This window comes from Streptomyces sp. NPDC090106 (assembly GCF_044747265.1).
Lineage (GTDB): Bacteria > Actinomycetota > Actinomycetes > Streptomycetales > Streptomycetaceae > Streptomyces.
In genome coordinates this window covers 111,550-163,114 of sequence record NZ_JBIVDS010000005.1, presented here as the reverse complement: position 1 = coordinate 163,114, position 51,565 = coordinate 111,550, and the positions used below count along the sequence as shown (strand labels likewise).

Here is a 51,565-nt window from a genome sequence, read left to right as displayed (position 1 = left end):
GGCACAGGTACCGCCACCCCGGGCACCGAAGACCCCCACCCCCAAACCCGAACCCCCCACCAGACCCCCCCCCCACCCCCCCCCCACCCCCCCCCCCCCCCCCCCCCCCCCACCCCCCCCCCACCCCCCCCCCCCCCCCCCCCCCGGCGGGGGGGGCCCCCCCCCCCCCCGCTTCTCCGTTGCCCGCTTCTCCGTTGCCCGCTTCTCCGTTGCCCGCTTCTCCGTTGCCCGGTTCTCCGCCGTCCGGATCGCCCGGGTCAGTGGCTCCCGGTGTGCGCGGAGTGGTCGGTGCCTTCCTCGATGTCCCCGCCGAGGGTCTTCTGGAGGCTCGTCATCGTGGTGGTCTCGCCGACGGCCACCCATTTGCGGCCGACCAGGTAGTGACCGCCGTAGTCCTTGGCGCCGTTGATCCACTCGCGCTGTCCCCGGTCGGTGGCGAAGGTGGCGAGGATGAACTTGCCTCCGGGGGCGTCCTTGCAGGCGGCCTGCCGCAGTTCGTCGGCGTCGATCTGGATGTTCGGGGTGCACTTCACCTCGGCGGCCAGGTGCTCCAGGCTGCCGGTCGCCGTCTCGGGCACGGCGGCCTTCTCGGCGCCGTCACCGGAGCCGCAGCCCGCCAGCGCCAAGAGGGCGGCGGCGGCCGTCGCCGCGAGCATCGGTCGGGTCAACCTCATCTGTTCCTCCGGTCCCATCCCATCCGGCCGGCCTCGGCACGAGGCCCGTCCCCTTCCATACGGCCGCGCGGCGAGATGCGCTCAAGCCCCGCACAGACGTGCGAGAGTGGGCCGGTGAACGAAGACTGGGAACAGCGTGTCACGGCCGCCTGGGCCACGTTCGACGACTACGCGGAGGACGACGCGGCCGATTTCCGCGCCGTGATCGACGCACTCGTCGCCGAACTGCCGGACGGCAGCCCGCTCGGCCCCTTCGAGCAGGCGTGCGCCTGGGACTCGACGGGCCACTCCGACCGGGCGGTCCCGCTGTACCGGGAGGCGCTGGCGCGCGGGCTGAGCGGTTACAAGGGCCGCCGCGCCAGGATCCAGCTCTCCAGCTCGCTCAGGAACACCGGGCACCCCGAGGAGGGCGTCAAGCTGCTCACGCCCGAACTGGACGGCCCGTCGGACGAGTTGGACGACGCCGTACGGGCGACCCTCGCCCTGTGCCTGTCCGGCCTGGGCCGGGACCGGGAAGGGCTCTCGCTCGTCCTCGGCGCGCTGGCCCCTCATCTGCCGCGCTACCAGCGGTCGATGGCGAACTACGCGCGCGCCCTGGTGGAGCCGGACGACTGAGGGGTACGGCGGGCCGGTCACGGCACGCCGATCCCGGTGGGCGAGCACGGCGGGCCGGTCGAGGCGGGCCGTGCCGTCCGTTCACCCGCTTGGCGGTGACCAATCAACGATTCGCTCGTTCTGCTGAACGTGCAGTCACAGGATGTCGCCCCGCGCCCCACCCCCTCCTCCGGCAACGGCTCCGGCTCCGCCGGCGAACCGTTCGTCGACGTCGAACAGGCCGAGGCCGCGCTCGTCGAGCACTATCCACGGCTGGTCCGGCTGGCCTACCTGGTGCTGCCACCGGGCCTCGGCCGCAACCGGCGCGTCCTGACCGCGCACGCCCTCGCCCAGCGCGCCCTGCCCCGGGGCCGGGCCGCGACAGCGGTCATCCCGGCCCAGTCGGCCGGCCGTGACGGCGACCCGGGGTACGCCTTCGTCCGCCTCCAGGTGCTGCGTACGGCGCTGGAGGCGGGGCTGCCGCTGACCTTCCGGGCCCTGCCCCGGCGCTCCCAGCTCCCGGCGCTGCTCCCCCAGGTGTGGGGACTGCGGCTCTTCCCGCGCTCGGGCGGTGCCGACGAACTCGCCCTGGACCAGCGGCTGTCGGCCCTGTCGGGCGAAGGGCGCGCCGCGTACGTGCTGCGCGGCCTGGAGAAGCTGCCCGACGGCGATGTGCGCGAGGTGCTGGCCTCGGCGGGCGTCGAGGACGTGAGCGCGGCGCTCGATGAGGCGGACGGGGTCCCGGCCGACCGGTACGCCCTGCTGGACTCCGCCGAGTTCGACCCGTGCTCGCTCCAGGCCCGGCCGACGGATCTGATGCGGCGCAGGCAGCACATGAAGGCCGCGCTGGCCGCCGCCGCGGCCCTCGCCGTGTGCGGGGTGCTGCTGGCGCTGCCCGGCGACGGCTGGGGCCCCGACGGCGCCGCGGCGCCCGTGTACGCGCAGAACCCGGCCGCGCAGGCGGCGCTGGACCCGTCCCGGCTGACCCGGGTCCCGGCGACGGCCTGGCAGGCGGCGTCCCGCAACGACTTCTCGGTGTGGCCCGCGCGCGGCGAACTCACCGACGACAGCACGCTGCTGCGCCGGGCGCTCGCCGTGTGGGCCCGCCCCGGCGAGCAGGTGCGGGTCTCGGCGACCCCCGGCACCCCGTCCGGCGGCCCCTCCGGCCCGGCGCAGCTCCTGTACGCCGGGGTCGTCGACAACGCGCGCGTGGTGATCCTCTACGACGGTCTGCGCATCGCCCGTTACGCCGAGCCGAAGGACGGCACCGAGGGCGCGGCCCTGGACTTCGCCCGGGTCGACGGGGCGAGCGCGGCGGAGGCGAGCGCGGTCGTGCTGGGCCGGACCGACGGCAACGTCCGCTATCTGACCGCGCCCTGGGTCTCCGGGGCGGTCGAGCGGGACCTGCTCAAGCCGTCGTCCGGGGCGATGGCCCTGACCCTGACCGCCGGGGTGACCTCGCCGATGTCCGGGGCCGGGGCGCAGAGCGGCGGCTGCACGTCCTGGAACGTCCTGGAGGTGACCGGCCGGGACGGCACCGGGCTCCTGAGCGACCTCGGCGAGCTGGTCCCGGCGCGGCTCACCACCGGCCGCCCCGGCGCGGTCCACGACGTGTCCGGCGCCGGCTCGCTGCGCACGTGGGCGCCGTACGCCTGCTCGCTGGGCGCGATGCGGTCGGCGGGCGTGCGCACGGTGAACGCCTGGGCGTACGCCAGTCAGGCGCTGCCCGAGGCGAACGGCACCGCGCAGTGGATGTGCACCCGGGCCGAGACCTGGCGGGGCGGCGGCACCCGGGTCCTCGCCCAGTTCCGCACCCCGGGCGGGACGTACGGGGCGGTCGCGGCGAAGAGCGAGAACGGCCCGGCGTGCGGTCCGCGCGACCCGAACGTGCTGGCCGGTGTGCTGTGGAAGTCCGAGGCGGGCGCCTGGTACCTGCTCGCGGCGGGCGGCAAGGACACGGCGTCGATCGACGCGACGGGCGCCGTCAAGGGGTCCGCGCAGGGCAACCTGCTGGTCCTGAAGGCGAAGGAGGGCGCGCAGGCCGGGCTGAAGGGGACGCTGGAGAGCGGCCGGTCGATCGACGCCCTGCACTAGCGGTACCCTCTGCCGCGACTTTGCTGACATGTACGTCAACAAGTGCGCGCACGGGGCTTCCGCCCGGATCTACCCGTCAGTACATTGACGCCATGTCCAACAAGCAGGAACGGGTGCCCCTCAAGGCCCGCAAGGTGTCCTTCTCCTGGGACGACACCCCGCTGCACTGGGTGCCCGGCGATCCGTTCACCACCCACACCATCAACGTGCTGCATCTGCTGCTGCCCGCCGGTGAGCGCTGGTTCGTGCACGTCTACCGGCAGGTCCTGCCGTACATCAGGGACGACCGGCTGCGCGAGGACGTCATCGGGTTCATCGGCCAGGAGGCGATGCACTCCCAGGCCCACGACGAGGTCCTGCCCCACCTCAGGGAGCAGGGCCTCGACCCGACCCCGTACACCGCGCAGGTCGACTGGTTCTTCGAGAAGCTGCTCGGCGACCGGACCCTGCCGCCGGGCCGGGCCCGCACGTGGTGGCTGCTGGAGCGGGTGGCGCTCATCGCGGCGATCGAGCACTACACCGCCTTCCTCGGCAACTGGGTGCTGAACGCCGAGGAGTTGGACCGGCGCGGCGCCGACCCGACCATGCTGGACCTGCTGCGCTGGCACGGCGCCGAGGAGGTCGAGCACCGGTCGGTCGCCTTCGAGCTGTTCACGCATCTCGACGGCGGCTACGCGCGGCGCGTGCGGACCTGGGCGAGCGCCTTCGCGACGCTGGTGTTCCTGTGGCAGCGCGGGACACGGTTCTTCATGACGAACGACCCGACGGTCCTGGACGCGAAGCCGAGCGTCATGGACTTCTATGTGCGCGGCAAGCAGGGCGTACTGCCCTCGACGCCCGACATGCTGAGGTCCGTCCCCCGCTATCTGAGCCGGTCCTACCACCCCTCGCAGGAGGGCTCGACCCCGCAGGCCGTGGCGTATCTCGCCTCGTCCCCGGCGGCACTCGCCGCGCTCACCGCCGAGAAGGGGGCCGTGTGACGCCGCCGAAGCCGCTGACCGTCGCCGTCGTCGCCGGGGCCGCGCTGCTCGCCCGGCGCGCCCTGCGCCGCCGGGTGCGGGTGTCGCCGCTGTGGCCGTGGCCCGCGCTGGAGGAGCCCGTCTCGGGGCGTCCGCGCTCCAGGGCGCTGCGTCTGCGGGTCGCCGCGCGCGAGGAGGTCGCCGACGGCGTCGTACAACTGCGCCTGGAGGGGCGGGATCTGCCCGGCTGGGAGCCGGGGGCGCACATCGATCTGGTGCTGCCGTCGGGGCTGGTGCGGCAGTACTCGCTGTGCGGGGACCCGGCGGACACCTCCGCCTACACGGTCGCCACGCGGCTCGTCGAGGACGGGCGGGGCGGCTCGCGCGAGGTGCACGAGCGGGTCGCGGAGGGAACCGAGCTGGAGGTGCGGGGGCCGCGCAACCGGTTCCCGCTGGTGCAGGCGCCGTCGTACGCGTTCGTCGCGGGCGGGATCGGGATCACCCCGGTCCTGTCGATGGTGCGGGCCCTGCCGGAGGGCACCGACTGGCGGTTGCTGTACTGCGGACGCTCGCGCGCGTCGATGCCGTTCCTGGAGGAGGTCCAGGCGCTGGGCGGCGCGGTGACCGTCGTGGAGGGGGTGCCGGATCTCGGCGCGTGGGAGGTGCCGCAGGACGCCACGGTCTACTGCTGCGGCCCCGAAGGACTGACGGCGGCCGTCGAGGAGAGGTGGCCGCACGTCCATGTGGAGCGGTTCACCCCGCGTGCCGAGCGCGGGGGTTCGGCCTTCGAGGTCGAACTGCGGCGCAGCGGGAGGACGTTGACGGTGGCGGCGGACTCGACGGTGCTGGCGGCCGTGCGGGCGGAGCTGCCGAACACCCTCTACTCGTGCGAGCAGGGTTTCTGCGGGACCTGCCAACAGCGGGTGCTGGAGGGCGAGGTGGACCACCGTGACGAGCTGCTCACGGACGGCGAGCGCGCCGAGTCCATGCTGATCTGCGTCTCGCGCGCCCGAAGTGAGCGTCTTGTGCTGGACATGTGAACGCCGTTGCGCGGACCGGCCCGTTCCGGGCCGGATCCGATCGGTAAGGTGTTCGTATGACTACCGGGGTACGGCGAAGAATGGGAGTCGAGGAACGGCGCCAGCAGTTGATCGGCGTGGCCCTCGACCTGTTCAGCCAGCGCTCGCCCGACGACGTCTCCATCGACGAGATAGCGACCGCGGCGGGTATCTCGCGTCCCCTGGTCTACCACTACTTCCCCGGCAAACTCAGCCTGTACGAGGCCGCGTTGAAGCGGGCGGCGGACGATCTGGCCGCACGGTTCGTGGAACCCCACGAAGGCCCGCTGGGGACGCGGCTGCTGAAGGTGATGCGCCGGTTCTTCGACTTCGTGGACGACCACGGGCCGGGTTTCGCGGCCCTGATGCGGGGCGGTCCCGCGGTCGGTTCGTCGGCGACGAACGCGCTCATCGACTCGGTCCGGCAGGCCGCCTACGAACAGATCCTGTCGCATCTGGGCGTGACGCGTCCGCCCGCGCGGCTGGAACTGGTCGTCCGCTCCTGGATCTCGCTCGCCGAGTCGACGGCCCTGATCTGGCTGGACGGCCGGCGCATCCCGCGCGGCGAGCTGGAGATCCAGCTCGTGCACGACTTCGCGGCGCTCGCCGCGGTGAGCGCAGCCTTCGACGACGAGATGGGCGACCTGATGCGCGAGATGCTCCGCCACGAACCGACCGACGGCCCGTTCGCCGACCTCGCGGGCCGTCTGATCGCCCTCGCGTCCTAGGGGGTGTCCGGAGGTTCAGGCCCCGGCGGCCCTAGAGCACGGTCTTCGTGTACGACGCGTCCAGGTCGCGGACCTCGGCCGACAGGTGCAGGGTGAGGCCGTCCCGGGGGCCGACATGCTTGGCCAGGAGGGCCACGACGGCCTCGGTGAGACGGGCCTTGGTCTCGTCGGTGCGGCCGGCGAGCAGGGCGAGCGTGACGTGGACGATCGCGTGGCCCTCGCTCTCGTCGCCCACGGTCTCGTCCTCGCCGCGCAGGACACGCGTCTTGCACGCCTCGGGCTTGGCCGCGGCCACCTCGACGATCACCGGGTGCAGGGCGCGGGCGAACTCCTCCCAGTCGACGTCGTCGAGGTGGGCGGACCGTTCGACGGTGATGTTCGGCATGGGTGCTCCTGTTCCGGGGGCGGCGACGGGATCACCCTAACCGGCGCCGTCCGGGGCGCCTCGGGAGAGTCGGAGCGCGAGCATCGCGATGTCGTCCTCGCGGTCGTGGCCGAAGCGGCCCAGGAGGGTGTCGCAGAGGGCGTCGAGGCTGGCGGGGGCATCCGCGGGGGCATCGGCGGCGGCCGTACGGAGCTGCTCCAGGGAGACGGAGAGGTCGGTGCCGCGGGTCTCGATGAGTCCGTCGGTGACCATCAGCAGGCGGTCGCCCGGGGCGAGGCACAGCTCGGTGGGTTCGGTGCGGTCCAGGCCCAGACCGAGCAGGGGACCGCAGGCGTCGACGTATCCGGCGCCTCCCCCGGCCCGCACGAGCAGCGGTGGGAGGTGCCCGGCGTTGGCGACGCGGGTCCGGCCGCCGGAGGGGTCGACGAGCGCGAGGCAGACGGTGGCGGTGACGTCGGGGTGGTAGTGCTGGAGCATCCGGTCGAGCCGGGCGGCGAGGACGCCCGGGTCGCTGGTCTCCACGCAGTGGGCGCGCAGCGCGTGCCGTATCTCCACCATGACGGTCGCCGCCTCCAGGGAGTGGCCGACCACGTCCCCGACGGCGACGAGGATGCCCTCGCCGGTGCGTATCGCGGCGTAGAAGTCGCCGCCGATCTCGGCCTGCCGGGAGGCGGGCACGTACCGGACGACGAGGTCGACGCCCGGCAGGTCGGGCAGCCGGTGGGGCTGGGGCAGGAAGCTGTGCTGGAGGGTCAGCGCGATCTGCCGCTCGGCCTGGTACATGAGGAGCGGTTCGGCGGCCAGCGCGGTGGCCTCGGCGAGCCGGGCGAGGAGCCCGTCGTCGGCCGGGTCCCGGCGCCCCGCCGGGGTCGCCACGCACACCGGGGTGCGGCTCCGCGGGGCGACGGCGACGGCGAGCCGGGCGTGCTCCTCGACGCCGGGCCGGAAGTACCCGGCCGGCCAGAGCGGTGAGGGCACCACCAGGTTCCGCACGCCGCCGCGGCCCGCGCACAGCCGGGTGACGGTCCGGGCGACGGCGTCGTCCGCGCTCGCGTCCGGCGGGGCGAGGGCGGCGCGGTGGCGGGACAGGCCCCGGTGGGGTTCGTCCTCGGGCCCGAGGACGAAGACGGCGGCGGGCCCGCCGGTCAGCCCGGCCGCGCCCTCGGCCGCCGCCCGCGCCAACTCCCCCAGGCAGCGCGCCGCCTGGACCGTCACGACGGCCTCGGAGAGCCGGGTCAGCCGCCGCACCAGCGTCTCCGCGCCCGAGCGGCGCCGCCCGCCCCGGACGGCCGCGCCCACGACGGCCTGGATCTCCCACGGGTCGGCGGGCACGGTGAGATAGGCGTCCCCGCCCGCGTCCAGGCCCCGGCAGCGGTGGCGGGGGTCGGGTGCCGCAGCCGAGAAGTGCACGACCGGCACCGTGGACATGAGGGGCTGGGCCTTGACCCGGCGGCACAGCTCGAAGCCGTTCATGTCGGGCAGTCCGACGTCGACCAGCGCCGCGTCGGGCAGCCGCCCGGCGTGCAGCCGTACGTCGAGCTCGACGAGGGCCTCGTTCGCGGAGGCGACCGGCACCACGCGGTGCCCGGCCCGCCGCAGCACCGCGCCGAGCGCGTAGCGGTTCGCCGCCACGTCGTCGACGACCAGGACCGTGGTGTCCGCGCCGTCCTCGGTGCGGGATGTGTCCGTCTGTTCGCTGTAGCCGTCCATGTCCGACAGCCCCTTGGCGCACGAATGGGTGGGACGGCCCCGGGAGGCCGGGTCCGTCCCACCCAAACTAGCCCTGTGTCACGAGGTCCGGGTGAAGACCGCGACAGTGCGCCCCGGAACGGCGAACGTGCCCGATTCCCGTTCGTAGACGGCCGACTTGACGGTAGAGTCCGCCCCGCCCGCCTGCACCGGATGCAGTGCGTACGCCGTGCCGGCCAGCGAGCCGACGCGCTGCTCCTGCTGGTCAGGCGTCGCGTTGAACACGACCACGAGACCGCCGAGTTCCATGGTGATCACGCCGGGCGTCTCGTCCTTGCCCGACAGCGGGAAGGACAGCTCCGACTGCACCCGCGAGGCCGTGTCCAGCGAGAACACGCTCTCCGTGGTCCGGATGCGCAGCAGGTCCCGGTAGGCCGCCGAGGCGCCCTCGATCTGCGCGCAGCCCACGCTCACCGAACCCAGCAGGGGCTTGGCGTAGGGCCACTTGGACTCGTTGTCGGCGGCCGGCGGCAGCCCGCGGCCGAAGCCGTTGCCGTCCTGGCAGTTCCAGTGGATCGCGTTGAACCAGTCGCCGCTGTCGTAGGAGTTGCGGTCCAGGGACTTGGAGCGCAGCAGGTCGGTGCCCGCCTGGGAGAGGGCCGGGCCCTGCGAGAGGGCGGCCGTCGCCATGGCGAGGACCTGCATGCGGGCCCGGTCGGCGGCGCCGGTCGTGGCGGGCAGCTTGTACGTCAGCGCGTCGAACAGCGACTCGTTGTCGTGCGCGTCGACGTAGGCGAGGGCGTCGCCGGGGGCCTCGGCGTATCCCGCGGCGGACCCGTTGTAGTCGACCTCGGAGCCCTTGACGTCCTTTCCGCTGGTGTCGGTGAAGGAGTAGTCCTTCAGGTTGCCCGACAGGCCGACCTTGATCAGGTCCTGGTAGTGCAGCAGCCGCGCCTTCTGCTCGGCCTCGGTGCCGTTGCCCGTCGAGGAGTTGGGGTCGGTGTAGAGACCGGAGGCGAAGCCCTGGACGCCCGGGTCCTCGTCGAAGGGGCCGCCGCCGCGCACCGCGTCGCGGGCCCGGTCGGAGAAGGTCGCGACGCCCGTGCCCGCCATGTTCTTCTGGGTGGCCTGGACGAAGCGGGCGTCGTCGGCGACCTCGCCGAAGTTCCAGCCCTCGCCGTACAGGATGATCTTCTTGCCGTCGACGCCGTCCTTCGCGAGGGTCAGCGCGTCGAGGGCCTTGCGCACGGCGAGGATGTTGGCCTTGGGGTGGTGGCCCATGAGGTCGAAGCGGAAGCCGTCGACCTTGTACTCCTTGGCCCAGGTGACGATCGAGTCGACGACGAGCTTGCCCATCATCGCGTTCTCGGTCGCGGTGTTGGAGCAGCAGGTGCTGTTGGCGACGGAGCCGTCGGCCAGGAGCCGCTGGTAGTAGCCGGGCACGATCCGGTCCAGGACGCTGGTGTCCGCCTGGCCGCTCGCCGCCGTGTGGTTGTAGACGACGTCCATGACGACCCGCAGGCCGTCCTCGTTCAGCGACTTGACCATCCGGCGGAACTGGACCGTGCGGGCGGTGCCGTCGGGGTCGGTGGCGTACGAGCCCTCGGGGACCGTGTAGTGGTAGGGGTCGTAGCCCCAGTTGTAGGCGTCCTCGGCGGCCGTCCTCGCCACGCACTCCTGCTGCTTGTCGGAGTCGGCCGGGTAGGAGGCGAGGTCGCAGCCGGGCGTCGCCTGGTCGGACTTCTTCTCGGGGATGGTCGCGATGTCGAAGGCCGGCAGGAGGTGCACGTACGACGTGCCGGCGTCGGCGAGTTGCCTGAGGTGCTTGGAGCCGTCGCTGAGTTTGTCGGTGAAGGCGAGGTAGGTGCCGCGGTCGGCGGCCGGGACCGTGTCGTCGGCGACGGAGAAGTCCCGGACGTGCAGTTCCTGGATCTGCGCGTCCTTCAGCGCGACGGCCTTCGGCTTGGTGTAGGTCGTCCAGCCGTTCGGGGCCAGGGACTTGTCGGCCAGGTCGACGACGAGGCTGCGCTCGGAGTCGGTCGTCAGGGCGACCGAGTAGGGGTCGGTGACCTTGTTGGTGACGACCTTCTGGACGCTGGGCGCCCAGACCTTCACGACGTACCGGTACTCCTCGCCCTTCCAGGACCTGGGCCCGGTGACGGACCAGACGCCGGTGGCGGCGCGCTTCATCCTGACGGTGGAGCCGCCGAGTTCGAGCGACACGCTCTGCGCGGTGGGTGCCCACACGGAGAGCGTCGGACGGCCGTTCCTGTCGAACGTCGGGCCGAGGTCTGCGTCGGTGGCGCCCGCGTACACGTCGTCGAGGACGCCCGCGAGCTGGACGCCGGTCGCCGCGAGGACGGCGCCGTTCGCGGCCCGCTGGGAGGCGACGACCTGGCCGCGGAGCGCCTCGCGCACCCGGTCGCGGTCACGGGGGTCGACGGTCCAGGCGGTGTACTCCTTCAGGTGCGGGAACCTGGCCTTCTGGGCGTCGGTCAGGCTGGTCCTCGACAGACGCAGCCAGCGTTCGTCGTCGCTGGTGAGCGTGGCGTCCTGGACCGTGATGGAGCCGGTGCGGCTGGAGAGGAGCTGGGTGGAGGCGGCGGCGTCGGAGCCGTTCCAGGCGACCGTGTCCCGGTCGATCCAGACCGCCTTGGAGGTGGTCAGGTCGAGGGCGGCGGCGGACCCGGCGGACTGCGGGAGGAGGTACTTCTCCTGGCCGTTCAACAGCCACACCTCATGGCCGTTCGCCGTGAGGTCGAGCGACTGGTCGGTGGGCAGGTCCTTCTCGTCGCCGTGGTGGATGATGTAACTGAGGCTGCTCGCACCGTCGTTGAGCGGGACCTCGAAGACCGCGCCATAGGCGTCAGTCTTCACCGGCTTCAGGGGGCTGGACCAGTCGGTGGGGTTCGCGGCGCCGGTCCAGACGTGCAGTCCCCAGCCGTCGTAGTTCCCGTCGGCCCGGTGGTAGTGGAGGACAGCCTTGGCCGTGTCCTGCTCGGGGTACTCCGGCTTCTCGGTGAGCATGTCGGACTTGCCCTGCTCGACCCAGACCTCGCCCGTCCTGGTGACGTCGACGGTGCGGTCGGTGGAGACGTCCTTGTTGCCGTCCTTGTCGATGACGAGGAAGCCGACGCTGGAGGCACCGGGCTTCAGCTTGACGTAGGCGAAGGCTCCGTAGGCGTCCCGGCCGGTGAACGGGTGGCTGTCGGGCCAGTCGGTGGACTCGCCGTCGGCGATGTCGCCCCAGGCGTACAGGCCCCAGTCGTCGTAGTCGCCGTCGGGGCGCTGGTAGTGGACGATCGCGTAGTCGCGCGAGGAGGCCGTGGGGATCTCCTCGGCGGGCGGGGTGCCGGAGGTGGAGGCGGCGGTGGCACTGGACCTGCGGCCGGTCGAATCGATGACAACGACCTTGTAGCGCAGGGCCGTTCCGGCGGCCAGGTCCTCGTCGATCACCTGGGTGACCTTGTAGGGGGCGTGGTCGGCGGAGCCGAGCGTCTGCCACTTGCCGTTTCCGACCTGGGCGGCGAACACGACGCGGTTGAGTCCGCCGCCGTCGACGTCGGCTTCGATCTCGACCGTGCCGGTGGCTCCGGCGGCCGGGGCCTTGAGGGTGACCGTCGGGGCGGTGGCGGGCTTCGCGGCCTTGCCGGTGGCCTTGAGGACGACGGCGGAACCGGCGGGGACGGTGACGGTGAGCTTCTTGTCGGCGCCGGAGGTCCGGGAGGCGGAGCCGCCGTAGATGCCCTGGTACGTCATGTTCGCCGAACCGGCGGTGAACGTGGCCGACTTGGCAGTGTCCGCGTTGTTGAAGGCGACGACGTACTCCGTGCCGGTCTTCGCGTCGGTGCGGGAGAAGGCGTAGATCCCGGCGCCGTCGGCGGTGTACCGCTCGGTCTGGACGCCGTCGGCGAGGGCGGGGTGGGCGGCGCGGAGCTTGGAGAGGGCGCTGATCCGCCGGTAGAGCGGGGCGCTCGTGTCGTACGCGTCACTGGCGTGGGTGCGGTCGGTGCCGATCTCGTCGTCGTCGAGGTAGTCGGCGGTCTTCGACGCGAACATCGTCTGGCGGGCGTCCTTGTCGCCGCCCGCGCCGGTGAAGCCCTGCTCGTCGCCGTAGTAGACGACGGGGTTGCCGCGGCTGAGGAACATCACCTCGTTGGCGAACTCGTCCTTGGCGAGGAGTTCGGCGTCGGTGGCCTTCGGGTTGTCCTGGTTCAGGAAGTACCCGATGCGGCCCATGTCGTGGTTGCCGAGGAAGGTGACCTGCTCGTACGCGTTGGCCTTGTCGGTCGTGTACTTGTAGTCGTCGCCGAAGACGTTCGCGAGCTGCCGGGCGCTGCCGCCCTGGGAGACGTACTGCCGTGCCGCCTCCTGGAAGGGGAAGTCCAGCGTGGAGTCGAGGCGTCCCTGGGTGACGTACGGCGAGGTGATCGAGGTGTCGGCGGAGTAGACCTCGCCGAACATGAAGAAGTCGTCACGGCCGTGCCGGGCGGCGTAGGAGTCGAGGGCGGTGGCCCACTGGGTCCAGAACTCCATGTTGACGTGCTTCACGGTGTCGATGCGGAAGCCGTCGATGCCGAAGTCCCTGACCCACCGCTGGTAGATCTTCTCCATGCCGCTGACGACCTCGGGACGCTCGGTCCACAGGTCGTCGAGACCGGAGAAGTCGCCGTTGGTGGAGGACTCGCCGGCGAAGGTCGAGTCACCGCGGTTGTGGTACATCGTCGGGTCGTTGAGCCACGACGGGACCTTGGTGTCCTTCTTCGCGGCGGCGACGGTGGGCGTGCGTGCGAAGGAGCCGCTGTCGACCTCGGGGAAGTCCTCGGTGCCGTCCGCGTAGTCGGCGTCGTCGAAGGGCTCGCCGTCCTTCGTCAGATACGGGAAGGCGCCCTTGGAGAGGTAGTCGTAGGACTTCTCCTCGTAGTCGACGACGTCCGCGGTGTGGTTGGTGATGACGTCGAAGAAGACCTTCATGCCCTTGGCGTGCGCCTTGGAGATGAGGGTCTCCAGGTCCACGTTGGTGCCGAAGTGCGGGTCGACCTGGGTGAAGTCGGTGATCCAGTAACCGTGGTAGCCGGCCGAGGCGTTGCTCCCCGTCCCCTGGACGGGCTGGTTCTTGAAGATCGGCGCCATCCAGATGGCGGTGGTGCCGAGGCCCTTGATGTAGTCGAGCTTCTTCGTCAGGCCCTTGAGGTCGCCGCCCTGGTAGAACCCCTTGTCGGTGGGGTCGTATCCGGTGGCGAGGCGCGAACCGGTCAGACCGCCCTCGTCGTTGGAGGTGTCGCCGTTGGCGAACCGGTCCGGGAGCACGAAGTAGAACTGCTCCCGGGTGGAGTCGTGCCGGGCGGGCTCGGACGCGAGCTTCGCGTCCGAAGGGGGCGCGGGCGGGGTCTGGGCCCGCGCCGCGAGCGGCTGGACGAGCGCTGCGGCCAGGGCGGTCACGGTGACCGCCGCGACCCGTCCGGCATACGCGGTTCGGCGCCTGGACGGCACCGGCCATCTTGGTATCAAGACGTGGACTCCTTGCGATGTACGGCTCTGCGGGTCCGACCCCGCGCGACCGTATCGCCGCCGCAATGCTTACAGCAAGAGTCGTGAAAGTAACGGAAAAGACTTTCAGCTGTGCGGTGTTCGGGCGCGGCGCCCCGGAAACGCGTCGGCCCCTCGCGCACCGCAAGGCGCACGAGGGGCCGGCCGTCGGGACCGGGCGGGACGGCTCAGCAGCTCGTCTTGCCCGCGTAGACGGCGAGCGCGGTGTTGGCGCCCAGGGTGGCGGTGAGCTGACCGGAACTGTTGACCGTCACGGTGGTGTTGCTCTGCACGTCGCAGTACGTGCCGGCCGCGAGGCCCGTCTGGTAGGTGCGGGTCAGGCTGCCCGACTCGTGGTTGATGGCGACGTAGCCCTTGCTGCCGCGGCCGAAGGCGATGGCGTCGGCGCCGTTGTCCCACCAGTTGGTGAGCGACTCGCCGCGGGTCGCGTTGCGGAAGGCGACCATGCGCAGGATCTCCGGCCAGGCGTGCTGGCACTTCCAGCCGTCCTGCCAACATGCCGTGACGGAACCGCCGTTGGGCGGTCCGGCGTCCGTGTCGGACCACTCGTAGCCGGAGTTGATGTCCGGGGCGCCGTAGGGGTAGGCGAGCATGAAGACGTTGGCGAGGGTGTAGTTCGCGCCGTCCTTGTAGGTGAGGGTCGAACCGTTGCGCTCGGTGTCGTGATTGTCGACGAAGACGCCGGAGACGGAGCTGCTCATGTAGCCCCAGCCCTCGCCGTAGTTCTTCAGATAGGCGAGGTTCTCGTTGTTGAAGACCCGCTTGAGGTCGTAGGCGTAACGGAACTCCTGGACATCGCCGTTGCCCGTGTACTCGGTGGGCTGGACGGCCTCGCCGCTGCCGTAGATGACCTCCTGCTTCCAGTACACCGAGGTGCTGGAGAGGCGGGCCTTGATGTTGGCGAGGTCGGTGGCGGGGATGTGCTTGGCCGCGTCGATCCGGAAGCCGTCGACACCGTAGCCGAGCAGGGTGTTCATGTACCCGGCGATGGCGGAGCGGACGTACTCCTCACCGGTGTCCAGGTCGGCGAGGCCGACGAGTTCGCAGTTCTGGACGTTGGCGCGGTTGGTGTAGTCGCTGATGGTGGCGGTGCAGTCGTCGAAGTCGTACGACGAGTACAGGCCGGGGTAGGTGTACTTCGTGTACGAGGATCCGCCGGTGCCGGTGCCGCTGCCCGCGGACATGTGGTTGACGACGGTGTCGACGACGACCTTCACGCCCGCGTTGTGGCAGGTGGTCACCATGTTCTGGAAGGCGGTGGCGTCCCCGAGCCGGCCCGCGATCTTGTAGCTCACCGGCTGGTACGACGTCCACCACTGCGAGCCCTGGATGTGCTCGGCGGGCGGGGAGACCTGGACGTAGCCGTAACCGGCGGGGCCGAGGGTGTTGGTGCACTCCTTGGCGACCGAGGCGAAGTTCCACTCGAACAGGACGGCGGTGACGTCCTTGGTGCCGGGCGGGGAGGCGTACGCGGTACCGCTCGGCACGAGGACGGCGGCGGTCGCCGCGAGGGCGGCGGTGGCGGCGGTGGCGGACCATCTCGATATCACGTGGGGGCTCCTTGCGTGACGGCCAGGCGTCGTTGCCGGCGGCCGGCGCGAACGTACCGCTAACGCAAGCTTTACAGCAAGGGGCTTGAAACTCACAGCAAGAGTTTTCAACCGTCTCTTGACGTGGCCTTCTCAACTCCCCCACGCTCACCAGTTGTTGAAACCCGCTCACCCCCCGGAGCCACTCATGAAAAGACGCAGAGCCGCCAGTCTTCTCACGGCCGGTGCCCTGGCCCTGGCCGGTGCCGTCGCCCTGCCCGCGACCCCGGCCGCCGCCGACGCCACGACGTCCGGTGACGTCATCGCCAACCTCTGGGAGTACAACTGGAAGTCGGTGGCCTCCGAGTGCACCGACGTCCTCGGCCCCGCCGGGTACGGAGCCGTGTGGGTCGCCCCGCCCGCCGAGTCCCTCAAGCAGTCCAGCTACTACTGGTGGGACGTCTACCAGCCGTACTCCTACGACCTCAACGGCCGCTTCGGCACGGCGGCCCAGTTCGCCACGATGGTCGACACCTGTCATGACGCCGGTGTGAAGGTGTACACGGACGCGGTGATCAACCACACCGCCGCCCAGACCGGCACCGGCTACAACGGCACGACGATCACCAACAAGTACGACACCCCGGATTGGGACCCGGACGACTACCACACGTCGGCGGAGTGCAACGACTCCGACCTGATCATCGACGACTGGTCGAACCTCTCGGAGATCCAGAACTGCGAACTGCTGGGCCTGCCGGACCTGGAGACGGAGGACGACGACGTCCGCTCCGGCATCGCGGCCTTCCTCAACAAGCAGATCGCCCTCGGCGTCGACGGTTTCCGCATCGACGCCGCCAAGCACATCCCGGTCGCCGACCTCACCGCGATCTGGGCGAAGCTCAGCAGCACGACATCCGGCGCAAGCCCGTACATCTTCCAGGAGGTGTACCCGGGTTCGACGCCCGCCGCCTCCGACTACTACTCCACCGGTGACGTCCTCGACTTCACCTACGCGAGCAAGATGAAGTCGGCCTTCCAGGGCAACATCTCCGACCTGGAGTCCCTGTCGTCCTCCGGAGTGCTGACCCCCGCCAACTCGGTGTCCTTCGTGACCAACCACGACACCGAGCGCAACGGCCTGCACATGAGCTACAAGGACGGCGACACCTACAAGCTGGCGAACGTCTTCCAGCTCGCCTACAAGTGGTCCACGCCGACGGTCTACTCGGGCTTCGAGTGGTCCTCCTCCGACCAGGCCCCGCCCAACTCCGGCGGCTTCGTCACCGACACGAACTGCTCCAGCGGCTGGTACTGCCTCCAGCGCGACGTCGCCATCACCGGCATGGTGCAGTGGCACAACGCGGTGGGCTCCGCGGCGGTGTCCAACTGGTCGACCAAGTCCTCCTCCGTGATCGGCTTCGGCCGGGGCACGGGAGGCTACATCGCGCTCAACAACGGTTCCTCCGCGGCCACGTACACCTTCGCCACCGGCATGGCCGACGGCACGTACGCCAACGTCGTCGACAACGGCGCGACCTCGGTCACCGTGTCCGGCGGCAACGCGACCCTCACGGTCCCCGCCAAGAGCGCGATCGCGTTCTACGACGGCGAGTTCGTGCCCTGCACGACGTCCTGCGAGGAGGACGACGACGACCCCTCCTCGACCGTGACGGCCACCTTCAACGAGTACGCGGCGACGACCACCGGCCAGGACGTGTACGTGGTCGGCTCGATCGCGGCACTGGGCGCGTGGGACACCTCCAAGGCGGTGAAGCTCTCCTCGACGGGTTACCCGATCTGGTCCGGTGGGGTGAGCGTCCCGATCAACACGTCCTTCGAGTTCAAGTACATCAAGAAGGACAGCTCCGGGAACGTCACCTGGGAGTCCAACGCCAACCGCACCGCGGCGACGACCACCACGGCCCTCGCCGTCAACACCTCCTGGAACGTGGCCACGGCCGGCGCGACCGACGTCACCTTCAACGTCTCGGCCACCACCGACTGGGGCACCAACGTCTACGTCGTCGGCTCCGTCGCCTCCCTCGGCGCCTGGAACACCGCCGACGCGATCCCGCTGTCCTCCGCCTCCTACCCGACGTGGAGCAAGCTGGTGATCGTCCCCAAGAGCACGACGTTCACCTACAAGTACATCAAGAAGGACGCCTCAGGAAACGTCACCTGGGAGTCCGGCACCAACCGCTCGTACACGACCGGAAGTTCCTCGGCCTATACGGCGAGCGACACCTGGAAGTGACCGACTCCCGCCGGCGGCCGTCCCCTGGAGGTGACCGGAGCACCCGGCCCTGAACGGAACGCCGCCACCCACCCGGTGGCGGCGTTCCGGCCTGCCTCCGCCACCCCACCGCACCCCGGGCCCGCCGCCTGAGGACACACCGAGGGCCCGCCGCCTGGACAGGCAGCGGGCCCTCGCGGGTGGCGGGACCGTCAGGCCGTGGTCCACCAGGCCGTCGTGTCCGCCGGGATCCTGGCCTCGCCGTCCGTCTCGGCGACCTCGCCGCTCGCCAGGAGCAGGCGGCCGTGGGCCGGGGTCGTGACCGGCTCGGCGGTGGTGTTGGCGACGCAGACGAACTCGCCGCGCCGGAAGGCCAGGACGCCCTCGGGGGCCTTGAGCCACTCCACCGAGTCGCCCGCGCCGAGGTCGGGTTCGGCGCGGCGCACGGCGAGGGCCGAGCGGTACAGCTCCAGCGTCGAACCGGCGACGCCCGTCTGGGCCTCCACGCTCAGCTCGGCCCACTCCGCGGGCTGCGGAAGCCAGCTGCCGCCCTCGCCGAAGCCGTAGGAGGAGCCCTCCCGGGTCCACGGGATCGGCACGCGGCAGCCGTCACGGAAGCCGTCCTGGCCGGCGCCGCGGAAGTAGGCCGGGTCCTGGCGGACCTCGTCGGGCAGGTCGACGACGTCCGGGAGGCCCAGTTCCTCGCCCTGGTAGACGTAGGCCGAGCCCGGCAGCGCCAGCATGAGCAGCGTCGCCGCGCGCGCCCGCCGCAGGCCCGTCTCGCGGTCGCCCGCCGAGCGGATCTGGGTGCCGAGGCCCGCCGGGTTGGCGAAGCGCGTGGCGTGCCGGGTCACGTCGTGGTTGGACAGGACCCAGGTGGCGGGGGCGCCCACGGGACGCATCGCCTCCAGGGTCAGGTCGACCACCTTGCGCAGTTCCTCCGCGTCCCAGTGGGTGCCCAGGTACTGGAAGTTGAAGGCCTGGTGGAGCTCGTCGGGGCGGACGTAGTTGGCCGTGCGCTCGACGGTGGGCGTCCACGCCTCGGCGACGAAGATGCGCTCACCGGCGTACTCGTCGAGGATCAGCCGCCACTGGCGGTAGATGTCGTGGACGCCGTCCTGGTCGAAGAACGGCATGACATCGTTGCCCAGCAGCTTCAGCTGGTCGCCGTCGCCGATGTCCGGCAGGCCGGGCGCCTTCACCATGCCGTGGGCGACGTCGATGCGGAAACCGTCGACGCCCATGTCCAGCCAGAAGCGCAGGATCGAACGGAACTCGTCGCCGACGGCCGGGTGTTCCCAGTTGAAGTCGGGCTGCTCGGGGGCGAACAGGTGGAGGTACCAGTCGCCGTCCTCGACCCGGGTCCAGGCGGGGCCGCCGAAGATGGACTCCCAGTTGTTCGGGGGCAGTTCGCCGTTCTCGCCCTTGCCGGGGCGGAAGTGGTAGCGGTCGCGCAGCGGCGAGCCGGGGCCCTCGCGCAGCGCGCGCTTGAACCACTCGTGCTGGTCGGAGGAGTGGTTGGGGACCAGGTCGACGATGATCCTGAGCGCCAGTTCACGGGCGTCCCGGATCAGCGCGTCCGCGTCGAGGAGGTTGCCGAACATGGGGTCCACGGCACGGTAGTCGGCGACGTCGTAGCCCGCGTCGGCCTGCGGGGAGGCGTAGAACGGGCTGAGCCACACGGCGTCCACACCGAGGTCGCGCAGGTACGGCAGTCGGGTGCGGACGCCCTCCAGGTCGCCCATGCCGTCGCCGTTGCTGTCGGCGAAGCTGCGCGGATAGACCTGGTAGATCACCGCGTCGCGCCACCAGTCGCCGCGCGGGGCGGTGGCGAGGGCGGAGGTCGGGGCCGGATCTGCGGCGGAGTGCTGCTGGCTCATGGCGTCCTTGAGGCGTAACGGAGTCATCGATGGGGGTTCGGTGATGCGTCGGCGAGGCGGTCGCGGTGACAGCGGGGTCGGATGGGCACCGCGACCGCCCCGGGCATGGGGGGCGGCGGGCGTCAGCCCTTCGTGCCGCCCGCGGTGAGGCCGGTGACCAGGTTCTTCTGCACGAGGTAGAAGAACGCGGACACGGGTATCGCGATCAGCACCGCGGCGGCGGTCATCAGGTTCCGCTGCGCGTCGTGCTCACTGATGAAGCTCTGCAGACCCACCGCGAGGGTGTACTTCTGGTCGTCGAGCATGAACGTCGTGGCGAAGGCGACCTCACCGAACGCGGTGATGAAGTTGTAGAACGCGGCGACCGCGAGCCCCGGCTTGGCCAGGGGCAGGATCAGCCGGAAGAAGGTCCCGAAGGGGCTCAGTCCGTCGACGCGTCCGGCCTCGTCGATCTCGAAGGGGATCGTGTCGAAATAGCCCTTGAGCAGCCACGCGCTGTAGGGGACGGCGGTGGCGCAGTAGACGAGGACGAGTCCGAAGTAGCTGTCGATGAGCTGGAGTTCGGAGAGCAGCTGGTACATCGGGACGATCAGGACGGCGATCGGGAACATCTGGGTGACCAGCAGCACCCACATGAGCTTCTTGTAGCCGGGGAACCGCATGCGCGAGACCGCGTACCCGGTGGTGGCCGCGGCGAGGACGCCGATGAACGTCGTCCCGAGGGAGACGATCAGCGAGCTCTTCAGCCAGTCGAAGAAGCTGGTGTGCTGGAGGACGAAGGAGTAGTTGTCCAGCGTCATCTTGGACCAGATGCCGCCCGGGTGGAGGTAGTCGTCCTTGTCCGGGCCGAGGGACAGGTACACCAGCCAGCCGATCGGGAACAGCGCGATCAGGCTCGCGAGGATCAGCAGCCCGTGCGAGGTGAGCGAGGCGAGCAGGCCGCGCCGCCCGCGCGCCGTGCGCGGTCCCGGGCCGGCGGGCGGCGGGGCGCCGGTCATGTCGGCGGAGTTCTCAACAGTGGTGGTACTCATGGGAGCTCCTGCCTCAGATCGCGAGCTGCTGCTCGTTGCGGTTCAGCCAGCGGCGGTAGAAGGAGGTGAAGACGATCAGGATGGCCAGCAGCAGGATGCCGTAGGCGGCCGACTGGGCGAAGTCACGCGGTTGCTGTCCGAAGCCGAGGAAGTAGGCCCAGGTGACGAGGATCTGCGCGTCGGGGGCGGTGTTGCCGAACAGCAGGAAGATGATGGCGAACTGGTTGAACGTCCAGATGACACCCAGCAGGACGACGGTGGAGCTGACCGAGCGCAGTCCCGGCAGGGTGACGTGGCGGAACCGCTGCCAGGCGTTGGCGCCGTCCATCTCGGCGGCCTCGTACAGCGTGCCGTCGATGGACTGGAGTCCGCCGAGGAGCGAGACCATCATGAACGGCACACCGCACCAGGTGTTGACCATGATCGCGGCGAACCGCTGCCAGAAGGTGTCCTCCAGCCACAGCGGTGTCGGCAGGTGCAGCGCGTCCAGGCCCATGTTGATGACGCCGCCGTCGGCGAGCATGAACCGCCAGCCGAAGACGGTCACGAAGGTGGGCACCGCCCAGGGCAGGACGAGGATCAGCCGGTAGAGGGTACGGCCGCGCAGCTTCTGGTTGAGGAGCAGCGCGAGGCCGAGCCCGATGCTGTAGTGCAGGGCCACACAGGCGGCCGTCCAGAAGACCGTCCAGATGAAGTGCGACCAGAAGCGGTCGTAGGCGAGGTCGCCCCACAGGATGTCGGCGTAGTTGTCCAGGCCGATGAACTTGTAGGTGGCGTCGATGTGGTTGACGCCGATCGTGCGGGCCGAGTTGAGGCTGTTGGCGTCCGTGAGCGTCAGGTACAGGCCGTACACCAGCGGGTACAGCACGAGAACGCCGAGGACGATCACCACGGGGGCGATCATGGCGTACGCGTACCAGTACTTCTGCCAACTGTGCTTCAGGCGCTCGCCACGGCCGGGGCGTGGCCCGCGGACGTCGCGGCGCTTGCCGGTCGCGCGATCGATGGCGACTGTCATGGTTCGACACCTTCTGGATGGTCAAGGGGTGTACGGCGGCTCGGGGCGGCCCACGGCCGAGGGCCGCCGGACCCCTCCCCATGATGGGGAGATCCGGCGGCCGTTCGGGGCTTACTTGCTGAAGTCCGGCACCAGCTTGGCGATGGCGGCCTCGGCGTTGCTCAGACCCTTGTCCAGGGACTCCTTGCCGCCGGCGATCTTCGGCAGCTCGGTGTCGAGCGGACCCCACAGCGAGCTGTACTCGGGCAGGGCCGGGCGGGGCTGGGCGGCGGAGAGGACCGTGCCGTAGCCGGCGATGCCCGGGTCGGCCTTGACCGCGTCGGTGTAGGCGTCCTCACGGGTGGGCAGCGTGGAGTTCTTCAGGGCGATCGTCGACTGGGACTTCGCGGAGGTCATGAAGTTGACGAACTTCAGGGCCGCCTTCTGGTGCGCGGAGTCGGAGCCGGCGTAGACGGACAGGTTGTGGCCGCCGGTCGGGGCGCCCGCCTTGCCGGAGGAGCCGGCCGGGACGGTGGCGATGCCGAGGTTGGCCTTGTCCTTGAAGGCGCTGCCCTTGTAGAAGTTGGTGATCTCCCACGGGCCCTGGATGATCGCGGCGACCTTGCCGTTGACGAACGCGTCCTGGATGTGGGCGTAGGCGTCGGCGGTGGTGTCGGCCTTGTGCAGGCCCTTGCCGTCGAAGAGGCCGAGCCAGGTGCCGTACGCCTTCTTCGCGGCGTCCGAGTTCACCGTGATCTTCTTGGCGTCGGCGTCGACGGTGTCGGTGCCCTCGCCGTAGAGGAAGGACTGGGCGTAGTAGGCCTGGGTGGAGCCCCAGTAGCCGTCGACGCCGGTCTTCGCCTTGATGGTGGCGGCGGCGGTCTTCAGCTCGTCCCAGGTGGTGGGGGCGGCGACGCCGGCCTTCTCGAAGAGGTCCTTGTTGTAGACCAGGGCGAGCGTGTCCGTGACGAGCGGGACGCCGTAGGTCTTGCCCTCGTACTGGGCCTGGGTGATCAGGTTGGACTGGAACTTGTCCTTGTCCGCGAGGGCCTCGGTGCCGTCGAGGGGCAGGAAGTAGCTCTTCTTGGCGAAGGCGGGGGTCCAGCCCACCTCGGAGCGCAGCACGTCCGGGGCGCCGGAGGAGCCGGCGGCGGTGTCGAACTTGTTCTGCGCCTGGTCGAACTGGACGTTGACGTACTTGACCTTGACGTCCTTGTTGGCGGCCTCGAACTCCTTGATCAGGGCCTTGTACGTCGGCGCCTCATTGGTGGCGTTGGAGGTGTCCCACCAGGTGATGGTCACCGGACCGCTCGAGTCGCTGCTGCTGTCGTCCCCGCCGCAGGCCGTCGCGGTGAGCGCGAGGGACGCCACCAGCGCGGTGGCCGCTATGCCACGCCGCATGAGTTCTCCTTGAGGTGAAAGCCCGTGTGGTGCGAGGGGCGGTCCCGTCCGCTTGCCTCGCGTGGTGCAGGTGACGGCCCCGTCTGCCGTTCCTGCGTCGTGCCGACTGCGCCGTTGCGGCGGCCGGGCGACGTGAACGTAACAGCGATGTAAGCGTTGCGAAAGGTCTTGCAGCAAAAAAGTGCAAGACGTCTCGGAAGTTATCCGGGCGTGACCTCCCGGCTACCGGCGTGAGACGCTTGTTTCCAGGGGTGGAGCGGCACGGAGCGCTCTGTGCAAGACTCTGCAAGCTCTTGCCATCACATTCACGAGGGAGCGCGATGAGCCAGCAATCCGGACCGGGACGGTCAACAGGTCGCCCACGGCGTCCGATTGGTGTGCAAGGCGAGGGTCGACCGGTACAGTCCAATCCCGTGACCACACGGCTTGCCGACATCGCTGCTCAGGCGGGGGTCAGTGAAGCGACCGTCAGCCGCGTCCTCAACGGGAAGCCGGGCGTCGCCGCCACCACCCGCCAGTCCGTCCTGGCCGCGCTCGACGTGCTCGGCTACGAGCGTCCGGTGCGGCTGAGGCAACGCAGCGAGGGCCTGGTGGGCCTCATCACGCCGGAGCTGGAGAACCCGATATTCCCGGCGCTCGCCCAGGTCATCGGGCAGGCGCTGACGCGGCAGGGCTACACACCGGTGCTCGCGACGCAGACCCCGGGCGGTTCCACCGAGGACGAGCTGACGGAGATGCTCGTCGACCGGGGCGTGGCGGGCATCATCTTCGTCTCCGGGCTGCACGCGGACACCTCCGCCGACATGCAGCGCTACGAGCAGTTGCGCGGCCAGGGCGTGCCGTTCGTGCTCGTGGACGGTTTCTCGCCGAAGGTGCAGGCGCCGTTCATCTCCCCCGACGACCGCGCGGCGATGACGCTGGCGGTCACGCACCTCATCTCCCTCGGCCACACGCGGATCGGTCTCGCGCTCGGCCCCAAGCGGTTCGTGCCGGTGCAGCGGAAGATCGAGGGCTTCGTCCGGGCCATGCAGGACCAGTTGGGCCTGTCCCCCGAGACGATCGAGTCCGAGCTGGTCCAGCACTCCCTGTACACGCTGGAGGGCGGGCAGGCGGCGGCGACCGCGCTGATCTCCCGGGACTGCACGGCGGTGGTGTGCGCGAGCGACATGATGGCGCTCGGCGCGATACGGGCGGCCCGACAGCAGGGGCTCGAAGTCCCGCACGACGTCTCGGTGGTGGGCTTCGACGACTCCCCGCTGATCGCGTTCACCGACCCGCCGCTGACGACGATCCGCAAGCCGGTGCCGGCGATGGGCCAGGCCGCGGTGCGGACCCTGCTGGAGGAGATCGGCGGGACGCCCGCGCCGCACAGCGAGTTCGTGTTCATGCCGGAACTGGTGGTGCGCGGATCGACGGCTTCGGCGCCCGTGGCGGCCCGTACGGGGCGCGCTCGTCCCTGAGGCGGAGGAGCACGGGGTTCCGGGGCATGCGCGGGGAGGAGCCGGGGCGGTCGTCCGGGCGTAGGACGTGCGGCCAGGACCCACCCGGGGGATGATCTGGGGGCAAGGCCTTTTCTGGCAGACTCTCTGTCCATGGGTGAGACGACCGTGACGGCTCTGGAAGGCCGCGAGGAGGCACTTCCTCACCCCGTCACCGGCACCACGACGGGCGGAGGCCTCCTGCGCCGCCTGCGCACCCCGCGCCGCCCCCGGCTCTGGTTCGAGATCCTGCTGATCGCGGTGAGTTACTGGACGTACTCACTGATCCGCAACGCGGTCCCGGAGCAGAAGGCGGAGGCGCTGCGCAACGCCGACTGGATCTGGCGGGTCGAGCACGACCTGGGGATCGCGGTCGAGCAGTCGGTCAACCATGCCGTGAACTCGGTGGGTTGGCTGATCGTGGGGATGAACTACTACTACGCCACCCTGCACTTCGTGGTGACGCTCGGTGTCCTGGTGTGGCTGTTCCGCAGTCATCCGGGCCGGTACGCGGCGACCCGCACGGTGCTGTTCGCGACGACCGGTGTGGCCCTGGTCGGTTACTACCTGTTCCCGCTGGCCCCGCCCCGGCTGATGAACGGCACCGGGTTCATCGACACGGTCGTCGTGCACCGCACCTGGGGCTCGATGGCCTCCGGCGACCTCAAGCACATGTCGAACCAGTACGCCGCGATGCCGTCCATGCACATCGGCTGGTCGGTGTGGAGCGGCCTGACGATCTTCGCTCTGGCCTCGGTGCCCTGGGTGCGCGTGCTCGGGCTGCTGTATCCGACGGCCACGCTCGTCGTGATCGTCGCGACCGCCAACCACTTCTGGCTCGACGCGGTCGGCGGGCTGCTCTGCCTGGCCTTCGGCTTCACGGTCGCCCGTCTCTGGTACGGCGCTCTCCCGTACCGCCTGTCCCGCCTGGTCACCCCTCCGGATCCCCGGCCGCTGCCCGCAGCGCCTCGATGAACGCGTCCAGCGCCGGCTGGGGCGGGGCCGTCTCGCGGACCGCCGCGTAGAGGGAGCGCACCGGCTGCGGGGCGCGCAGCTCGCGGACCGCCACGCCCGGCCGGGTACCGTGGGCGAGGCCGAGGCGGGGGATCAGCGTCACGCCGAGCCCGGCGGCGACGAAGCCCTGGGCGGTGACGTAGTCCTCGCTCTCGACGGCGAAGCGGGGCCGGAACCCGGCGCTCTCGCAGGCGGCGAGCTGGGCGTCCAGGCAGGGACCGGGCCACTCGCTGCCGACCCAGGGTTCACCGGCGAGGTCGGCCAGACGCAGCGGGCCGGGGGCGGCCAGCGGGTGGCCCTCGGGGAGCACGGCCAGGTACGGGTCGTCCAGGAGGTGCAGCAGCCGGACCCCGGGGGCCGTGCGCGGGCCGACGACCAGGGCCAGGTCCGCCCGGCCCTCGCGGACGTCGGGCAGCGGGTCCTCGGGGTCGACGAGCTTCAGGTCGATCCGCACACCGGGGTGTCCGGCGCGCAGCCGGGCGACCGCCGGGGCGACCAGACAGGCTCCGGCGGTGGCGAAGTAGCGCACGGCCAGCCGGCCGGTGCGGCCCGCGAGGAGGTCGGCGAGGGCCGTCTCCGCTTCGGCGACCTGACGGCCGATGGTGTCCGCGTACCCGGTCAGCAGGAGCCCGGCCGCCGTGGGACGCACCCCGCGGCCGGCCCGCTCCAGCAGCTCGGTCCGCGCCTCCTTCTCCAGCGCGGCGATCTGCTGGCTGACGGCGGACGGCGTGTAGCCGAGCAGCGCCGCCGCCCCCGTGACCGAGCCGCTGGTGACCACGGCCCGCAGCACCTGCATCCGACGCACATCAAGCATGTAGTCAAGCTTAACAACGCATCCAGAACTCTTCACTTGTCCTCATGTGTCCGCTCCGGGACCGTGGAGGCATGTCTCCCGCCTCCACGCTCCGCATGGCCGCCCTCGCCCTCCTGTGGGGCTCCGGTTTCCTCTGGATCAAGCTGGCTCTCGACCACGGCCTGAGCCCCGCCCAGATCACGATCGCGCGCTGCGCGCTCGGTGCCGCCACACTGCTGGTCCTGGCCTTCGCGGCGGGCCAGCGGCTGCCGCGCGGGCGGACCCTGTGGGGGCGTCTGGTGGTGGCGGCTCTGTTCTGCAACGCGATCCCGTTCGCCCTGTTCGCGATCGGCGAGCAGAGCGTCGACTCCGGTGTCGCGGGCGTCCTGAACGCCACCACGCCCCTGTGGTCGCTGCTGATCGGCGTGCTGCTCGGCAGCGACCGCGGTCCCGGCCCGGTGCGTCTGACGGGCCTGCTGCTCGGCTTCGCCGGCACGGTGCTGATCTTCGCGCCCTGGCAGCGGGGCGGACTGCCCGGCTGGAGCGCCCTCGCGCTCCTGGCCGCCGCGGCGAGTTACGCCGTCGCGTTCGCGTACATGGAGCGCAGGCTCACGGACCGGCGGGCGCCGCTCGCCATGTCGGCCGCCCAGCTGCTGACGGCGACCGGCTGGACGACGCTGTCCCTGCCGGTCGCGGGCCCGGTCGACGCCGATGTCACCGCGCTCCTCGCGGTCGCGGCCCTGGGCGTGCTGGGCACGGGCGTCACCTTCCACCTCAACTACCGGCTGATCGCCGACGAGGGCGCGACGACCGCGGCCACGGCCGGCTATCTGCTGCCGGTGGTGTCGGTGGCGCTGGGCGCGCTGCTGCTGGGCGAACACGTCGGCGTGCGGGTGGTGGCCGGCATGGCGGTCGTGCTGACGGGCGTGGCGATGACCCGCCTCCGGCCGGCCGCAGGCCCCGCGGGGGTTCCGGAGGAAGCCGGGGCCCGCGCCGCCGGGGCTCCTGGGAGGGCCTGCACCCCCTGAGCGCCGCCGGCTTTCGGGCCTACGCCCCGTAGAACAGGGTCTCCACCACGCCCCGCGCCCTGCGCCCGGTGCGCCGGTAGGCGTCGAGCATGTCGCCCGCGTGACCGGGCCCGTATCCCAAGTACCGTCCCACGGCGGCCAGTTCACGTGCCTCGGTGGGGAAGGTGTCCCCGGCCCGGCCGCGGACGAGCATCACGGCGTTGCGGACGCGGGTGGCGAGGAGCCAGGCCTCGTCGAGTATGGCGGCGTCCTCGGCGCCGATGAGTCCGGCGGCGCAGGCGGCGGCGAGGGCCTCACGGGTCCGGGTGGTGCGCAGACCGGGTTCGGCCCAGCCGTGCTGCAACTGGAGGAGCTGCACGGTCCATTCGACGTCGGAGAGTCCGCCGGGCCCCAGCTTGGTGTGCAGCTTGGGGTCGGCGCCGCGCGGCATCCGCTCGGACTCCATCCGGGCCTTCAGCCGCCGGATCTCCCGTACGGCGTCCTCGCCGAGCCCCTCCGCCGGGTAGCGCAGCGGGTCGATCAGCTCGATGAAACGGCGGCCGAGGTCCTCGTCGCCGGCGACGACCTCGGCGCGCAGCAGCGCCTGCGACTCCCAGACCAGCGACCAGCGGCGGTAGTAGGCCTCGTAGGAGTTCAACGTCCGTACGAGCGGGCCGGACTTGCCCTCGGGGCGCAGGTCGGCGTCGATGAGGAGCGGCGGATCGGCGCTCGGGATCTGGAGCAGGCGGCGCATCTCGGCGACGACCTTGTTGGCGGCCTCGGCGGCGGACTGCTCCGGCACACCGGCGCGCGGTTCGTGCACGAACAGGACGTCGGCGTCGGAGCCGTAGCCCAGTTCGTGGCCGCCGAAGCGGCCCATGCCGATGACGGTGAACCGGGTGGGCAGGGTGTCGCCCCAGGTGTCCCGGACGACCGCGCGCAGGGTTCCGGCGAGGGTCGCGGCGTTGAGGTCGGAGACGGCGCCGCCGACCCGCTCCACCAGGGCGCCCTGGTCGGCCTCGGCGGGCTGGGTCTCGGTGCCGTAGGAACCGATGATGTCCGCGGCGGCGGTGCGGAACAGCTCACGGCGGCGCACCCCGCGGGCGGCGGTGACGGCCTGTTCGGCGCCGTCGGCGCGGCTGACCGCGGCGATGGTCTCCTGCTCCAGGGCGGCCCGGCCGCGGGGTTCCAGGCCCCGGTCGTCGCCGAGCAGCGCGACGGCCTCGGGGGCGCGCATCAGCAGGTCGGGGGCGAGGCGTCCGGCGGACAGCACCCGGGCGAGGTTCTCGGCGGCGGCGCCCTCGTCGCGCAACAGCCGCAGATACCAGGGGGTCTTGCCCAACGCGTCGCTCACCTTGCGGAAGTTGAGCAGTCCGGCGTCCGGGTCGGCGGAGTCGGCGAACCAGCCCAGCAGCACGGGAAGGAGGGTGCGCTGGATCGCGGCCTTGCGGCTGACGCCCGAGGCGAGCGCCTCCAGGTGGCGCAGGGCGGCGGCCGGATCGGCGTACCCGAGCGCGACGAGCCGCTCCCGGGCCGCCCCCGCGCTCAACCGGGCCTCGCCGGGCGCGAGTTGGGCGACGGCGTCGAGCAGCGGCCGGTAGAACAGCTTCTCGTGCAGCCGTCGTACGACACCGGCGTGCCGCTTCCACTCGCGCTGGAGGTCGACGACCGGGTCCGCCCTGAGGCCCAGCGACCGTCCGATCCGGCGCAGATCGGCGTCGTCCTCGGGGACGAGGTGGGTGCGGCGCAGCCGGAACAGCTGGATGCGGTGTTCCATGGAGCGCAGGAAGCGGTAGGCCTCGTCGAGCTGGGAGGCGTCGGCGCGGCCGACGTACCCGCCCGCGGCGAGGGCCTGGAGGGCGTCGAGGGTGGTGCCGCTGCGCAGCGAGGCGTCGTGCTTGCCGTGCACCAACTGGAGGAGCTGGACGGCGAACTCGACGTCCCGCAGGCCGCCGGGGCCCAGCTTGAGCTGGCGGTCGACCTCGGCGACGGGGATGTTCTCGATGACCCTGCGCCGCATCTTCTGCACGTCGGCGACGAAGTTCTCCCGCTCGGCGGCCTTCCACACGAGGGGTTCGAGGGCGGTGACGTACTCCTCCCCCAGGTCGAGGTCCCCGGCGACGGGGCGGGCCTTGAGGAGGGCCTGGAACTCCCAGGTCTTGGCCCACCGCTGGTAGTAGGCGAGATGGGAGGAGAGGGTCCGCACGAGCGGGCCGTTCCTGCCCTCGGGGCGGAGGTTGGCGTCGACGGGCCAGATGGAGCCCTCGACGGTCGTCTCGGAGCAGATCCGCATCATGTGCGAGGCGAGCGCCGTCGCGGCGCGCAGCGCCTTCTGCTCGTCGGCCCCGTCGGCGGCCTCCCCGACGAAGATGACGTCGACGTCGGAGACGTAGTTCAGCTCGTGGCCGCCGCACTTGCCCATCGCGATGACCGCGAGCCGGCACGCGGCCGCGTCCGCGGGGGCGGCGGCCCGGGCGAGCGCGAGGGCCGCGCGCAGGGTGGCGGTGGCGAGGTCGGCGAGTTCCGCGGCGGTCTCGGCGAGGTCGGTCGTGCCGCACACGTCCCGCGCGGCGATCGACAGCAGGCACCGCCGGTAGGCGACGCGCAGCGCGACCGGGTCGGCGGCCTCGGCGAGCCCGCGCTCGAACTCCTCCACGCCGGGGTGCAGGTCCCGGGGCTCGTACATGGCGAGTGCCTGCCAGTCGCGCGGGTGGCGGGCCAGGTGCTCGGCGAGCGCGGTGGAGGCGCCGAGCACCCCGAGCAGCCGGTCGCGCAGCGGCTTGGCCGCTATGACCGTGTCGAGGAGTTCCCGGTCGGGCTGGGCCTCCAGGAGGTGGACGAGTCCGTCCAGGGCGAGGTCGGGGTCGGCGGTGGCCCCGAGGGCCTCCAGGAGCACCGGGTCGTCGCGGACGGCGCTCAGCTCCGGGCTCTCCAGCAGCCGCTCGGCCGCCGAGGGGTCGGTGAACCCGTGCCGCAGCAGCCGCGAGAAGGTACTGCTCCTGCGCCCCGGCGCCGTCATCCTCGGCCCTCCCGTCCGATCAAGGTCGTACGGCCACGAGCCTAACCGCAGACGCCGCGGTCGGCGCCGGGGCGCGGGCCCGGTTTCGGCGGGGCGTTTCTCGCTCTCTCGGTGGCGCCGGGCACGGTTTTCGGCTTCGGTGAGGGGGGAGCCGTCCGGCCGTACGCGGGGGCGGCCCCGAGCGCCGACGTACCGACATGCCGACGTAGACAAGGGAGTCACGCCATGGACATGAGCCTCGAAGTGGTCCTGCTGCCGGTGACGGACGTGGACCGTGCCAAGGCCTTCTACGAGGACAAGGTCGGCTTCCACGTCGATCTCGACGGGGAGGTGATGGAGGGCGTCCGGATCTGTCAGCTCACCCCGCCCGGCTCCGGCTGTTCCATCGCCCTGGTCGACGGCCTCCAGATCCCCACCGGCGCCCCGCAGCCCGGCACCTACCACGGCCTCCAGCTGTGCGTCACCGACGCCAAGGCGGCCTACGAGGAGCTGACCGCCCGCGGCCTGGACGTGAGCGAGCCGGTCCGGTTCGCCCCGCAGGACGGCGCCACGTTCATGTACTTCAAGGACCCCGACGGCAACGGCTGGGCCATCCAGGAGTACAAGCGCCGCGAAACAGAACCCCTCCACCAGGTCCTGGCCCAGCAGGCGGGGCAGTGACGGCCTCCGGCTGAGGCTCGGGGAAGGGGAAGGGGGCCGGGCGGATCACCGCCCGGCCCCCTTCCCCGTCACGTCACGTCACGTCACGTCACGTCACGTCACGTCACGTCACCGTCGTGTCATCGGCCCCGTCGTGGTCCCGTCCCGTCACTGCTCATCGATTCGCTGCTCGTCGAACCGGGCCAGATCCCGGAGCCAGGCTGCCGCCGAGCTGTCCGACGGGGCCCGCCAGTCGCCGCGCGGGGAGAGGGAGCCGCCCGCGGAGACCTTCGGGCCGTTGGGCATGGCGGAGCGCTTGAACTGGGCGAAGCCGAAGAAGCGGCGGCAGAAGACCTCCAGCCAGCGGCGGATCTCCGGGAGATCGTAGGCGCCGCGCTTGGCCTCGGGGAAGCCGGGGGGCCAGGCGCCGGCCTCCTGGTCGTGCCAGGCGTGCCAGGCCAGGAAGGCGATCTTCGAGGGGCGGAAGCCGTGGCGCAGGACGTGGAAGAGCGTGAAGTCGTGCAGGGCGTAGGGGCCGATCTTCGACTCCGTCGACTGCATCTCCTCGCCGGGGACCAGCTCCGGGCTGATCTCCGTGTCGAGGATCGCGGCCAGCGTCTTGCCGGTGTCGTCGCCGAACTGGCCGCTGCTGATGACCCAGCGGATGAGGTGCTGGATCAGCGTCTTGGGGACGCCGCCGTTGACGTTGTAGTGGCTCATCTGGTCGCCGACGCCGTACGTGGACCAGCCGAGCGCCAGCTCGGAGAGGTCGCCGGTGCCGAGGACGATGCCGCCGCGCTGGTTGGCGAGCCGGAACAGGTAGTCCGTGCGCAGACCCGCCTGGACGTTCTCGAAGGTGACGTCGTACTGCGGCTCGCCGGCCGCGAAGGGGTGGTCCATCTCCTGGAGCATCAGCCGTGCCGTGGGCGTGATGTCCAGCTCGGCGGCGGTCACGCCGAGGGAGTTCATCAGCTTGTGGGCGTTGTCCTTGGTGTGGTCGCTGGTGGCGAAGCCGGGCAGCGTCCAGGCGAGGATGTCGCTGCGCGGGCGCCCGGCCCGGTCCATCGCGCGGGCGGCGACGATCAGCGCGTGCGTGGAGTCCAGGCCGCCGGAGACCCCGATGACGACCTTGGGCCCGCCGATCGCGGCGAGCCGCTGCTGGAGGCCCTCGACCTGGATGTTGTACGCCTCGTAGCAGTCCTGGGCGAGCCGTTCGGCGTCGGCCGGCACGAACGGGAAGCGTTCCAGGCGGCGGCGCAGGCCCAGGTCGGTCGTCGGCGGGGCAAGTTCGAAGCCGACCGTGCGGAAGTCACCGGTGCGGGTGCCGTGGGTGCGGCGGTTGTCGTCGAAGGTGCCCATCCGCTGCCGTTCCTGGCGCAGCAGGTCGAGGTCGACGTCGGCGACGGCGTACTCGTCGCCGAGCGGGAAGCGCTCGGTCTCGGCGAGCAGGGCGCCGTTCTCGTAGATCATCGTCTGTCCGTCCCAGGACAGGTCGGTCGTCGACTCCCCCAGCCCGGCCGCCGCGTAGACGTACGCGGCCAGGCAGCGCGCGGACGCCGACCGGCACAGCAGCTTGCGGTCCTCGGCACGGCCGACCGTGATGGGGCTGCCGGAGAGGTTGAGCAGGACCGTCGCGCCCGCGAGGGCCGCCTCCGCGCTCGGCGGCACCGGCACCCACATGTCCTCGCAGATCTCCGCGTACAGGACGAGCCCGGGGACGTCGTCGGCCGCGAACAGGAGGTCCACGCCGAAGGGGACGTCCGCGCCGCCGACGCGGATGGTGCCGCCGCGCTCGTCGGCGCCGTCGGCGATCTGCCGGCGTTCGTAGAACTCGCGGTAGTTCGGCGGGTACGACTTGGGCACCACGCCGAGGATCCGGCCGCGGTGGACGATCACCGCGCAGTTGTAGATCCGGTTGCGGTGCCGCAGCGGGGCGCCGACGACCAGCACCGGCAGCAGGTCGGCCGACCCGGCGACGACGTCCGCGAGGGCCGTCTCGACCTCGTCGAGGAGGACGTCCTGGAGCAGCAGGTCCTCGATCGAGTAGCCGCACAGGACCATCTCGGGGAAGACCGCGACCGCGACGCCGTCCTCGGCGCACCGCCGCGCGTGCCGCAGCACCGCCCCGGCGTTGGCGGGCGGGTCCGCGATGACGGTGTGGCCGGTGCACGCGGCGACGCGCGCGAAGCCGTGCTGGTAGAGCGACCGGAAGTTCAACGGAGTCGGAGGCACGGGATCAGTCTAATCACAGTAATCGTCAGAGCGACGCGATGGGGCGCGGAGCGATCACGCCCCGCGCCCCGTACGACAGCGGCACGTCCCCGCTGACGCCGCCGCCGGTCTACTTGCGGCGGTACGACTCCACGTAGCCGTTCGCGGGGGTGCCCACGCCGGTCACGTCGTCGTAGCCCTTCACGGCGGACAGGGAGCTGTCCTTGCCGAGCGAGCGCACGGACGTGGTGAGACCGTCCGTGGCGTCGTAGCCGTTGACGAAGTCGACGCGTGCCACGGCCAGGCCCTTGCCGGTCGGGGTGTCCGTCACGTCGTGGTACGCCTTCGACCCGTACTTGGCGTAGATCGCCGGGTTGGCGAAGCCGATCGCCTTGCCGCCGCGCGCCTCCTGGGCGAGGGCCTGGACGGCGGCGATGACCGGCGCGGCGAGCGAGGTGCCGCCGATGCGGTACTCGCTGTACTGCTCGGTGCCGTCCGGGAAGGTCTGCGTCTGGCCGACCTTGAAGCCGGTGTTGGGGTCGGCGATCGCGGAGATGTCCGGGACGACACGGTTGCCGGCGGCATTGTTCGCCTTGGCGAGCGCGTCGGGGACGACACCCCTCTGGTAGGAGGGCTCGGCGACGGTGGCGCTGGTGCCGCCGCCCGCGCCGGAGGTGAACGCGCCGGGGAAGTTCGTCCAGGACGTGCCGTCGGCGGACAGGGTCGCCTTCTCGGTGCCCCAGCCGGTCTCCCACAGGTACGTGTCGCCCTTGCCGACGGCGAGCGAGGTGCCGCCGACCGCCGTCACCCAGGCCGAGTTGGCCGGGGTGTCGACCTGCTTGGTACCGGTGTTGGCGACCTCGTCGCCGTTGTCGCCGGAGGAGAAGTAGAAGCCGATGCCCTCGACGGCGCCGAACTGGAACACCTGGTCGTAGGCGGCGGCGAGGTCGGGCGTCTGGTTGGCCTCGATGTCGCCCCAGGAGTTGGAGACGATGTCGGCGAGGTGCTTGTCGACGATCTTGCTGAGCGAGTCGAGCAGGTCGTCGTCGTAGCAGGACGCGGCGCCCACGTAGGTGACGTTCGCGGCGGGCGCGACGGCGTGCACGGCCTCGACGTCGAGGGTCTCCTCGCCGTACCAGCCGGAGGCGTCGCACTCCTCGGTCCTCGTGTACTTCTTCGGCAGGACCTGGCTCAACTGGCCGGTCTTCCAGGCGGCGTCGCCGTGCTTCTTCGCGTAGGTCTGCGCGTCGTAGGCGATCGTCGGCGAGGCGTACGCGTCGGTGATGGCGACGCGCACCCCCTTGCCGGTGCGCGTGCCCGCGCCGTACGCGGCCCGCAGCTGCTTGCCGGTGTACCCCTCGACGGCGTACGGGATCTTGCCGCCGTAGGCGTCGGGCAGGGTGCTCGCCGTCTTGGAGCCGTAGTACGACGAGAACGGCCCGGAGTTCTTGAACAGCCCGGTGGGGCCGGGCAGTTGGTCGTCGTGGCTCGCCTTGTGCGGGGCGTTGTCCAGGCCGGTGACGGTCAGCACGGCACCGTCGAGCCCGGCGGGCGCGGAGGCCGTCCTCGCGGGGGCGCGGTAGGTCTTGGCGCCCTTCGCGTAGTTGTGCAGGGACGTGCCGAACGCCTTCTCGGCGGCGGCCACTTCACCGGTGACCGAGACGTAGTGCGCGGTGACGCCGGTGACGGTCAGACCCGCCGAGCGCAGCCAGGACTTCACGGCGGAAACCTGCGCGGCGGTGGCGCCGTAGCGCTTCTGGGCCTGCGCGGCGGTGAGGTACTTGCCGTACGACGGCGAGGCCGGGTCGGACACGGCCTTGGCGTACGCGGCGAGACCGGAGGCGTCCCGGCCGGCGAGGTAGACCCGGGCGGAGACCTGCGAACTGTCCGCGGTGGCACCCTTGTCGGCCTTGGCCGTGGCCCAGGCGGGCCGGGTCCCGGCCAGCGTGTCCCGGGCCGGGGAGTCCGCGGCGTGGGCCGCGGGTATACCGAGCACCAGCGCGCCGGCGAGCATGGGCAGTGTCGCTGCCAGGCTCGTGGCGGCGCGCGTTCTGGCGCGGTTCGTGCTCATGGAACCCCCTGTTTTGCGGTTCGTGGTGAGTGGATCACTCGGGGCCACTCTTTCGGCGAACCGTTCATGCAAGGGGAATGCGCATGCCAAGAGGGGGCCAATTAACCTAATGGCGAGGCCATTTCGGTGTGGCCGGATCATGAACGCGGTGTCGCGCCCCGCTCCTTCAGCATGTCCGCCATCAGGTCGATCTCGGACTCCTGCGCGTCGACCATGCCCTGCGCGATCCGCTTCTCCACGGTGACCGTGCACCGGGACACACAGCCCTCGGCCATGTGGACCCCGCCCTTGTGATGGTCGGTCATCAACTGGAGATAGAAGATCTCGGCCTGCTTGCCGCTCAGCGACTCCAGCTTCCTCAGCTCGGTGTTGGTGGCCATGCCCGGCATGAGGGCGCCGTCTTTCCCGTCGGCCATTCCGGCCATGCCCATCCAGGTCATCGGCTCGTCGGAGGACACCTTCGGCAGCCCCCACAGATCGAGCCAGCCGAGCAGCATGCCGCGCTGGTTGGCCTGTGTCTGCGCGATGTCGTAGGCGAGCCGGCGGACGTCCTCGTCCGTCGTCCGGTCGCGGACGATGAACGACATCTCCACGGCCTGCTGGTGATGCACCGCCATGTCCCGCGCGAAGCCGGCGTCGGCGGAGTCGGCGGCCGGGGTGCCGGCCGCCGGGCCGTCCCCGTCGGCGACGGCGTAGGTGACCGCGCCGGCCGCGACGAGCACGGCCGCCGCGGCCCCGGCGATCCATCCGGTCCTCTGGTTCACTGTGCCGTCCCGCTCACTGTGCCGTCCCGGTCACTGCATCTTCCCGCCGGTGCAGGAGGCGCCCGGTTCGGGGGTCTGCTCGCCCTGGACGTACGTCTCGAAGAACGTGGCCACGTCCGGGTCGTCCGCGCCGGTCACCGTCCGCTGGTGGCCCCAGGCCGACAGCACGATCGGGGCGTCCTGGTCCTCGTAGGGACTCATCAGCGTGTACGGCGTCTTCTTGACCTTCGCGGCGAGCGCGTCGACGTCCGCCTTCTTCGCCTTGCTGGTGTACGTCACCCAGACCGCGCCGTGCTCCAGCGAGTGCACGGCGTTCTCGTTCGCCACCTCGTCGGTGTACACGTTGCCGTTGCAGTTGAGCCAGACCGCGTTGTGGTCACCGCCGACCGGGGGCGACATCGGGTACGACACGGACTTGGTGACATGGGTCTGGGTGAGCTTCGCCGACCAGGTCTTCACCCCGTCCGAGCCCGTCTTCCAGTGCCCGGCGCCCTTGGAGTCGGAGGCGCTGGTGCTGTCGTCACCCTGGTTCTGGACGACCACGACGGCGCCGACCGCGAGAGCGGCCACCACGACCACGCTCGCCGCGATCGTCAGGATCCGGTTGCGGCGCTCGCGGGCCTGTTCGGCACGCCGCATCTCCGCTATGCGCGCCTTGCGCTCTGCGGAGTCCTTGTTCTTGGCGGAGCCCATGTGTGTCCTTCTGGGGAAAGGGGGGCGGTCGGGACGTCGTGCGGGTCCGCTGATCGTAGTGGGAGCGGGCCACGGGCGGGGCGAGGGGGCGTGCGCAGGGGCCGGGGGGAAACGATTTTTTGAACCGTGGATGCGCATTATCTACGCTTCGTGTCATGCGGCTTCTGCGCTCCACCGACCTGGCATTGCGGATCCTCATGCGCCTGGCCGTCGAGTCCGGGGCGACCCCGGCCACCCGTCAGGTCGCCGCCGACATGGACGTGCCGTACACGCACGCGGCGAAGGTCGTCGCCGAGCTCCAGCACCTCGGCCTGGTCGACGCCCGGCGCGGCCGGGGCGGCGGCCTCTCCCTCAGCGCGCAGGGGCGCACGGCGTCCGTCGGGGCGGTCGTGCGCGCCTTCGAGGGCGACGGCGAGGTCGTCGAGTGCGAGGGCGACACCCCGTGCCCCCTGCACACCGGCTGCCGGCTGCGCGGCGCCCTGCGCCGGGCCCAGGAGGCGTTCTACGCCTCGCTGGACCCCCTGACGATCGCCGACGTGACGAGCAGCCCGACGGGCCCGCTCCTCCTGGAGATCGGCAGGCACCGCCCCTAGGGCGAGAGCGCCCTAGGACGGGTGCGCCCCAGGTCGGGTCCGCTCAGCTCTCCCGCGCCAGCCAGAGGTCCGGGCCGAACACCTCGTAGTGGATGGCGGACGGGGCCACTCCCCGGGCGATCAGCGCCGTGCGGACCGAGCGCATGAAGGGCAGCGGGCCGCACAGGTACGCGCGCGTGCCGGGTGCGAGGGGGACGCCTTCGAGGTCGACGAGGCCGGCGCGGGTCCCCTGGGGCGCCTCGCGCTCGTACCAGAGGTGCAGCTCCGCGTCCGCGAGTTTGCGGACATAGGTCTCCTGGTCGGCGCGCAGGGCGTGGTCGGCCGGGGAGCGGTCGCCGTGGACGACGGTGACCGGGGCACGGTGGCCGCGTCCGGCGAGGTCGGCCAGCATCGCGACCATCGGGGTGACACCGATGCCGGCGGAGGCGAGGAGGAGCGGGGCGGAGCCGTCCGCGCCGTCCAGGACGAGATCGCCGTACGGCTCGGAGAGTTCGAGGACGTCGCCCTCGCGCACGCGCGCGTGAAGGTGTGCGGAGACCTCGCCCTGCGGGCCGGGGCCCCCGTCGACCCGCTTGACGCTGATCTGGCGCACCGTGGAGCCGGGGGCGCCGCTGAGGCTGTACTGCCGGATCTGCCGGGCGCCGTCGGGGAGCCGCACGCCGACGGAGACGTACTGTCCGGCGCGGAAGTCGCGCACCGGGCCCCGGTCGGCGGGGCGGAGCCTGAGGGTGACGACGTCGGCGGTCTCGGGGACGCGTTCGACGACCTCCCAGTCGCGCCAGGCGTGGCCGCCGCTCTCGTCGTACAGCCGCTTCTCCAGGGCGATCAGGGCGTTCGCCATCAGCCAGTAGACCTCGTCCCAGGCCGCGGCGACCTCCGGGGTGACCGCCTCGCCGAGGACGTCCGCGATCGCCGCGAAGAGGTGCTCGTGGACGACGTCGTACTGCGCGGCGGTGACACCGAGGGAGGCGTGCTTGTGGGCGATGCGGGCGAGCATCGCGTCGGGGCGGTCGTCCGGGCGGTCCACCAGGTGGGTCGCGAAGGCGGCGATCGAGCCCGCGAGGGCCTGGCGCTGGGTGCCGGCGGCCTGGTTGCCGCGGTTGAACAGATCGCGCAGCAGTTCGGGGTGGGCGGCGAACAGGCCGGTGTAGAAGCGTTCGGTGATCTCGCCTATCGCCGCGCCGACGACGGGCAGCGTGGCGCGGACGGTGGCGGCGGACTGCTCGGACAGCATGCGGGCTCCTCGGGGAACGGTGGCGTGTCTGCCTCCATTAAAACTTGCATCCGAGATACCAATTAAGCCGGGGGCAGGTTAGCCGCGTCACACACGGCCCGATCGCGTCCGGCCGGATCACATACGACCGGCGCACGGTCCGGGCGTTACGGATGCCGGTGCGAACAGGCAAGATGGGCGACACAGCGGTACACCTGCCGTACGTGAGGCGTTCAGCCAGGGGTCGGCCCGTCGATCATGGTGCGCAACACGCATGAAATGGTGTTGTGGTGGGATGCTCAGGTGCCCGACCGTCTCTCACGGGACCGGAGGCAGGCGGCCTGACCAGCAAGGATGGGGAAGCGGAAGATGGACAAGCAGCAGGAGTTCGTGCTCCGGACGTTGGAGGAGCGCGACATCCGGTTCGTACGCCTGTGGTTCACGGACGTGCTGGGCTTCCTCAAGTCCGTCGCCGTGGCCCCGGCCGAACTGGAGCAGGCCTTCGACGAGGGCATCGGCTTCGACGGCTCGGCGATCGAGGGCTTCGCCCGGGTCTACGAGTCGGACATGATCGCCAAGCCCGACCCGTCGACGTTCCAGATCCTCCCGTGGCGCGCCGAGGCCCCCGGTACGGCCCGGATGTTCTGCGACATCCTGATGCCGGACGGCTCGCCGTCCTTCGCGGACCCGCGCTACGTCCTCAAGCGCGCGCTGGCCCGCACCTCCGACCTGGGCTTCACCTTCTACACCCACCCGGAGATCGAGTTCTTCCTCCTGAAGGACAAGCCGCTGGACGGCTCGCGCCCGACCCCGGCCGACAACTCCGGCTACTTCGACCACACCCCGCAGAACATCGGCATGGACTTCCGCCGCCAGGCGATCACCATGCTGGAGTCGATGGGCATCTCGGTCGAGTTCTCGCACCACGAGGGCGCCCCCGGCCAGCAGGAGATCGACCTGCGCTACGCCGACGCCCTGTCCACGGCGGACAACATCATGACGTTCCGCCTGGTCATGAAGCAGGTGGCGCTGGAGCAGGGCGTGCAGGCGACGTTCATGCCGAAGCCGTTCTCGGAGTACCCGGGCTCGGGCATGCACACGCACCTCTCCCTCTTCGAGGGCGACCGCAACGCGTTCTACGAGTCCGGCGCCGAGTTCCAGCTCTCCAAGGTGGGCCGCTCCTTCATCGCCGGTCTGCTGAAGCACTCGGCGGAGATCTCCGCGATCACCAACCAGTGGGTGAACTCCTACAAGCGCATCTGGGGCGGCTCCGAGCGCACGGCGGGTGCCGGCGGCGAGGCCCCGTCCTACATCTGCTGGGGCCACAACAACCGCTCCGCGCTGGTCCGCGTCCCGATGTACAAGCCCGGCAAGACCGGCTCGGCCCGTATCGAGGTGCGGTCCATCGACTCCGGCGCCAACCCGTACCTGGCGTACGCGGTGCTGCTGGCGGCCGGCCTCAAGGGCATCGAGGAGGGCTACGAGCTCCCGCCGGGCGCCGAGGACGACGTCTGGGCCCTGTCCGACGCCGAGCGCCGCGCGATGGGCATCGAGCCCCTCCCCCAGAACCTAGGCGAGGCGCTCACCCTCATGGAGCGCAGCGACCTCGTGGCGGAGACGCTGGGCGAGCACGTCTTCGACTTCTTCCTGCGCAACAAGCGCCAGGAGTGGGAGGAGTACCGCTCCGAGGTGACGGCCTTCGAGCTGCGGAAGAACCTGCCGGTGCTGTAGGGGCGGGTCGGGGCGGGTTTCCCGCGGACGAGACAGGTGGGGCCGGCGGTCGTGACCGCCGGCCCCTCGTCGTGCCGGTCCCCGTGGGCCCCGCCTGGGCCGTCCCGCGCTACCTGGTCGAGTGCACCCGCGTGAAGGACATCCAGTCGTGCAGGGTGCGGTGGGTCGGCAGGAGCACGAGGAACAGGCCGCCGAACACCACCCATTGGGCCACGTCGACAGCCACGGGGTAGTCGCTGCGGCCCGCGAGCGCGTACGTCCAGGCGACCACGAGGACCGCCATCGGGACCCCTATGATCACGCCCGACCTGATCAGCGCGCACACGATCCCGGGCCGGGCGCCGTCGAAGCGCTCGACGCGCAGTCCGAGGGCCGCCTTGCCGAGGGTGCGGCCGAACAGGGCGTGCGCGAACCAGTCGTAGAAGAGCCAGAGCGCGAGGGCGAACACCATCAGGCCGACGGCGATGGTGCCGATCGTCTCGCCGATCGCCGTCGCCGAGTCCGCCAGGCTCTCCTTGACCACCTTGCCGTCCAGGCCGGACGAGACGATCTCCACGCCCTCGCGCCGGGCCAGCGTGCGGACCCGGTTGCCGAGCGCCACCTCCATGAGCGGCAGCGCCGCCCATCCCAGCATCACCGTCGGCAGCGCGACGACGAACCCGTCCACCGTCCGCGCCCCGAACCGTCTCACCATGTACCCCGCCATACCGTCCCCCTCCAGGTCAACCGGGGAGACATGATGACCGGCCGGACGGGCGGCGGCACGACATGAGCGGAATGAATCATGCCGTCTGTGGACGTCGTGTGGACGAAACGCGTAGACGGTGATCAGCCCGTCCGCACGACGCCGGGCGTGCGGCCCGCTCCGCTCAGCGGCCCACGCCCTGCGGGACCTGCGGCATGCCGCCCGCGACCACCCGCTCGTGACCGGCGGCAGGGACGGCCCGGCGGCGTCGGTCCACGGTGTACGCCGCCCCGGCGACGCCCAGGCCCAGCACCGCCAGCGCCGCTCCCGCGAGCGCCGGGGACGTCGTACCGAGGCCCGCCGCGAGGGCGAGGCCGCCGATCCAGGCGCCGCCCGCGTTGGCGAGGTTGAAGGCGGCCTGGTTGGCGGAGGAGGCCAGCGAGGGGGCCGAGGAGGCCTTCTCCATGACCATGAGCTGGAGCGGGGAGCCCGTGACGAACGCCGCCGTGCCCAGCAGGACGACCGCCGCCGCCGCGCTCCACTGGGCGCTCATGAGCAGCGGGAAGGCGCCGAGGACCACGACGAGGGACGCCAGGCCGCCGAAGAGCGTGCCGCGCAGGGAGTGGTCGGCGAGCCGCCCGCCCAGCAGGTTGCCCACCGTCGCCCCGACCCCGAAGAGCGCGAGCAGCACGGTCACGGTCCCGGCGCCGTACCCGGCGGCGTCCGTGAGCATCGGCGTGATGTAGCTGTACGCGGAGAACAGCGCGCCGAAGCCCGCGACGGTCGTGCCGAGGGCCAGCCAGACCGGCAGGGACCGCAGGGCGGCCAGTTCGCCGCGCAGCCCGCCGCCCGTCGGCGCCACTGCCCTGTCGTGCGGGATCAGCAGCGCCAGCGTCGCGATCGCCGCGAGGCCGATCGCGCTGACACCGAGGAAGGCGGCCCGCCAGCCCAGGTGCTGGCCCACGAGCGTGGCGGCCGGCACCCCGGCGACGTTCGCGACGGTGAGGCCGAGGAACATCAGCGACACCGACCGGGCCCTGCGCTCCGGCGCGGCCAGCTGCGTGGCGACGACCGCGCCGACCCCGAAGAAGGCACCGTGCGGGAGGCCGCTGACGAAACGGGCGGCGAGGAGCCACCCGTGGCCGGGCGCGAACGCGGAGGCCGCGTTGCCCGCGATGAACAGCGCCATCAGCCCGATCAGGACCGTGCGGCGGGACATCCGTGCGGTGAGCGCCGCGAGCAGCGGCGCGCCGATGACCACGCCGAGCGCGTACGCCGAGACGAGATGGCCGGCGGTGGGGACGGAGATGCCGAGGTCGTCCGCGACGTCGGGCAGCAGGCCCATCATCACGAACTCGGTGGTGCCTATTCCGAAAGCGCCGACGGCCAGGGCGAGCAGGGCCAGGGGCATGGAGGTGCCAGTGCCTTTCGAGGAGGAGGGAGGATCGGATCCGCAGCGAAGAGCCGGCCGGGGGCCACGCTCTAAGTTCAGCTACGGAACAAATCCTCTCACGCCCCGCATTCCCCTAGGTCAGGACAACCTGTCGAACGAGCGTGAGTCCCGCCTCACTCCGAGGTCCCGGAGAGCTTCACCCGGGCCGCCACCGGCAGGTGGTCGCTCCCCGTCTGCGGCAGGGTCCACGACGTCACCGGCTCGGCGCCCCTGACCAGGATCTGGTCGATGCGCGCCAGCGGGAACGAGGCCGGCCAGCTGAACCCGAAGCCGCTGCCCGCCGCCCCCTGCGTGGAGCGCATCTGCGCGGTGACGGCGTTGAGCGCGCGGTCGTTCATCGTGCCGTTCAGGTCGCCGAGCAGGACGACGTCGGCGAGCGGCTCGTCCGCGATGGCCTCGCCGAGCGCGTCGGCGCTCTTGTCGCGCTGCCGGGCCGTGAACCCGGCCTCCATCTTGACCCGCACCGACGGCAGGTGGGCGACGTAGACGGCGACCTTCCCGGCGGGCGCGGTCACCGTGGCCCGCATGGCGCGGGTCCAGCCCAGCTTGATGCCGACGGGCTTCACCCCGCTCAGCGGGTACTTGCTCCACAGCCCGACCGTGCCCTGCACCGAGTGGTACGCGTACGTGGCCGCGAGCGCCTTCTCGTACGTCGGCACGGCCGTCGCCGTCAGTTCCTCCAGGGCCACCACGTCCGCGCCGGAGGCGGCCACGTCACGGGCGGTGCCGGAGGGGTCGGGGTTGTCGGCGTTGACGTTGTGCGTGGCGACGGTCAGGTCGCCGCCGGAGCCGGTCTTGTCGGTGAGCAGACCGCCGAACAGGTTCAGCCAGACGACCGCCGGGAGGACGACCGCGATCAGGGCCGTCGCGGACCGCCGTACGAGCCCCAGGACCAGCAGCACCGGCACGAACAGGCCCAGCCACGGCAGGAAGGTCTCCGTGAGGCTGCCGAGGTTGCCGATCGCGTTCGGGATGCGCGAGTGCAGCAGCATGATCAGGGCGAGGACCACCGCGACGGCGGCGAGGATCAGCCCCCGGCGCCAGATGCGCGGGTCCCCGCGCCATCCCCCGGTCAGTCTGTCCAGCAGGCGTCGGACCCGGGAGTCCCGGCGCTCGGGTCCCGAGCCACCGTTGTCCGTCTCCTCCAGGTACGCCTGCTGCGCCATACGCCGTCGCCTCACTGCCTGCCGTGCATCCGTCCGTCCCCTGCTGCCACAACGACCCTAGGGGATGATCCGGTCCGTTCACGCCGTCCCATGACGGCCGTACCCGGACGAGGACGAACAACTGGGCGTCCGGAGTTCCGAACACGCGCGGCGAAAGCGCCCTCTGTGACGAAACGCGCACACAAGGGCTACCCGGATGTCGAACTGACGGTCGGTGAGGACACTCCCGGCCGTGGCGCCAGCCCCTCCAGCAGCGTGTCGACGATCTGTTCGGCGAGGCCGTCCGGGAGTTCGGCCTCCGGGCGCATCACGGAGCGCAGCAGCATGGGACCCACGACGATGTCGTTGAGGAGTTCGACGTCGAGGTCCGCGCGCACCTCGCCGGTGAGCTGGCCCCGGCGCAGCACCTCCAGGCCGAGTTGCCGGCGCGGGGCGACCACCAGCGCGTCGTAGGCCGCCCAGATCTTCGGGCTGGACTTCATCTGCGCGTGGACGTTGTGCAGGATCGCCGAGGAGCGGTTGGCGAGGCCGCGCTGACGCAGCGTCTCCAGCAGGACGACGAGGTCGTCGCGCAGGGAGGTGCCGGGCAGTTCCTCGGGGTCGGGGGGTTCGGCGGCGCGCACGACGTCGACGAACAGCTCCTCCTTGTCGCTCCAGCGGCGGTAGATGGCGGCCTTGCCGACACCGGCCGTGCGGGCGATGCGTTCGATGGAGAGCTCCGCGAGCGGGACGCCGTCCTCCAGCAGCTTCATCACGCCCTCGACGATGGCGCGTTCCACGGCCTCGCTGCGTGGACGGCCCCTTCTGGGGCCCGCGTGCGGTGCGCCGGCACCGGCGCCCCCTTCGGCGAGGCCCGTGTGCGGGGGACGGCCTTCGGCGAGGCTGCTGCTCACGTCTTCGGATCCCTTCTGTGTCCTTCGACGATTGTCCCCCGCGCCACTCGACCCTCCCCCGCGCCGCCCGGCCCCGGCCGGCGGGCTCACTCGGTCGTGACCAGCTCCCGGCCCTGTGCGTCCTTCTGCTCGGCGGGCTGACGGCCCGGCAGGAACAGGGCGACGACGACCGCGCCGACCAGCGCGATGCCCGCCCCGCACAGCGCGGTGACGTGCATGGCGTGCAGGAAGGCGTCGTGCGCGGGGACGACGAGTTCCTTCACGCCGAGCTTCTCGGCGACGCCGAGCGTGGCCTCGATGGACTCGCCCGCGGTGTGCCGCGCGCCGGCCGGGAGCATCCCCAGCTCGTCCTCGATCCGGCCCCGGTAGGCCGTGGAGAGCACGGAGCCGAGGACGGCGATGCCGAGCGCGCCGCCGACCTGGCGGAAGGTGTTGCTGAGCGCGGACGCCGAGCCGGCCTTCTCCCGGGGCAGGGCCTGCATGATGACGACGCTGACCGGCGTCATGATGTGCGCCATGCCGACGCCCATGAGGAAGAAGACGACCTCCAGGATCCAGATCGGGGTGTCCGCCTCGAACCCGGCGAAGGCGGCGAGGGTCGCGGCGATGATGAGCATGCCGCCGGTGGTCGTCGCCTTGTTGCCGAAGCGGTCGACGAGCAGCCGGGCGCGCGGCGCGAAGATGAGCTGGGCGACGGCCAGCGGCAGCATCAGCAGGCCGGTCTGGAGCGGCGAGTAGCCGCGCACGCTCTGGGTGTAGAAGACCGAGAAGAAGGTGACGCCCATCAGCGCGAAGAAGACCAGCGCGATGGCGGCGATGGCGGCCGAGAACACCCGGTTCTTGAAGTAGTCGACGTCGATGGACGGGTGGTCGCTGCGCTTCTCGAACACGACGAAGCCGGCGAGGACGACGACACCGGCGCCGATCGTGGCGAGCACGGCCGGGTCCGTGAAGTCGGCGAGCTGGCCGCCCTTGATGATGCCGTAGACGAGCAGGACGAGGCCCACGACGGACAGGACGACGCCGACGGGGTCGATCCGCCCGGGGTTCGGGTCGCGCGAGTCGGGCACCAGCCACACCATCAGCGCGAGGGCGATCAGCACGATCGGCACGTTGATCAGGAAGACCGAGCCCCACCAGAAGTGGTCGAGCAGGAGACCGCCGGTGATCGGCCCGATGGCGATGGCGAGCCCGACGCCGCCGGCCCAGATGCCGATGGCCTTGGGCTGCTCGTCCCGCTCGAACACGTTCATCAGGACGGCGAGCGTGGCGGGCATCACGAAGGCCGCGCCGAGGCCCATGACCGCGCGGAACGCGATGAGCTCGGTGGGCGTGCCGGAGGTCGCGGCGAGCGCGGACCCGATGCCGAACACGGCGAGGCCGCCGAGGAGCACCTTCTTGCGACCGAGCCGGTCGCCGAGCAGACCGGCGCTGAACAGCAGGCCGGCGAAGACGAGCGTGTAGGCGTTGATCGCCCACTCCAGCTCGCTCTGGGTGGCGCCGAGCCCCGTCGGCGCGGGCGTCGAGATCGTCTTGATCGCGACGTTGAGGATCGAGTTGTCGAGGACCACGATCAGCAGGCTCAGCATGAGCACGCCGAGGATCGCCCAGCGCCGCCGGTGCACGGCCTCCGGGATGCGCGGGCCGGACGCGGTACGGCCGGCGGGGTCGGCAGGAGAAGTCATACCGTCGAGCCTAGGCGTCATTCCGATACGGAACCGTCTCGTATCGGAATTCTTTACGGAGAACTTAAGAACGGGACTAGGGCTCCGGTCGTACGCCGGTCCACGCGTGACCGACCTCCCTCGACCCGGTCTGGCCGCGCGTGACACGAAGTGCCACCATGGAGGTGATCCGGGGACGCCGTGAGGGCGCCTCGAGATGACAGAAGGAGCCGTTGCAATGACGCAGCTTTCGGCTGCCCAGACGCCTCAGGCGAAGACCTCCGACGGCAGCAAGGCGCTGTACGGGGGAAAGGGCACACGCCGCATCACCGTCCGGGACATCACCGCGGCCAAGGAGCGGGGCGAGAAGTGGCCCATGCTCACCGCGTACGACTCGGCCACCGCCTCCGTCTTCGACGAGGCCGGCATCCCGGTCCTGCTCGTCGGTGACTCCGCGGGCAACTGCCACCTCGGGTACGAGTCGACCGTGCCCGTCACCCTCGACGAGATGACCATGCTCTCGGCGGCCGTCGTCCGCGGCACGTCCCGCGCGCTCATCGTCGCCGACCTCCCCTTCGGCTCGTACCAGGAGGGCCCGGTCCAGGCGCTGCGCTCCGCGACCCGTCTGATCAAGGACGCGGGCGCCGGCGCGGTCAAGCTGGAGGGCGGCGAGCGCTCGCACGACCAGATCCGTCTCCTCGTCGAGGCGGGCATCCCGGTGATGGCCCACATCGGCCTGACCCCGCAGTCCGTCAACGCCATGGGCTACCGCGTCCAGGGCCGCGGCGAGGAGGCCGCCGCGCAGCTGCTGCGGGACGCCAAGGCCGTCCAGGACGCGGGCGCCTTCGCCGTCGTCCTGGAGCTGGTCCCGGCGGAGCTGGCCGCCGAGGTCACCCGCACCCTGCACATCCCGACGGTCGGCATCGGCGCCGGCGCGGAGACCGACGCGCAGGTCCTCGTCTGGACCGACATGCTCGGCCTGACCGGCGGGCGCGTGCCCAAGTTCGTGAAGCAGTACGCCGATCTGCGCACGGTCATGGGCGACGCGGTCAAGGCGTTCGCGGACGACGTGGTCGGCGGGACCTTCCCGCTGGAGGAGCACAGCGTCCACTAGGACCCGTGCCCCGCGGGGCCGCACCGGCCCATCGAGCCACCGTGGCACAGAGGCGGCCCGCCGATCTTCCCCCGTCGGCGGGCCGCCGCCATGTCCCGGTTCCTCTCCCCGGCGCCTTCCCGGTACCGGTGAAGCCCGCGCACGGCCGCGCCGGCCGGGGCATGCTGGGTGACCATGACCGAAGAACCGGACGGTGAGACCGGGGCCCTGCTGCGGGTCCTGCGCGGACAGCGGCGCCATGTGCTCGGCATCCTCGACGGACTCGACGACGACGCGCTGCGCCGGCCGGTCCTGCCGTCCGGGTGGCACTGCCTCGGCCTGGTCCGGCACCTCGCGCTGGACGTCGAGCGGTTCTGGTTCGGCGCGGTCGTCGCCGGGGACGCCGAGACCGTCCGCACCCTGCCGAGCGGGGACGAGGCGTGGCGGGTGGCCCCGGACACCCCGGCCGCCGACGTCCTCGACTCCTACCGGCGCGAGGCGGAACGCGCCGACGCCGTCATCACCGCGACCCCCGCGGACGCCGCCCTCGCCTGGTGGCCGCACGACCTGTTCGGGGAGCCCCACCTGCACAGCCTGCGGGACGTCCTGCTCCACGTCATCACCGAGACCGCCTGTCACGCGGGCCATCTCGACGCGGCCCGCGAGCTGCTCGACGGCCGCCGATGGCTGGTCCTGACCTGACATCACCCCAGGCCGGCGCCGCGGAAGCGGGCGCTGTCGGTGCGCCGTGGGTGGCTGTAGGTGCGCTGTCGGTGGTTTGTCGGTGAGGGCTGCGACCGTCTTCGGCATGACGCGAATCGACGACAACCCCAGTGGCGCGCGGAGCGCCGTAGCCGTGCGGGGGCTGGTCAAGCACTACGGCGAGACCAAGGCGCTGGACGGGGTCGACCTGGACGTGCGCGAGGGCACCGTGATGGGTGTGCTCGGGCCGAACGGGGCCGGCAAGACCACCCTCGTACGGATTCTGTCCACCCTCGTCACGCCGGACGCCGGAGAGGCCTTCGTGGCCGGGTACGACGTGCTGCGCCAGCCCCGGCAGCTGCGCCGGGTGATCGGGCTGACCGGTCAGTACGCCTCCGTGGACGAGAAGCTGCCCGGGTGGGAGAACCTGTACATGATCGGGCGGCTGCTCGACCTGCCGCGCAAGGACGCGCGCAGGCGGGCGGACGAACTGCTGGAGCGGTTCTCGCTCACCGAGGCCGCCAAGCGGCCCGCGAGCACCTACTCGGGCGGTATGCGGCGGCGGCTGGACCTCGCCGCGTCGATGATCGGGCGGCCCGCCGTGCTGTACCTGGACGAGCCGACGACGGGCCTGGACCCGCGGACCCGCAACGAGGTGTGGGACGAGGTCAAGCGGATGGTCGGGGACGGTGTCACCGTCCTGCTGACCACGCAGTACATGGAGGAGGCCGAGCAGCTCGCCGACGAGCTGACCGTCGTCGACCGCGGCAAGGTGATCGCGGGCGGCGGCATCGAGGAGCTGAAGGCGAAGGTCGGGGGACGGACCCTGCGGGTGCGGCCCGCCGATCCGCTCCAGCTGCGCCCGCTGGCCGGGCATCTGGACGGGCTCGGCATCACCGGCCTGGCCACCACCACCGTGGACACCGAGAACGGCTCGGTGCTGGTGCCGATCCTCAGCGACGAGCAGCTCACCGCGGTGGTCGGCGCGGTCACCGCACGCGGTGTCACCGTCTCCTCCATCACCACCGAACTGCCCAGCCTGGACGAGGTGTTCCTGTCGCTCACCGGCCACCGCGCCAGTGCCCCGCAGGACACCGTGCCCGCCGAGACCCTTGAGGAGGTCGCCGTATGAGCGCCGCCACCCTTCCCGCGCCGGCCGAGGGCGACGCCCGGATCTCGCTGCGCGGGCATCTGCGGCACACCGGCGCCCTCGTCCGCCGCAACCTGCTGTGGATCCGCCAGGACCCGGAGTCGATGGCCGACGCGCTGCTGATGCCGGTGATCTTCACCCTGCTGTTCGTGTACGTCTTCGGCGGCTCGATCGGACAGGCGCTGGGCGGCGGACAGGACGGGTACGTCCAGTACGTCATCCCCGGCATGATCGCGATGATGAGCATGACCCTGGCCCAGGGCGTGGGCACCGGCTTCTGCCAGGACTTCAACTCCGGGGTCATGGACCGGTTCCGGTCGCTGCCCATCGGGCGCGGCTCGGTGCTGTTCGCGAAGATCTCCGTCGAGGTGCTGCGGATGCTGTTCGCGACCGCGGTGCTGATGATCGTCGCGGTGCTGGTCGGGTTCGACATCACCAACTGGCCGGGGCTCCTCGCGGCCGTGGGGCTGTCCGCGCTGTTCGCCTCGTCGATCATGTGGGTGTTCATCACCCTCGGCGTGATGATGAAGAGCGCCCAGTCCGTGCAGGCGATGGGCTTCCTGGTGCTGTTCCCGCTCCAGTTCGGCTCGTCGATCTTCGCGCCGACGGACTCGATGCCGGGCTGGCTCCAGGCCTTCACCGACTACAACCCGCTGTCTGCGCTCGCGGACGCCGCGCGCGGACTCATGGTGGGCGGCCCGGTCGCCCAGGACCTGTGGGTGACGCTCGGCTGGTCGGCGGCGATCACCGCGGTGATGGCGCCGGTCGCGATCCACAAGTTCCGTACGAAGACCTGACCGGCGCCGGCGGCCCGGTCACACGAGGGCGGCGGCCTCCTCCATGGGGAGGGTGCCGCCCTCGTCGTACGCCGCCGAGAAGTCCGCGTCGCCGAGAGCGGCGCGCAGGGCCCGCTCGGCCCTGGTCCGGGTCTCGCGTTCGAAGGACGCCGGGACATGGCCGGCCGGGAGCAGCCCGTCGCCCGCGGCCAGCAGACGGGCGCCGTCGCGGGCCCGGCCGTCGAGGTGGGCGAGGGCGCCCGCGGCGACCTGGAGGTAGAAGGGGCGCATATGGGGGGCGATGGCCTGGGCCAGCGGCTCCTCGGCCCGTTCCAGGGCCCGCCGGATCTTGTCCAGGCCGGGCCCGTACTGGCCGTCGGTGACATCCACCCAGGCTTCGGAGCCGAGGATGAAGGCGTCGAAGACGACGAAGTGGGAGATGCTGAACTCCTCGCGCAGCAGCCTCAGTTGCTCGCGCGCCTCGGCGGTCCTGCCGGTCAGGCCGAGATGGGCGGAGAGAAACATCCGGGCGGCGGCGCCCGCCTCGTTGGTGCCGGCCTCCCGGGCGTCGATCACCTCGCGCAGCAGCCGCTCCCCGTGCGGGCCCGCGCCGGTCTCCACCAGGGCGCTGCCCAGCCGTGCCTTGAGGACCTGCTGCTGGGCGCGGGCGCCGAGCAGTTCGGCGACCTCGATGGCCGCGCGGTAGTCGTCGGCGGCGAGCGCGTGGCGGCCCTGGCGCTCCTGGGACTCGGCCCGCGCGGAGAGCGCCTCGGCGGTGCCCCACAGGTCGCCGAGCTCGCGGAACATCGCCAGTGACTCGTCGGCGTCCCGGATGGCGTCGCCCGCCCAGTCGGCCCGGTTGGCGAACACGTTGGCCCGCCACTGGAGGCTGGTGGCGAGCTCCCAGTCGAATCCGGGGGTGGTGCGGGCGGTGTGGACGGTGGCGTCGATGATCTCCCGCAGCCGGTCCATGTCGCCGGAGAGCATCACGGCGAAGAACCAGAGCATGCCCGGGACCCGGCAGGTCTGCGGCATGCCCGGCTCGTAGGTGGCGGCGATGGACCGCAGTTTCGTCTGGGCGGCCGGATGCTGCCAGGCGTCCAACTCGGTGTCCATGCAGGACAGATGGACCAGGTGGACGCCGCGGCGGGCCTCGGCGAGGATCTCGCCCGTCCACGGCGGCGGGGCGTCGGTGCAGCGCCGGCGCACGGAGGCGGCGGGCACGGGCGGATCGGGGAACGGGTCGGGGCCCAGCGCCATGACCTCACGGGACCAGGTGCGGGCCTCGATCCGCAGGTCGCGCATCTGCCAGTACCAGCACAGCGACAGGATCAGGCACATCGCGTCCTGCTCCTCGCGGCCCGCGACGGCGTGCCGCAGGGCGGTGCGCAGGTTCTCGTACTCCCGCTCCAGCAGGTGCACGGCGGCGAGCTGGCCGGGGCCGCGCAGCAACGGGTCGGTGGAGCGGGCGAGTTCGCGGTAGTGCGTCAGGTGCGCGCGGGCGGCGTCGGGGCGGGCGCCCCGCTCGTCGAGGCGTTCGCCCGCGTACTCGGCGACGGTCTCCAGGAGCCGGTAGCGCATCTCGTCGTCGCCCGAAGGGGCGGCGACCACGAGGGACTTGTCGACGAGGGAGCCGAGCGCCTCCAGGGCGGCGGGCCCGCACACGGCCTCGGCGGCGGCGAGGTCGCAGCCGCCCGCGAAGACCGACAGCCGTCCCAGCACCTCGCGTTCGTCCTCGTCCAGGAGGTCCCAGGACCAGTCGACGACCGCGCGCAGGGTCTGCTGGCGGGGCAGGACGGTGCGGCTGCCGGAGGTGAGGAGACGGAAGCGGTCGTCGAGGCGGTCGGCGATCTGCCGCGGGGTCAGCATGCGCAGCCGGGCGGCGGCGAGTTCGATGGCGAGGGGCAGGCCGTCGAGGCGGCGGCAGATCTCGGCGCAGGCCTCGGGGTCGT

General features: G+C 71.4%; 38 protein-coding genes (1 of these 38 cut by a window edge). 16 read left to right on the top strand and 22 right to left on the bottom strand.

The features are described 5' to 3' along the window. Positions 1-257: 257 nt before the first annotated feature. On the bottom strand, positions 258-674 hold the full coding sequence (locus ACIPSE_RS17750) for a hypothetical protein (RefSeq protein ID WP_401663453.1): 417 nt from the start codon (positions 672-674) through the stop codon (positions 258-260). Between the two features lie 75 nt (positions 675-749). Between ACIPSE_RS17750 and ACIPSE_RS17745 the strand changes: the two genes are divergently transcribed. From ACIPSE_RS17745 to ACIPSE_RS17725, 5 genes are all read left to right on the top strand, one after another. Continuing rightward, entirely contained in the window at positions 750-1,289 is a 540-nt protein-coding gene (locus ACIPSE_RS17745) for a tetratricopeptide repeat protein (protein WP_401663451.1), read from the top strand. Positions 1,290-1,418: 129 nt separating this feature from the next. After that, entirely contained in the window at positions 1,419-3,362 is a 1,944-nt protein-coding gene (locus ACIPSE_RS17740; RefSeq protein WP_401663449.1) for a hypothetical protein, read from the top strand. Between the two features lie 92 nt (positions 3,363-3,454). Further along, a complete protein-coding gene (locus tag ACIPSE_RS17735) occupies positions 3,455-4,342 on the top strand; it encodes a metal-dependent hydrolase (protein ID WP_401663446.1) in 888 nt (295 codons plus the stop codon). Next, the gene (locus ACIPSE_RS17730) at positions 4,339-5,361 is read left to right on the top strand and encodes a PDR/VanB family oxidoreductase (protein ID WP_401663443.1); all 1,023 of its coding nucleotides are present in this window, start codon (positions 4,339-4,341) and stop codon (positions 5,359-5,361) included. The genes ACIPSE_RS17735 and ACIPSE_RS17730 overlap by 4 nt, the downstream gene beginning before the upstream one ends. Positions 5,362-5,417: 56 nt before the next feature. After that, complete coding sequence (locus ACIPSE_RS17725; RefSeq protein ID WP_401663441.1) at positions 5,418-6,107, top strand: TetR/AcrR family transcriptional regulator; 690 nt, start codon at positions 5,418-5,420, stop codon at positions 6,105-6,107. Positions 6,108-6,138: 31 nt separating this feature from the next. Here ACIPSE_RS17725 and ACIPSE_RS17720 read toward each other — a convergent pair whose 3' ends face one another. From ACIPSE_RS17720 to ACIPSE_RS17705, 4 genes are all read right to left on the bottom strand, one after another. After that, positions 6,139-6,492, bottom strand: coding sequence for a 5-carboxymethyl-2-hydroxymuconate Delta-isomerase (locus tag ACIPSE_RS17720; protein WP_401663438.1), 354 nt, complete (start codon positions 6,490-6,492; stop codon positions 6,139-6,141). Between the two features lie 36 nt (positions 6,493-6,528). Then, entirely contained in the window at positions 6,529-8,202 is a 1,674-nt protein-coding gene (locus tag ACIPSE_RS17715) for a SpoIIE family protein phosphatase (RefSeq protein ID WP_401663436.1), read from the bottom strand. 78 nt (positions 8,203-8,280) lie between these two features. Then, positions 8,281-13,692 carry a pullulanase-type alpha-1,6-glucosidase gene (gene pulA, locus ACIPSE_RS17710; protein ID WP_401663434.1) on the bottom strand — a complete coding sequence of 1,804 codons (5,412 nt, stop codon included), beginning with the start codon at positions 13,690-13,692 and terminating at the stop codon, positions 8,281-8,283. Positions 13,693-13,898: 206 nt separating this feature from the next. Beyond that, a complete protein-coding gene (locus ACIPSE_RS17705; protein WP_401663433.1) occupies positions 13,899-15,281 on the bottom strand; it encodes an alpha-amylase family protein in 1,383 nt (460 codons plus the stop codon). A gap of 187 nt (positions 15,282-15,468) precedes the next feature. On the opposite strand from ACIPSE_RS17705, the gene ACIPSE_RS17700 reads away from it, so the two are divergent. Further along, on the top strand, positions 15,469-17,517 hold the full coding sequence (locus tag ACIPSE_RS17700; RefSeq protein WP_401663431.1) for a carbohydrate-binding module family 20 domain-containing protein: 2,049 nt from the start codon (positions 15,469-15,471) through the stop codon (positions 17,515-17,517). Between the two features lie 191 nt (positions 17,518-17,708). Here the strand turns inward: ACIPSE_RS17700 and ACIPSE_RS17695 are convergent, their stop codons facing one another. The 4 genes from ACIPSE_RS17695 to ACIPSE_RS17680 all read right to left on the bottom strand — a co-directional run bounded on the left by ACIPSE_RS17695 (position 17,709) and on the right by ACIPSE_RS17680 (position 22,805). Beyond that, entirely contained in the window at positions 17,709-19,376 is a 1,668-nt protein-coding gene (locus ACIPSE_RS17695; protein WP_401663428.1) for a glycoside hydrolase family 13 protein, read from the bottom strand. Between the two features lie 122 nt (positions 19,377-19,498). Beyond that, the gene (locus ACIPSE_RS17690) at positions 19,499-20,407 is read right to left on the bottom strand and encodes a sugar ABC transporter permease (RefSeq protein WP_401663426.1); all 909 of its coding nucleotides are present in this window, start codon (positions 20,405-20,407) and stop codon (positions 19,499-19,501) included. A 13-nt stretch (positions 20,408-20,420) separates the two neighbouring features. Next, a complete protein-coding gene (locus ACIPSE_RS17685) occupies positions 20,421-21,425 on the bottom strand; it encodes a carbohydrate ABC transporter permease (protein WP_401663424.1) in 1,005 nt (334 codons plus the stop codon). 111 nt (positions 21,426-21,536) lie between these two features. Next, positions 21,537-22,805 carry an extracellular solute-binding protein gene (locus ACIPSE_RS17680; protein ID WP_401663421.1) on the bottom strand — a complete coding sequence of 423 codons (1,269 nt, stop codon included), beginning with the start codon at positions 22,803-22,805 and terminating at the stop codon, positions 21,537-21,539. A gap of 413 nt (positions 22,806-23,218) precedes the next feature. Here ACIPSE_RS17680 and ACIPSE_RS17675 point away from each other — a divergent pair, with 413 nt between their 5' ends. Continuing rightward, positions 23,219-24,265, top strand: a complete 1,047-nt coding sequence (locus ACIPSE_RS17675) for a LacI family DNA-binding transcriptional regulator (protein WP_401663419.1) — start codon at positions 23,219-23,221, stop codon at positions 24,263-24,265. 132 nt (positions 24,266-24,397) lie between these two features. Then, complete coding sequence (locus ACIPSE_RS17670) at positions 24,398-25,258, top strand: phosphatase PAP2 family protein (RefSeq protein WP_401663416.1); 861 nt, start codon at positions 24,398-24,400, stop codon at positions 25,256-25,258. Here the strand turns inward: ACIPSE_RS17670 and ACIPSE_RS17665 are convergent. Then, positions 25,215-26,111 (bottom strand): LysR family transcriptional regulator, encoded by an 897-nt coding sequence (locus ACIPSE_RS17665; protein WP_401663414.1) that lies wholly within the window; start codon positions 26,109-26,111, stop codon positions 25,215-25,217. The genes ACIPSE_RS17670 and ACIPSE_RS17665 overlap by 44 nt on opposite strands. A 71-nt stretch (positions 26,112-26,182) precedes the next feature. Here ACIPSE_RS17665 and ACIPSE_RS17660 point away from each other — a divergent pair, with 71 nt between their 5' ends. Beyond that, positions 26,183-27,118 (top strand): DMT family transporter, encoded by a 936-nt coding sequence (locus ACIPSE_RS17660; RefSeq protein ID WP_401663411.1) that lies wholly within the window; start codon positions 26,183-26,185, stop codon positions 27,116-27,118. A gap of 19 nt (positions 27,119-27,137) precedes the next feature. Here the strand turns inward: ACIPSE_RS17660 and ACIPSE_RS17655 are convergent, their stop codons facing one another. Then, complete coding sequence (locus tag ACIPSE_RS17655; RefSeq protein WP_401663409.1) at positions 27,138-30,116, bottom strand: bifunctional [glutamine synthetase] adenylyltransferase/[glutamine synthetase]-adenylyl-L-tyrosine phosphorylase; 2,979 nt, start codon at positions 30,114-30,116, stop codon at positions 27,138-27,140. A 225-nt stretch (positions 30,117-30,341) separates the two neighbouring features. Between ACIPSE_RS17655 and ACIPSE_RS17650 the strand changes: the two genes are divergently transcribed. After that, positions 30,342-30,776, top strand: coding sequence for a VOC family protein (locus ACIPSE_RS17650; protein WP_401663407.1), 435 nt, complete (start codon positions 30,342-30,344; stop codon positions 30,774-30,776). 147 nt (positions 30,777-30,923) lie between these two features. Here ACIPSE_RS17650 and ACIPSE_RS17645 read toward each other — a convergent pair whose 3' ends face one another. The 4 genes from ACIPSE_RS17645 to ACIPSE_RS17630 form a co-directional block, all read right to left on the bottom strand. Continuing rightward, on the bottom strand, positions 30,924-32,972 hold the full coding sequence (locus tag ACIPSE_RS17645; protein WP_401664447.1) for an NAD(+) synthase: 2,049 nt from the start codon (positions 32,970-32,972) through the stop codon (positions 30,924-30,926). Between the two features lie 124 nt (positions 32,973-33,096). Further along, a complete protein-coding gene (locus ACIPSE_RS17640; RefSeq protein ID WP_401663405.1) occupies positions 33,097-35,037 on the bottom strand; it encodes a protease pro-enzyme activation domain-containing protein in 1,941 nt (646 codons plus the stop codon). A 137-nt stretch (positions 35,038-35,174) separates the two neighbouring features. Beyond that, positions 35,175-35,801, bottom strand: a complete 627-nt coding sequence (locus ACIPSE_RS17635) for a DUF305 domain-containing protein (RefSeq protein WP_401663402.1) — start codon at positions 35,799-35,801, stop codon at positions 35,175-35,177. A gap of 30 nt (positions 35,802-35,831) precedes the next feature. Beyond that, positions 35,832-36,494 carry a DUF3105 domain-containing protein gene (locus ACIPSE_RS17630; protein ID WP_401663400.1) on the bottom strand — a complete coding sequence of 221 codons (663 nt, stop codon included), beginning with the start codon at positions 36,492-36,494 and terminating at the stop codon, positions 35,832-35,834. 155 nt (positions 36,495-36,649) lie between these two features. On the opposite strand from ACIPSE_RS17630, the gene ACIPSE_RS17625 reads away from it, so the two are divergent. Next, on the top strand, positions 36,650-37,087 hold the full coding sequence (locus ACIPSE_RS17625) for an RrF2 family transcriptional regulator (RefSeq protein ID WP_401663398.1): 438 nt from the start codon (positions 36,650-36,652) through the stop codon (positions 37,085-37,087). Between the two features lie 43 nt (positions 37,088-37,130). Here ACIPSE_RS17625 and ACIPSE_RS17620 read toward each other — a convergent pair whose 3' ends face one another. Beyond that, complete coding sequence (locus tag ACIPSE_RS17620; RefSeq protein ID WP_401663397.1) at positions 37,131-38,321, bottom strand: globin domain-containing protein; 1,191 nt, start codon at positions 38,319-38,321, stop codon at positions 37,131-37,133. Positions 38,322-38,669: 348 nt separating this feature from the next. On the opposite strand from ACIPSE_RS17620, the gene glnA reads away from it, so the two are divergent. After that, entirely contained in the window at positions 38,670-40,031 is a 1,362-nt protein-coding gene (gene glnA / locus ACIPSE_RS17615; protein WP_401663395.1) for a type I glutamate--ammonia ligase, read from the top strand. 109 nt (positions 40,032-40,140) lie between these two features. On the opposite strand, the gene ACIPSE_RS17610 is transcribed toward glnA, so the two are convergent. From ACIPSE_RS17610 to ACIPSE_RS17590, 5 genes are all read right to left on the bottom strand, one after another. Further along, positions 40,141-40,725 carry an RDD family protein gene (locus tag ACIPSE_RS17610; RefSeq protein WP_401663392.1) on the bottom strand — a complete coding sequence of 195 codons (585 nt, stop codon included), beginning with the start codon at positions 40,723-40,725 and terminating at the stop codon, positions 40,141-40,143. A 175-nt stretch (positions 40,726-40,900) separates the two neighbouring features. Next, entirely contained in the window at positions 40,901-42,127 is a 1,227-nt protein-coding gene (locus tag ACIPSE_RS17605) for an MFS transporter (protein WP_401663390.1), read from the bottom strand. Between the two features lie 155 nt (positions 42,128-42,282). Then, positions 42,283-43,335 (bottom strand): endonuclease/exonuclease/phosphatase family protein, encoded by a 1,053-nt coding sequence (locus ACIPSE_RS17600; RefSeq protein ID WP_401663387.1) that lies wholly within the window; start codon positions 43,333-43,335, stop codon positions 42,283-42,285. A gap of 188 nt (positions 43,336-43,523) precedes the next feature. Next, positions 43,524-44,228: a TetR/AcrR family transcriptional regulator gene (locus tag ACIPSE_RS17595; protein WP_401663385.1), complete on the bottom strand. Its 705-nt coding sequence runs from the start codon at positions 44,226-44,228 to the stop codon at positions 43,524-43,526. 86 nt (positions 44,229-44,314) lie between these two features. After that, entirely contained in the window at positions 44,315-45,913 is a 1,599-nt protein-coding gene (locus ACIPSE_RS17590) for an MFS transporter (RefSeq protein WP_401663383.1), read from the bottom strand. 217 nt (positions 45,914-46,130) lie between these two features. On the opposite strand from ACIPSE_RS17590, the gene panB reads away from it, so the two are divergent. The 4 genes from panB (at position 46,131) to ACIPSE_RS17570 (ending at position 49,634) form a co-directional block, all read left to right on the top strand. Next, positions 46,131-47,006 (top strand): 3-methyl-2-oxobutanoate hydroxymethyltransferase, encoded by an 876-nt coding sequence (panB, locus tag ACIPSE_RS17585; RefSeq protein ID WP_401663380.1) that lies wholly within the window; start codon positions 46,131-46,133, stop codon positions 47,004-47,006. A gap of 174 nt (positions 47,007-47,180) precedes the next feature. Beyond that, complete coding sequence (locus ACIPSE_RS17580; RefSeq protein ID WP_401663377.1) at positions 47,181-47,687, top strand: DinB family protein; 507 nt, start codon at positions 47,181-47,183, stop codon at positions 47,685-47,687. 106 nt (positions 47,688-47,793) lie between these two features. Then, positions 47,794-48,819: an ATP-binding cassette domain-containing protein gene (locus ACIPSE_RS17575; RefSeq protein WP_401663375.1), complete on the top strand. Its 1,026-nt coding sequence runs from the start codon at positions 47,794-47,796 to the stop codon at positions 48,817-48,819. Continuing rightward, positions 48,816-49,634, top strand: coding sequence for an ABC transporter permease (locus ACIPSE_RS17570; RefSeq protein WP_401663372.1), 819 nt, complete (start codon positions 48,816-48,818; stop codon positions 49,632-49,634). Before ACIPSE_RS17575 ends, ACIPSE_RS17570 begins: the two co-directional genes overlap by 4 nt. A gap of 18 nt (positions 49,635-49,652) precedes the next feature. Here the strand turns inward: ACIPSE_RS17570 and ACIPSE_RS17565 are convergent, their stop codons facing one another. Beyond that, positions 49,653-51,565, bottom strand: partial view of a BTAD domain-containing putative transcriptional regulator gene (locus ACIPSE_RS17565; RefSeq protein WP_401663370.1) — the 3' portion only. Its footprint extends 1,354 nt past the window's final position; the window shows 1,913 of its 3,267 coding nt (coding positions 1,355-3,267); its start codon lies beyond the right edge, outside the window; the stop codon is at positions 49,653-49,655.

Excerpts from the sequence above, each read along its gene's own strand:
- ACIPSE_RS17750 (WP_401663453.1), bottom strand. The coding sequence starts at position 674 with ATGAGGTTGACCCGACCGATGCTCGCGGCGACGGCCGCCGCCGCCCTC.
- ACIPSE_RS17745 (WP_401663451.1), top strand. The coding sequence starts at position 750 with ATGCGCTCAAGCCCCGCACAGACGTGCGAGAGTGGGCCGGTGAACGAA.
- ACIPSE_RS17735 (WP_401663446.1), top strand. The coding sequence starts at position 3,455 with ATGTCCAACAAGCAGGAACGGGTGCCCCTCAAGGCCCGCAAGGTGTCC.
- ACIPSE_RS17725 (WP_401663441.1), top strand. The coding sequence starts at position 5,418 with ATGACTACCGGGGTACGGCGAAGAATGGGAGTCGAGGAACGGCGCCAG.
- ACIPSE_RS17720 (WP_401663438.1), bottom strand. The coding sequence starts at position 6,492 with ATGCCGAACATCACCGTCGAACGGTCCGCCCACCTCGACGACGTCGAC.
- ACIPSE_RS17715 (WP_401663436.1), bottom strand. The coding sequence starts at position 8,202 with ATGGACGGCTACAGCGAACAGACGGACACATCCCGCACCGAGGACGGC.
- ACIPSE_RS17700 (WP_401663431.1), top strand. The coding sequence starts at position 15,469 with ATGAAAAGACGCAGAGCCGCCAGTCTTCTCACGGCCGGTGCCCTGGCC.
- ACIPSE_RS17695 (WP_401663428.1), bottom strand. The coding sequence starts at position 19,376 with ATGAGCCAGCAGCACTCCGCCGCAGATCCGGCCCCGACCTCCGCCCTC.
- ACIPSE_RS17690 (WP_401663426.1), bottom strand. The coding sequence starts at position 20,407 with ATGAGTACCACCACTGTTGAGAACTCCGCCGACATGACCGGCGCCCCG.
- ACIPSE_RS17685 (WP_401663424.1), bottom strand. The coding sequence starts at position 21,425 with ATGACAGTCGCCATCGATCGCGCGACCGGCAAGCGCCGCGACGTCCGC.
- ACIPSE_RS17680 (WP_401663421.1), bottom strand. The coding sequence starts at position 22,805 with ATGCGGCGTGGCATAGCGGCCACCGCGCTGGTGGCGTCCCTCGCGCTC.
- ACIPSE_RS17670 (WP_401663416.1), top strand. The coding sequence starts at position 24,398 with ATGGGTGAGACGACCGTGACGGCTCTGGAAGGCCGCGAGGAGGCACTT.
- ACIPSE_RS17665 (WP_401663414.1), bottom strand. The coding sequence starts at position 26,111 with ATGCTTGATGTGCGTCGGATGCAGGTGCTGCGGGCCGTGGTCACCAGC.
- ACIPSE_RS17660 (WP_401663411.1), top strand. The coding sequence starts at position 26,183 with ATGTCTCCCGCCTCCACGCTCCGCATGGCCGCCCTCGCCCTCCTGTGG.
- ACIPSE_RS17655 (WP_401663409.1), bottom strand. The coding sequence starts at position 30,116 with ATGACGGCGCCGGGGCGCAGGAGCAGTACCTTCTCGCGGCTGCTGCGG.
- ACIPSE_RS17650 (WP_401663407.1), top strand. The coding sequence starts at position 30,342 with ATGGACATGAGCCTCGAAGTGGTCCTGCTGCCGGTGACGGACGTGGAC.
- ACIPSE_RS17640 (WP_401663405.1), bottom strand. The coding sequence starts at position 35,037 with ATGAGCACGAACCGCGCCAGAACGCGCGCCGCCACGAGCCTGGCAGCG.
- ACIPSE_RS17630 (WP_401663400.1), bottom strand. The coding sequence starts at position 36,494 with ATGGGCTCCGCCAAGAACAAGGACTCCGCAGAGCGCAAGGCGCGCATA.
- ACIPSE_RS17625 (WP_401663398.1), top strand. The coding sequence starts at position 36,650 with ATGCGGCTTCTGCGCTCCACCGACCTGGCATTGCGGATCCTCATGCGC.
- ACIPSE_RS17620 (WP_401663397.1), bottom strand. The coding sequence starts at position 38,321 with ATGCTGTCCGAGCAGTCCGCCGCCACCGTCCGCGCCACGCTGCCCGTC.
- glnA (WP_401663395.1), top strand. The coding sequence starts at position 38,670 with ATGGACAAGCAGCAGGAGTTCGTGCTCCGGACGTTGGAGGAGCGCGAC.
- ACIPSE_RS17610 (WP_401663392.1), bottom strand. The coding sequence starts at position 40,725 with ATGGTGAGACGGTTCGGGGCGCGGACGGTGGACGGGTTCGTCGTCGCG.
- ACIPSE_RS17605 (WP_401663390.1), bottom strand. The coding sequence starts at position 42,127 with ATGCCCCTGGCCCTGCTCGCCCTGGCCGTCGGCGCTTTCGGAATAGGC.
- ACIPSE_RS17600 (WP_401663387.1), bottom strand. The coding sequence starts at position 43,335 with ATGGCGCAGCAGGCGTACCTGGAGGAGACGGACAACGGTGGCTCGGGA.
- ACIPSE_RS17590 (WP_401663383.1), bottom strand. The coding sequence starts at position 45,913 with ATGACTTCTCCTGCCGACCCCGCCGGCCGTACCGCGTCCGGCCCGCGC.
- panB (WP_401663380.1), top strand. The coding sequence starts at position 46,131 with ATGACGCAGCTTTCGGCTGCCCAGACGCCTCAGGCGAAGACCTCCGAC.
- ACIPSE_RS17580 (WP_401663377.1), top strand. The coding sequence starts at position 47,181 with ATGACCGAAGAACCGGACGGTGAGACCGGGGCCCTGCTGCGGGTCCTG.
- ACIPSE_RS17575 (WP_401663375.1), top strand. The coding sequence starts at position 47,794 with ATGACGCGAATCGACGACAACCCCAGTGGCGCGCGGAGCGCCGTAGCC.
- ACIPSE_RS17570 (WP_401663372.1), top strand. The coding sequence starts at position 48,816 with ATGAGCGCCGCCACCCTTCCCGCGCCGGCCGAGGGCGACGCCCGGATC.